The following is a 56,554-nucleotide window of genomic DNA, read 5'->3' on the forward strand; positions in this document are numbered from 1 at the left end:
GCCGGTGACGGCGGGCGGCATCCACACCGCGCTGCAGCACGGCGAAGGCGCGGGCAAGGCGGTGGCGCGCTTCGTGCGCGGCGAGGTCGGCGACCCCGCCACGTGGTTCGTGCGCGGCTACCCAGGCTTTAGGCTCAAGCGCACGCTGCGCTGGGCCTTCGACCACTTCCAGAGCGACTGGCTGTTCAACCGCCTGCTGGGCACGCCGCAGATGCGGCGCATGGCGGAACTCGTCTACTTCCACCGCAAGGGTGCAGCGCTGCCCAGGCGCTGAGGCGGGCGATCAGGCGCCGCGCTGGCGCATGGCCTCGTAGAGGCACACGCCGCTGGCCACCGAGACGTTCAGGCTCTCGACCGCGCCGGCCATCGGAATGCTCACCAGCTCGTCGCAGGTCTTGCGCGTGAGCTGGCGCATGCCCTCGCCTTCGGCGCCCAGCACCAGCGCCAGCGGCCGCTTGAAGTCGCTCTGGTAGATGGTGCCCGGTGCATCGTCGCTGGTGCCCACGCACCAGATGTTGCGTTCCTTCAGCTCGTTGAGCGTGCGTGCGAGGTTGGTGACCATGAAGTACGGCACGGTCTCGGCCGCGCCGCTCGCCACCTTGGCCACGGTGGCGTTGATGCCGGCCGCATGGTCCTTGGGCGCGATGACCGCATGGGCACCGGAGCCGTCTGCCACGCGCAGGCAGGCGCCGAGGTTGTGCGGGTCGGTCACGCCGTCGAGCACCAGCAGCAAGGGCACGGTGCCGGCCGCTTCGAGGCCTTCGAGCAGTTCGTCGAGCGAATGGATCTGCGCGACGGGCTCCACGCGCGCCACCACGCCCTGGTGGCCATGGCTGCCGCTGAGCTTGGACAGCCGAAGGCCGTCGGCCTCGACCAGCCGCACGCCGGCGTCCTGCGCACGCGCAATGAACTGTTTCATGCGCGCATCGCGCCGGCTGGTGTCGAACATCACTTCGAGCACCGACTTGGGCGCGGTCTTGATGCGCACGCCCACGGCATGGAAGCCGAAGATCACTTTGGGAGAAGACATATACCCCTGATTATCCCTACCCTCAGGCGATCGGCAGGCCGCTGAGCGCCCGGGTGCGCTCGTCGTGCAGTTCCTGCACCGCCCGCGCGCTCGGATGCACGCTTTCGAGCTTGCCCACGCTCTCCAGGTACTGGCAGGCGGCGTGGCCTTCGGCGGCCTTCTCGTAGCGCGCGATCCAGGCGTCGCGCTCGGCCAGACGGTCGGGCGACACCGGCCACACGCCCCGGCGCGGCCGCACGTGCTCGTCGATGCCGATGCGCCAGGGCTTGGCGCTCAGGCGGGCGCGAAAGCAGTTCTGGTTGCGGCACATGCGCGCGTAGACCTTGTCCACCCCCAGTGCATGGAAGCAGTCGGCCACGGCGATGTCCGCGGCATTGAACACATCGTGCATGGCCAGCAGGCGAAAGCCCCCGGGCGTGCGGTAGACGCGCAGGTGCCAGTCGGGATGCTGGTGCATGAAGCGCCCGATGCGCTCGGCCGCCAGCTTCTCGGGCGTGGGGTTGCCGCTGGGCTCGCCGCGCTTCTTGCGCTTGCCGATGACCCAGGCCACGGCGAAGACCACGAAGAATGCGATCAGCCCGCCCAGCCAGGTCTTGGCGGCCCAGCCGCCGACCACACCGGCCATCAGCGCCGGCACCAGCGCAAAGAGAAACAGGCTGCCGCGCAACGGCTGCTCGAAGTCGATGTCGACGAACATCACGTCGGGCGTGTTGAGACAGCGTGCGCCGTAGGTGTTGCGCGTGACGACGGTGTCGCCCTGGCGCTCGACGATCTCTTCGCGGATCGGCACGCCGTCGGCGCCGTTGTAGGCCCGCTTGCGCTCGCGGCGATCGAGCTTTTCGCCCCTGGCGATGCGTTCGAACGCTTCGCGCGTGCGCTGGTCCGCGTGGGCCTGCGCGGCCAGCGGGCTCTCGTCGGACCAGCCATGGCGGCGCACGGTGATCTGCTTGCCGTCGACACGCGCCTGGATGCGGCCTTCGGCCCAATGCTGCGGAACGATCATCGGCTCAGAGGTCTCGCCCGAAATACAGCCACGCCATGAGCGCCGCCAGCACGACGATCACCACCGGCAGCCACTTGTAGCCGCTGCCCTGCACTCGCCCCGGCTCGTCCATCGGACGAGGGGGCATGGCCGTCGGCATCGGGCCGAAGCCGCCGGCCGCCGGGTCGTCGTGCTTCTCGACCAGCCGCTTGGACGCGGCCAGGCCCAGGCCGGTGGCTTCGCGCGTGAGGCGGACGGCCTCGACCTTGTTGCCCTGCGCCAGGGCCTTGAGCGCGGACGACGGCATCGACGCGAAGCCGCGGTCCTGCATGGCGACGGCGGGGGCGCTGCGCCCGCCAGCGTTTTCTTCGTCCCCCGCTTCCATGCGTGCGGCATGGCGTTCGACCGCTTCCTTGGCCGACCTGAGGTCCATGCCCGTGCGGTCGCGCACGATCTTGATGGCCTGGATCAGCCTTCCGCTCTGCAGTGCGTCGACGGCGTCGGGGGGAAGTTCTTCCATGCGGTCTCCTCGAATGTTCTTTGCTATTTATTTAATAGCTTATCGCGCTTGTCAGACGGGCGCTACGGCAGCTTTTTCATTAATCGCGACGCGCCCGGCCTCGATGGTGATGCGGCGTTCGCAGCGGGCCGCGATGCCCCGGTCGTGCGTGACCAGCACGAGCGTGGTGCCGAGTTCGCGGTTCAGGTCGAACATCAGCCGCATGACCTGCTCGCCGGTGGCGAAGTCGAGGCTGCCGGTGGGTTCGTCGGCCAGCAGCAGCGCCGGCTGCACCACGAAGGCGCGGGCCAGTGCCACGCGCTGCTGCTCGCCGCCGGACAGCACCTTCGGATAGTGGCCCAGCCGCTGGCCGAGGCCGACCCGGCCCAGCATCTCGGTGGCGGCCTTGCGTGCATCCTTGCGGTTGGCAAGCTCCAGGGGGAGCATCACGTTCTCCAGGGCACTCAGGTTGCCGAGCAGCTGGAAGCTCTGGAACACGAAGCCCACGCGCTGGGCGCGCACCGCGGCGCGCTCGTCCTCGTCGATGGCGAAGATGTCCTCGCCGGCAATGCGCACCGTCCCACGCGTGGGCGTGTCCAGCCCGGCGATGATCGACAGCAAGGTGCTCTTGCCGGAGCCTGAAGCACCGACGATGGCGGCGGTTTCCCTCGCTCCGAGGGTGAAATCGATGTCCTGCAGAATGTCCAGCGTACCGGTCGAGTCGGTGACGGACTTGAAGACATGCTCGACGGCAACAATGGCATCAGACGGGGGTTGGGACATGGAAAGGCTTTGGTTTTGAATCGACGTGACTTTATCTTGACCACCGCCGCGCTCGGCAATGCGGGGCTATGGGCGACCGCGGCGCAGGCCCAGGTTTCGACAGCGGCAGGCAAGCCGGTGATCCTGGTGCTGGGCGATTCGCTCAGCGCAGAGTACGGCCTGAAACGCGGCGAAGGCTGGGTACCCTTGCTGGAGAAAAGGCTTGCGCAACAGAAGGTTGCGGCGACCGTGGTCAACGCCAGCATCAGCGGCGACACGAGTTCGGGCGGGCGGGCGCGTTTTCCATCGCTGCTCGCGCAGCACAAGCCCAGCCATGTGGTGGTCGAGCTCGGTGCCAACGACGCCTTGCGCGGCCTGCCGCTGTCGGACACGGAAAGCAACCTGCTGCAGATCGCCAAGGCCGCGCAGGCCGCGGGGGCGAAGGTGCTGATCGTCGGCATCCAGGTGCCACCCAACTACGGCGGCGACTACACGCGGCGCTTCGAGGCGGTGTTCTCCAAGGTGGCGAGCGCAACGAAGTCGGCGCTCGTGCCCTTCCTGCTCAAGGGCGTGGCCGATGCGCCCGATGCGATGTCGTTGTTCCAGGCTGACCGCATCCACCCCACGGCGGCGGCGCAGCCGCAGCTGCTGGACAACGTGTGGCCCGAGCTGCGCAAGCTGCTGCCGAAATAAGAAACCGCCGCACCAAATAAAAAGCCGCCGCAGGCGCAGGCCGGCGGCGGCTTCTCGATCGGTACGCCAGGAACGGATCAACCGTTCTTGGTGGGCAACTCGGGCACCGTGGGTGCATCGCGTTCGAGCGAGGCCACATCGGTTTCCGGGTCTCCGGGGGCCAGACCGTCGCTGCTCGGCGAGAGTTTGCGATTCGCCTTTTCCCGGAGCTTTTCTTCCTTCTTTTTTCTCTTGGCCAGTTCTTTCTGGCGCTTCTCGTAGCCGTAATTGGGTGTTGCCACTGCTTCTCCTTGGGCGAGGCAGTCAGGGTGACTGCGCGTGGCCTACTGTAAGCGATAACGGTGCAGTCCCGAGACGGTACCCAAGGCGGGCCTCAAGGAGCGGAAGCGATCTTTTACATCCTGGCCAGCGCCTGCTGCAGATCGGCGCGCAGATCCCCCACGTCCTCCAGTCCGACCGAGAAGCGAACCAGCGTGCCCTTGTGGGGCCAGCGCGCCACGCTCGCGTCGCGCATCAGGCCGATGTCGTAGGGCACCACGAGGCTGATCGGGCCGCCCCAGGAGTAGCCGAGGCGGAACAGCCGCAGGCTGTCGCAGAAGCGGTCGACCTGCTCGGTGCTGTAGCGCTCGTCGAACACCACCGAGAACAGGCCGGCGGCCAGGTCGGTCTCGCCACACAGCGCGCGCCAGTGGACATGGCCCGGCGAGTCCTCGAGCGCCGGGTGCAGCACCTGCGCGATTTCATCGCAGCCGTTGAGCCAGCCGGCCAGTTCGCGCGCGGCGCGGTCGTGCGCCGCGTAGCGCAGCGAGATGCTGGGCAGCGAGCGCAGCAGCGTCTCGACGTCGCCCACGCCGATGCCGAAGCCCATGCGCATGTGCGTGAGCTTGAGCGCGCGGTGCAGGCGCTCGTCGCGCGTGATCACGCTGCCCATCAGCACATCGCCGCCGCCGCTCGGGTACTTGGTGAGCGCGTGCACCGAGATGTCGACGCCCTGCCCCGTGCCATTGAAATCGAAGGGCGCGAAGGCCAGGCCGGCGCCCCACGTGTTGTCGAGCGCGGTCATGACGCCGCGCGCACGGCAGATGTTCACCAGCGCGGGCAGGTCGGGGAACTCCATCGTCACCGAACCCGCCGCTTCGACCCACACCAGCCGCGTGCGGTGCGACAGCTTGGCCGCAAGGTCGGCCGGGTTCATCGCGTCGTACATGCGGTGCGTGATGCCGAAGTTGGCCAGCTCGCCGGTGGCCAGCGCCTTGTTGGGGCCGTAGGCGTTGTCGGGAATGAGCACCTCGTCGCCTGTCTTCAGGAAAGCGAAGGCCACCAGCGTGATGGCGGCCAGCCCGCTGGGCACGAGCAGGCATTCGGTGCCGCCTTCGAGCGTGGCCAGGCGCTCTTCGAGCGTGAAGGTGGTGGGCGTGCCGTGCAGGCCGTAGGTGTAGCCGGCCTTGGTCTTCCAGTCGCGCGCACGCATCGCGGCCACATCGGCGAAGAACACGGTGGATGCCTTGAACACGCCGGGCTGCGGCGCGGCGAAGGTGGCGGGCGGGGTGTAGGGGTGGTGGATCAGGGTCGTGGAGGGCTTGCTCATGCGGCAATGCTAGCGTCACTGGAGAGCACCCACGCGCCCCTCAGTTCGAACAGGTCTTGCGGGTTGCGAGCTTCAAGCGCATCGGCAACGAGGCGATGTGAAGGGCGGGCTTGTCGCGGTTGCGCCGCACAATGTGCCATCGGGCGACAGCACGCCCCTCAGGAGAAGCCTTCGGCATGCAGCTGACGCGTCCCCCTCTTGCCCACCTGCGGCCCTTCGTGCGGCTGCTGTGGGCCTCGGCACCCGACGGTGCGCCCGCACGGCGGCCGGGTGCGCGCGAGCATGTGCTGCCGACCGGCGGCATGCACCTCGTGTTTCGGCTCGGCGGGCCGCCGCTGCGCCTGTTTCGCGACGACGCCGATGCGCACGGCTTCACGGTGGGCCACGCGATGGTGGGCGGAACGCGCTGCGCATTCTTCGTGCGCGATGTGTCGCTCGAGACGCGCTCGGTCGGCGTCATGCTGCAGCCAGGCGCGGCCCGGGCGCTGCTCGGCGCGCCGGAAGACGCGCTGGCCGATGCCCATACGCCGCTCGACGCGCTCTGGGGCGCGGACGCAGGCTTCGCACTGGAGCAACTGCACGGCGCAGGCGCTCCCGCGCGGCAACTCGCGATCGTCGAAGCCCTGCTGACGGCACGCCTTGCCGCCCGCGCGATGCATGGCCTGCACCCCGCGGTGGCGCACGCCCTGTCCAGCCTGTCGAGCGCCGGCGCCCATGGCGACGCCGCGCAAGCCGGCGCCATCGGCGCGCTGGTGAAGCACAGTGGCTACAGCCACCGGCGCTTCATCGCCCTCTTTCGCGGCATGACAGGCCTGGCGCCCAAGCAGTACGCACGCATGCTGCGCTTCGACCGCGTGCTCGCGCTGTCCGCCATGAACCCCGCCCTGCCCTGGGTCGACCTCGCGCTGCAGGCCGGCTACAGCGACCAGGCGCACTTCAGCCGCGACTTCCTGGCGATTGCCGGCATGTCGCCCCAGGCGTACCGGCGCGCGGCGCCGAGGACCTCGCGGCATGTGCGCATCTGAAGCGCGTGCGAACAGGTCAAATTTGTCCAAGACCTGAAGAACGGCGGGAGCCAGAATCGCGCTCATCGCAACCCCAACGGACAAGACCATGGCCATCCACGAACTGTTTCCGTACCTCTGCGTCCACGACGCCGGCGCAGCCATCGACTTCTATTGCAAGGTGTTCGAAGTGAAGGAGATCTTCCGCCTGACCGAGCCCAGTGGGCGCATCGGTCATGCGGAACTGGACTTCCACAACGGGGCGATCCTGATGCTCTCGGACGAGTTTGCCGAGTTCAACATCCGCAGCGCGAGGACGCTGGGCGGAACGCCCGTCTCGCTGCACCTGCACGTCGACGACGCGGACGCGGTGGTGGCACGCGCCGTTACGGCGGGCGCCACGCTTGACATGGCACCGCAGGACCAGTTCTACGGGGAACGCTCCGGTGTCTTTCGCGACCCCTTCGGCCATCGCTGGAACGTGGGGCACAGCATCGAGAAGCTGACGCCCCAAGAGATGCAGCGGCGCTACACCGCGATGATGCTCAACCCCGCCGGATGACCCGGCGGGCGCGCATCAGACGGACCACTTCTCGATGAGCTTCTCGGCGCCCATGGCGTCGTAGCCTTCGAAGGGCTGGTGGATCCACGGGTTGGTGGCCAGGAATTCCACCTGGTAGTCGGGCGTGAAAGTCGACAGCGCCTTGGTCCAGATCACGGCGCTGCGCAGCTCGGTGATCGGCGGGTAGTTGTTGCGCAGCATGTCCATCACGGCGTGCAGCGTATGGCCCGAATCGGCCAGATCGTCGACCAGAAGCACCCGGCCCGCGATCTCGCCCTTGGGGGTGGTGATGAAGCGGGCGATGTCCAGGTGGCCCTGCACCGTGCCGGCGTCGGCGCGGTACGAGCTGGTCGACATGATGGCCAGCGGCTTGTCGAAGATGCGCGATAGCACGTCGCCGGGGCGCATGCCGCCGCGCGCCAGGCACAGGATGGTGTCGAACTGCCAGTCCGACTGGTGCACCTTGATCGCGAGCTTCTCGATCAGGTTGTGGTACTCGTCGTAGCTGACGTAGAGATGCTTGCCGTCTTCGGTCAACATGGGTTTTTCCTCTTCAGTCGGCCAGATAGGGGTGACGCATCATGATCGTGTGATCGCGGTCGGGGCTGGTCGACACCATGTGGATCGGCACGCCGGTGACCTGTTCGATGCGCTGCAGGTACAGCCGCGCGTTGACCGGCAGCTTGTCGTACTGCGTGACGCCCACCGTGCTCTCGGTCCAGCCCTCGAGGGTCTCGTAGATCGGCGTGCAGCGCTCGATCTCGTCCGCGCCCATGGGCAGGATGTCGGTGATTTCACCGTCGAGTTCGTAGCCGGTGCACAGCTCGAGCTTTTCGAGGCCGTCCAGCACGTCAAGCTTGGTGATGCACAGGCCCGACAGGCCGTTGACCTGCGCCGAGCGCTTGAGCAGCGCGGCGTCGAACCAGCCGCAACGGCGGCTGCGGCCCGTGGTCACGCCCTTCTCGGCACCGATGGTGCTCATGTGGTAGCCGGGGGTGCCGGGCGTGGCCCAGTCGAGCTCTGTGGGGAACGGACCGCCGCCCACGCGCGTGCAGTAGGCCTTGGTGATGCCCAGGATGTAGTGCAGCATGCCCGGGCCCACGCCCGAACCGGCGGCGGCATTGCCGGCCACGCAGTTGCTGGAGGTGACGTACGGGTAGGTGCCGTGATCGACGTCGAGCAGCGTGCCCTGGGCGCCTTCGAACAGCAGGTTGGCGCCGTTTCTGTGCGCGTCGTTCAGTTCGCGCGAGACGTCCGCCATCATGGGCTTGAGCAGCTCGGCGTGCCGCATGGCTTCGTTGAAGACTTCGTCGAAATCGATGGCGGGCGCACTCAGCACCTGCGTCAGCACGTGGTTGTGCAGGTCGAGCAGCACGCGCAGCTTGGCCGCGAAGCGGTCCGGGTGCTTCAGGTCCTGCACGCGCAGCGCGCGGCGCGCGATCTTGTCTTCGTAGGCCGGGCCGATGCCGCGGCCGGTGGTGCCGATCTTCTCGATGCCGCCCTTTTCGCGGTACGCCTCGCGCGCGATGTCCAGCGCGGCGTGGAACGGCAGGATCAGCGGGCAGGCCTCGCTGATGCGCAGGCGCGAACGCACTTCGACGCCGGCCTTTTCCAGGCCTTCGATTTCCTCGAACAGCTTGGCCGCGGACAGCACCACGCCGTTGCCGATGTAGCACTTGACGCCGGGGCGCATGATGCCGCTGGGGATCAGGTGCAACGCGGTTTTCACACCGTTGATGACCAGCGTGTGGCCCGCGTTGTGGCCGCCCTGGAAACGGACCACGCCCTGGGCGCTTTCCGTCAGCCAGTCGACCAGCTTGCCTTTGCCTTCGTCGCCCCATTGGGTACCGACGACGACCACGTTTCTTCCGGTGGTTACGCTCATGCTCGTTCCATTACTTCAAAAATTCAGATCGCTCGGACACTCCACTGGCCTGCGTGCTCGACGAGCTCGCGGTCGCAGTGGAATTCATCGATTTCGCTGCCATGGCCCGGCAGCACGCAGACTACCGTTTCACCGGCCTTGCGCAATTGGGCAATGGCCTGATGCAGCCCGGCCGCGTCGCGCCAGGGCGCGCGGATGGCGGCGCGCAGCGGGCGGGCCGGCAGCACGCCGACCAGTTCGCGCACGTCGAGGCTGAAGCCGACGGCCGGCCGGTTGCGGCCGAACACGGCGCCCACTTCGTCGTAGCGGCCGCCGCGCACCAGGGAGTCGACCGCGCCGGGCACGTAGATGCCGAAGCGCATGCCGCTGTAGTACGCGTAGCCGCGCAGGTCGGCCAGGTCGAAACTGATCCGGCGGCCGGCCGTGCCCTCGAGGCCGGCGGCAAGATGCTTCAGGTCGGCCAGGGCGGCGGCCACGGCCGGCGTGCCCTTCAGGGCCTTGGCAGCCTCGTCGAGCACCGACGCGTCGCCGTACAACTGGACCAGGGCGCGCAGCCCGTCACGGGACGAGGCGGGGAAATCCTTGGTGAGCGAATGGAGCTCGCTCGCATCCTTGGCGGCCAGCGCCGCGTGCACGCGGGCCAGGACAGCAGCATCGACCGGCACGTCCGCGAACAGGGCACGCACGATGCGGGCATCGGCCAGGTCGACGATCACGCCCTCGTCCAGGCCCGCGGCCTGGAGGCAGTCGAGCGCCAGCAGCAGGGTTTCGGTATCGGCCTCGAGGCCGGCATGTCCGTAGATTTCGGCACCGAACTGCAGCGGCTCGCGGGTGGCGTGGGGCCGGTCGGGCCGGGTGTGGAGCACCGGGCCGCAGTAGCACAGGCGGGTCACGCCGTCACGGTTCAGCAGATGGGCATCGATGCGCGCCACCTGGGGGGTGGTGTCGGCGCGAAGGCCCATGCTGCGGCCGGAGAGCTGGTCGACAAGCTTGAAGGTTTGAAGGTCGAGCGCCTCGCCGGTGCCCGAAAGCAGCGACTCGAGGTGCTCCAGCAGCGGCGGCATCACCAGCTCGTAGCCATAGCCACGGGCGGTATCGAGCAGCTGGCGTCGAAGTTCTTCGATGTGGCGCGCCTCGGAAGGCAGCACATCGGCAATGTGATCCGGGAGGACCCAGGCGGACATGGGGATCGGGGGCGTGGTTAAACCGGGATTCTACCGGGACCGCGCTACCCCAGGACCCAGAGCAGTGCCAAACCCAGCAGGATGCTGCAAAGTCCAAAGAAACGAAGCTGGCCGTCGCGCAGCTGCATGAGCTGCCCGAAGCCGCGCCGCCACCCACCAGGAGAAACGAAGGGCAAGATGCCCTCGATCACCAGGACGAGCGCAAGAGCGCTCCAGAAGGTGTCGGCGCTCACGGCTCCGGACGAATCAGCGGCGAGGGGCGCTGGTGGTCGATCCCGAGCCCTGCATGGCCCGGAAGAAGTCGGATGACGGATCGAGCACCATCACGTCGCTCTTCTTGTTGAAGCTCTGCTTGTAGGCCTCGAGGCTGCGGTAAAACTGGGCGAACTGCGGGTCGCGGCCGAAGGCCTCGGCATACGAGGAAGCGGCCTGGGCGTCGCCCTCGCCCTTGACCTTCTGGGCGTCGCGGTAAGCATTCGCAACGATCACTTCGCGCTGGCGGTCGGCGTCGGCACGAATCTTTTCACCTTCGGCGGTACCGGTCGAACGCAGTTCGTTGGCCACCCGCTTGCGCTCGGCCTCCATGCGCCGGTAGACCGATTCGGTGATCGCTTCCACATAGTCGACCCGCGTGATACGCACGTCAACCACGTCAACGCCCCAGGGCTTGGCACCCTTCACCACCGCCAGCACTTCGCGCTGCACGTCGGCCATCAGGGCCTCGCGACGCACCGAGATCAGGTCGCGCACGGTGCGCTTGTTGATGTTTTCCTGGAACGCATTGCGCACCACGCGGTTGAGCTGCATGGCACCGGCGTTCTCGTCGAGACCGACGTTGCGGATGTAGGCCTGCGGGTCGCTGATGCGCCAGCGCACGTACCAGTCGATCACCACGCGCTGCTTCTCGGCCGTGAGCATGGGCTCGGTGTCGAGGCTGGAGAGCGTCAGCAGGCGCTTGTCGATGTACGACACGTTCTGGAACGGCGGCGGCAACTTGAAGTTGAGGCCGGGCTCGGTGATGACCTGCTTGATCTGCCCGAGGGCGTACACCACGCCGAACTGGCGCTGGTCGACCACGAAGAGGGTCGAGCTCAGCAGCACGAGCAAGACGAGGATCGACGAGGCGATGAATCCGATTCTGTTCATGTTCTTCTAGGCCTTTTTCAACGCACGTCGCGGTCGCGCGAGCGGCCGTCGCGGGCGCGCACGTCGCCCGTCGCAGGCGCCACCGGGATCACCGAGGACTGGGCCGGCGCGGTGCCGGCAACGTTCGGGCTGGCCGCATCGACCGGTGTGGCCGCTGCGTTGTTGCCGCCCGCCTGCATGAGCTTGTCGAGCGGCAGGTACAGCAGGTTGGAACCCTGCTTGCTGTCGACCAGCACCTTGGTCGTGCTGGCGTAGATCTGCTGCATGGCATCGGTGTACATGCGGTCGCGGGTGACCTGCGGTGCCTTCTGGTACTCGGCCAGCACGGCGCTGAAGCGGCCGGCATCACCTTGCGCCTGCGCCACGATGCGTGCCTTGTAGGCTTCCGATTCTTCCTTCAGGCGCGAAGACGTACCGGTGGCCAGCGGCACCACGTTGTTGGCGTAGGCCTGCGCTTCGTTCTTGGCACGCTCGCGCTCCTGGCCGGCCTTGAGCACGTCGTCGAAGGCGGCCTGGACCTGCTCGGGCGGGCGCACACCGCCCTGCTGGAGGTTGATGCCCACCACCTCGACACCGACCTTGTAGCGGTCGAGGATGGTCTGCATCAGCGTGCGAACGCGCGGTGCGATCTGGTCGCGCTCTTCGGCGAGCGCGGCGTCCATCTTCATCTTGCCGACCACTTCGCGCACGGCGGTTTCCGCGACCTGCACAACGGTTTCGGCCGGCGCCTTGCTCTCGTAGAGCCAGGCGCGCGCATCGCTCAGGCGGTACTGCACGGCGAACTTGATTTCGACGATGTTCTCGTCCTCGGTCAGCATGGCCGACTCGCGCAGGCCGGTGGAGCGCACGATGGCATCGCGGCCCACGTCGGTGGAACGGATCTGCGTGGTCACCACCAGCTCGTGGCGTTGGATGGGGTACGGCAGGCGCCAGTTGAAGCCCGCGTTCACCGTCGACTTGTAGCGCCCGAACTGCGTCACCACGGCCTGCTGGCCTTCGTTCACGATGAAGAAGCCCGTGCCGAGCCAGATCAGGATCGCCACCGCAGCCACGAGGCCGAGGCCGAATCCTGCGTTCTTCATGTCGGGTTTGAAACCGTTGCCGCCACCGCCGCTGCTGCCGCCGTTGGGACGGTTGCCGCCACCCTTGCCGCCGAAGAAACCACCAAGCTTGCGATTGAGATCGCGCCAGAGTTCATCGAGATCGGGCGGACCCTGATTGGGGCCTTGGCCACGCGGACGGTTGTCGTTGTTGTTGTTGCCCGAAGGCGGGGGTGTGGGTGCGCCCGGAGGATTGGCATCGGGGGGACGGTTGCCAGCCGGACGATCGCCGTTGGAGGACGGCTCATCGCCGCGCCCCCATCGGCCATCGTTCAGATTGAACATGCCCAGAAACCCTCTCCACGCTGGCTTTGAATTCATTCGCTTCGTTCTCTTGTCAGTGGCGGGATTGTGCCCAATCAATCGGCGGAATCATGCAATTCAGCGTCCGCCTCAGGGGTCATCGTATCGGCTATGGAGCCCGACTGCCGTGCGAGCTCGGCGCGCAGCAGCGGCACGCCCTCGCCGCTCCTGGCACTGAGGAAGATGCGAGGAACCTGCACGCCGTCGATTTCCATCTCGTCCTGCAGATGCAGCGGATGTTGCGTGCTTTCAAGAGCATCAAGCTTGTTGAACACCAGGAGTTGCGGAACACCATCCGCGCCGATGTCGCGCAAGACCGACTGCACCTCGGCCATCTGCTCGGGGTAGTGGGGGTTGGAGGCGTCGATCACGTGCAGCAGCAGGTCGGCGTCGACCGCCTCCTGCAGCGTGGCCTTGAACGCATCGACCAGCCCGTGCGGCAGGTCGCGGATGAAGCCCACGGTATCCGAGATGGACACCTGCCGCCGCGCGTCGCCCAGATAGAGGTTGCGCGTGGTCGTGTCGAGCGTGGCGAACAACTGGTCTGCCGCATAGGCGCGGGCCTTGACCAGCGCATTGAACAGCGACGACTTGCCCGCGTTGGTGTATCCCACCAGGGAGATGTTGAAGGTCTCGCGACGCTCGCGCTGGCGGCGCTGAGTCCCGCGCTGTTTCTGCACCTTCGCAAGACGCTCGCGCGTGCGCTTGATCGACTCGTTGATCATGCGGCGGTCGAGCTCGATCTGCTTCTCGCCCGGGCCGCCGCGCACACCCGCTCCGCCGGTCTGGCGCTCCAGGTGGGACCAGCGACGGACCAGCCGCGTGCTGAGGTACTGCAGGCGAGCGAGCTCGACCTGCAGCTTGCCTTCGTGCGAACGTGCGCGCTGGGCGAAGATCTCGAGAATGAGGAAAGTACGGTCGTAGACCGCAACGTCGAGCTGGCGTTCGAGGTTGCGCTGCTGCGCAGGGCTCAGGGATTGATCGAAGATGACTTCGCTGGCCCTGTGCAGGGCAGCCAGTTCCTTGATTTCTTCGGCCTTGCCGCTGCCAACGAACAATGCGGCGTCGGGCGCCTTGCGCTTGCACGCGAGACGGGCGACAGGCGTCAGGCCCGCGGTCTGCGCGAGCAGGCCGAGTTCCTCGAGTTCGCTGTCGAAATGGGGCAGCCCGAAATCGACACCGACGAGAACGGCGGCGCCTTCCTGGCGGGGGATCAGTTCAGACAAGCGGGGTCAGAATAGGGAAAAAGCGCGACAGCCGGAGCCGCCGCGCTCCGCGCGATCAGGCAGCGGCGTCTTCGCTCTCGGAGGCCGAGAAGTTGACGGCACGACCCGGCACGATGGTGGAAATGGCGTGCTTGTAGACCATTTGTGTCACCGTGTTGCGAAGCAACACGACGTACTGGTCAAAAGACTCGATCTGGCCTTGCAGCTTGATACCGTTGACCAAATAAATGGAAACCGGCACATGCTCGCGACGCAAAGTGTTCAGAAACGGGTCTTGCAGAAGTTGCCCTTTATTGCTCACGATATTCTCCGTGTTCAAGAGTAGTTGTTGGAGAGATGACCATAACACAGGGTTTCTGCGCTGCAGCAACCGGGGTCAAAAGCCTTGAGAAAATAACGTCTCTGGAAAGACGGAACTTCCGTTACAGCGTCAAGTCAAGAGCCGCCATCGGCGGCCAAGACCCGATCCGCGCTCAGTCGTCCTTGTCGGCAAACGGATTCGCCGAGCTCTTGAACTGGATCCGCAACGGCGTGCCCACCAGGTCGAACTCCTTGCGGAAACGCCCTTCGAGGAAGCGCTTGTACGCGTCGGTCACGTGCTCCAGCGAATTGCCGTGGATCACGATCACTGGCGGGTTCATGCCGCCCTGGTGGGCATAGCGCAGCTTCGGGCGGTACATGCCGCCGCGCTTGGGCGCCTGGAATTGCACTGCCTCCAGCAGCAGCCGGGTCAGCACCGGAGTCGACATCTTGCGCGTGGCCGACTTGTGAGCCTGCGCAATCGCCTGCCACACGGGACCCAGGCCCTGACGCTTGATCGCCGAGATGAAATGCAGCGCCGCGAACTTCAGGAAAGGCAGGCGCGTCTCGATCTGCCGCTGGATCTGCTCACGCTGATAGCTGTCGACCGCATCCCACTTGTTGATGGCGATCACCACGGCCCGTCCGCTCTCGAGGATGTAGCCGGCAATGTGCGCGTCCTGGTCAGTCACGCCCTGCGTCGCGTCGAGCAGCAGCAGCACGACGTTGGCAGACTCGATGGCCTGCAGCGTCTTGACCACCGAGAACTTCTCGATCGCCTCAAACACCTTGCCCTTGCGGCGCAGGCCGGCCGTATCGATCAGTTCGAAACGCTGGCCGTTTCGCTCGAAGGGCACGGAAATGGCGTCGCGCGTGGTGCCCGGCATGTCGAACGCCACGAGGCGCTCTTCACCAAGCCAGGTGTTGATCAGCGTCGACTTGCCCACGTTCGGCCGGCCGGCGACGGCCAGCTTGATCGGCTTGTTGGCGTCGTCTTCGTCGGTCTCGTCCTCGGGGTCCGGCAGGTTCAGCGGTGCGAGCGCAAGCTCGACCAGGTCGCGCATGCCCTGCCCGTGCGCCGCGGACACGCCGTAGACGTCGCCGAAGCCGAGCTCGTAGAAATCCACGAGCTTGGTGCCGTCGAGCATGCCTTCGGCCTTGTTGGCAGCCAGCACGCAGGGCTTGCCCAGGCGGCGCAGCTCGTTGGCGATGTCGTGGTCTTGCGCCGAGAGGCCTTCGCGTGCATCGACCACGAAAATCACCACATCGGCTTCGGCCACGGCCTGTCGCGTCTGCTTGGCCATTTCCTTGTAGATGCCGCTGCCAGCGTCGGGCTCGAAGCCACCGGTGTCGATGACGATGAACTCGTGCTTGCCCAGTCGGCCGTTGCCGTAATGGCGGTCGCGCGTGAGCCCGGCAAAGTCGGCGACGATGGCGTCGCGCGTCTGCGTCAGGCGGTTGAAGAGGGTCGACTTGCCCACATTGGGGCGCCCGACCAGGGCCACGACCGGCTTCATGGCCGGCCTTTCGATGGCGCGGTTTTCATGATCGGGCCTTGCAAAAAGTAAAAGTTATTCAGGGCGATAGCCAAACACACCACCCTTGGCAGTCACAACCACGACCGTGTTGCCGGCCAGGACCGGCGTGACGGCGATGGCGGAGCCATCGGGCGTGACGCGATTGAGCAGCGCGCCGTCTTCGCGAGACACGAAATGCAGCGTGCCGGTGCCTTCGCCGATGACGAGCGAGCGGCCCACGGCCAGCGGCGCGGTCAGCTCGCGGTTCTTCAGGCGGGACATCTGCCAGGCACGCTCGCCATCCGCACGGCGCCACGCCACGACGCTGCCGTCGGATTCGGTGCCGTAGATGAAACGGTCGTCGCCGCTGAGGCCGTCCGCACCCGAAGCCGGCTTGCTCCACACCAGCGAACCGCGCACGGTTTCGACGCAGCCCACGCTGGCGTAGTACGCCCGCGCGCAGACCGTGTCGCCGAAGCGGCTCACACTGCCGGTCAGGTCGACCAAGCGTTCCACGTCGTTGGTGCCGCGCGGTGCCGCGATGGGCGACTCCCAGCGCGAAGTGCCGTTGGCCGGGTTGATGCCCACGAGACGGCCGCCGATGCCCGCGACCAGCGTGTCGCCCACGGCGATCAGCACGCCCGACTTGCGCAGCACGAGGTTTTCACCCGTGCGCTGCTGGATCCAGAGGCGGCGGCCGCTCTGGCCGTCCCAGGCGCTGAGGCTGCGGTCGGCGGTTTGCACGAACACGCGGCGGCCCGCAACCAGCGGCGCCGTGAAGGCCTGCGCCGACAGCTTCTGCTTCCACAGGACCTTGCCGTTCTCGATCGCAACCAGCTCGTTGTTGGTGGTGACTACCGCGGCCATGGTGCCGTCGCTGCCGACGCCGGCTGCAATCGGAGCCCCGACGCTGGCGCGCCAGGTTTCGCGCCCGGCGCGGGCGTCGATGGCCACCACCGTACCGTCGCTGCCGGCCACCGTGACCGTGTCGCCGCTGATGTCGGTGGTGAGGGCGAACTTGACCTCGGGAATGCGCACCGTCCAGGCCTGGCGAACGCCCACGAGGGCCGGGTTGGCCGGCAACTCTTCGGGCTTGGGCTTGCCGCTGCCGGAACAGGCGGCGAGGAACGCTACCAAAACAAGAGCTGATCCCGCACGCAGGGCGGTCGATTCAGGCACGAAACGCTTGAAATTCATGATGCGGTCAGGGAGTTTTGGGGGCAGCGGGTGTGACCGTGACGACAGGCGCCAGGCTCTTCGGATCGACACCGACCGCGTTGAGTTTGATCTCGATCAGGCGGCGGTAGTCGGAGGTGGCGCCAAGGCCGGTCCAGGCCTTGCGGTATTCGGCTTGCGCTTCGGAGCGCTTGCCCTGGGCCAGGTAGATGTCGCCCTTGCGGTCGGCCACCAGCGGTTCGAATTCCTTCGGCACGCTGCCGTCGAGCTGCTTGAGCGCATCGTCGTACGACTTGGCGTCCAGCAGTTCGGCCGCGAGACGCAGCTTGGCAATGGCCTGGTAGCCCGGGTCGATGGCGCTTTGCGCCACCCACGTGAGCGCGGCACGGGAACCTTCGGTGTTGCCCTTCTCGTACAGCGTCTTGGCGACCAGCAGGCCGGCCTGTTGCGCGTACGTGGTGGAGGCGAAGCGTTCCTTCATGTCGCCCAGCACGCGCTGGATGCGCTCGACGTCGCCGGACTGCGTGCTGCGCTCGACCTCGTCGTAAAGGGCTGCGGCCTGCGTTGCCTTGCTGCGCTGGTAGTACTGCCAGCCGTTCCAGGCCACGAAGGCGCCGGCGACGAGCAGCACGGCCCAGGTGATCAGGGTGCCGTAGGTGTTCCAGAAATGCTTGAGCTGGTCGAGCTGTTCCTGTTCTTCGAGGTCGAGAGGGGTTGCCATGCGCTGTCAGATGTTGGGAGCCGGCGATTGTAGGGTGACGGCCCAGGCGGCCACTTCTGCGAGGGGCCGTGCGGTCTGCGGGACGCTAGCGTCGCGCAGCGCTTTCAGAGTCACTTCGTCGCGTGCAAGTTCATCGGCGCCGAAGATCAGTGCGTGGCGGGCGCCGCTGGCATCCGCCTTTTTCATCTGTGCCTTGAAGCTGGCAAGCCCTTCGGCGGTGGCTGCATGCATCTGCACGCGCACGCCCGCTTCGCGCAGTTGTTGCAGCGTTCGCAGCACCACCGGCATCGAGGCGGCGTCGGGCACGATCGCGTAGGCGTCGGGTACCGGCAAAGGCACATCGGCGCCCTGCTCCTTGAGCAGGTCGAGCACGCGCTCCACGCCCATGGCCCAGCCCACGGCCGGTGCGGGCTTGCCGCCGATCTGGGCGATCAGGTCGTCATAACGGCCGCCGGCGCACACCGTGCCCTGCGCGCCGAGCCGGTCGGTCACGAACTCGAACACCGACAGGTTGTAGTAGTCCAGGCCGCGCACCAGGCGCGGGTTGATCGTGAAGGCGATGTCATTGGCCTTGAGGATGGCCTGCAACCCCTGGAAGTGCGCGAGCGATTCGGCGCCGAGGAAGTCGATCAGCTTCGGCGCCGATTCGACGACGTCCTTCATCGCGGGATTCTTCGTGTCGAGGATGCGCAGCGGGTTGCTGTGCAGGCGGCGCTTGCCGTCTTCGTCGAGCTTGTCGGCGTGCTGCTCGAAGTGGGCGATCAACCGTGCGCGGTGCAGTGCGCGCTCCGCAGGCTGGCCCAGGCTGTTGAGCTCGAGCCGCACGTCGGTCAGCCCGATGGCCTTCCAGAGCGCGCTCGCGAGCAGGATCAGTTCGGCATCGACATCGGGGCCGGCAAAGCCCAGGGCTTCGGCTCCGATCTGGTGGAACTGGCGGTAGCGTCCACGCTGCGGCTTTTCGCGACGGAACATCGGGCCTGTGTACCAGAGGCGCTTGGGGCCGTCGTAGAGCATGTTGTGCTCGATCACCGCACGCACGAGGCCGGCGGTGTTTTCGGGCCGCATGGCCAGATGTTCCGCCTGACCATGCTTGTCGGAACGGTCCTCGAAGGCGTACATCTCCTTCTCGACGATGTCCGTCACTTCGCCAATGCCGCGCACGAACAGCGCCGTGTGCTCCAGGATCGGCGTGCGCACGTTGCGGTACGCATAGCGCCCCATCAGGTCGCGCACGGTGGCCTCGAGCCACTCCCAGCGCGCCGATTCGGGCGGCAATATGTCGTTCATGCCTTTGACGGCATTCAATTTTTCAGCCATGGATTCCGCGGAGGTGTCAGGCAGCGACGGCGTGCTCGCCGCCGAAGCGCTTTTCGATGTAGGTTTCGACGAGCTGGTGGAACTCGTTGGCGATATTGTCGCCGCGCAGCGTGAGGGCCTTTTCGCCGTCGATGAAGACCGGTGCGGCGGGCGCCTCGCCGGTACCGGGCAGGCTGATGCCGATGTCGGCGTGCTTGCTCTCGCCGGGGCCGTTGACGATGCAGCCCATGACGGCCACCTTCAACGCCTCGACACCGGGATACTTGGTGCGCCAGACCGGCATCTGCATGCGCAGGTAGTCGTCGATCTGCTTGGCCAGTTCCTGGAAAGTGGTGCTGGTGGTGCGCCCGCACCCCGGGCATGCGGTGACGCTCGGCACGAACACGCGCAGGCCCAGCGCCTGCAGGATTTCGTTGGCGATCAGCACTTCCTGCGTGCGCGACTCGCCCGGCTGCGGCGTGAGCGACACGCGAATGGTGTCGCCGATGCCCTCCTGCAGCAGGATCGACAGCGCCGTGGCCGACGCCACCGTGCCCTTGGTGCCCATGCCGGCTTCGGTAAGACCCAGGTGCAGCGAATAATCGCAGCGCCTGGCAAGCTCGCGGTACACCGAGACGAGGTCCTGCACGCCGCTCACCTTGCACGACAGGATGACCTGGTTGCCAGCCATGCCCATGGATTCAGCGAGCTTGGCGGACTCGATGGCCGAGGTGATCAGCGCCTCGTACATCACCTGCTTGGCATCCCAGGGCTGAGCGCGCTGGCTGTTGGTGTCCATCAGGCTGGCGAGCAATTCCTGGTCGAGGCTGCCCCAGTTGACGCCGATGCGCACCGGCTTGTTCCAGCGCATCGCGGCGTCGATCATCTGGCCGAACTGCTTGTCCTTCTTGTCGCCCTTGCCCACGTTGCCGGGGTTGATGCGGTACTTGCTCAGCGCCTCGGCGCAGGCCGGATAGTCGGTGAGCAGGCGGTGGCCGTTGTAGTGGAAGTCGCCGATCAGCGGCACGTCGATGCCCATGCGGTCGAGCTGCTCGCGGATGTAGGGCACCTGCGCCGCGGCTTCCGGCGTGTTGACCGTGATGCGGACCATTTCCGAGCCGGCGATGGCCAGCTCCTTCACCTGAATCGCGGTGCCGATGGCATCGACGGTGTCGGTGTTGGTCATGGACTGCACGCGCACGGGCGCGTCGCCGCCGACCGTGACCACGCGCGGGCCCCAGACCACACTGGCCTGGCGCGAGCGGCGCGCCTTGGGCGCGGCCGCCTCGATGGGCCCCACGGCAACGGGAAGGCACTCGTTCGTCATGATTTCACCTCGAAACGCGCCACGCCACCGCTCTTGGTGACCGGCTTCAGGTCGAAGGGCTGGCCTCGAACCTGCACATCGACACTCGACGCGCGGCCGACCACGACGGACAGTGGCAGCGTGCCCGACAGGCCCAGCGTTTCACCCGCCTTCAGGCTGCGGCGAAGCAGTTGCTTGCCACCGGCTTCGGTCACAGTGACCCAGCACTCTTCACGCGCCACGAAAACAAGTTGCTGGCTGCTGCTCGCGGCAGGCGCCACGGGCGCGGATGCCGCAGCCGCTGGTGCCACGGCAACCGGGGTGCCGGTCGAAGCGATCGGCGTTTGACCGACCGGCCCGCTTGGCGCCGCAGGCTGGGCCGGAACGGTCGAGGCGACCCCGCCGGAGCCATCCGCAGAAGTCGCGCCATTCGCCGAACCTTCGGCGGTCGAGCCGGCGTCGGAGCCGCTCTTCGCCGTCAGTCGCGACACGGAGGCGCCGACCTGGTCGAAGACCGACTGGGGCAGCCAGAACAGCGCGCCCGCGCCGATCAACAGCAGCACCACGACAGTCACCAGCGCGCGCGACGGCAGGCCGCTGGAGCGGCCGCTGCTGCCGTTCCAGCGCGGCGTGCCCGAAGAAACATGACTCTTGAGCGTGCGGTCCGACTCGGCCAGCAACACCCTTTGCGTGGAAGGCAGCTTCGCCAGCACGGGCGCCGGATCGATGCGCAGTGCGCGGCACACGCTGCTGGCCAGCGCGCGCGCAAAGACCGGATCGGGCAGCGAGGCAATATCGTCCGCCTCGAGTGCCAGCAATTTCTGCGGCGGCACCTTGAGCGCGGCTGCCACCATCTCGATGTGCAGGCCGTGAGCCTCGCGCGCCTCGCGAAGCAGGTCGCCGGCCGTCTTGTGCGTGATGTCGCCTTCCTCGAGCGTCTGCGCCACGGAAGTGCCGAACTCCGAAACCCGATCAGTCATTTAAATTCCCGCGTTCGTACGCGATTGCCTCCCGCGACTGTGGAAAGCGTCGTTGCAATTGACCGCCCAACTGCGCGGCAGCCTCGCGGTTGTTGAGCCTTCGCTCGATCTTGATGCCGAGCGCGAGCGTCTCGGCGCTGGCCGAGGCACTGTTGTTGACGCGGCGAATGTAGAACTGCGCACGCGACCACTCCTCGCGTTGCGCGAGCACCGAGGCCAGGTTGAAGCCGACCACCGGGTTGCCGGCGTCGATCTCGTAGGCCTGCATGAGGCTGCGCTCGGCCTGCACGCGCTGGCCGGCCCTGAGTTCGCACACGCCCTGGGTCATCAGCGTCTTGGCGCGGTCGGGGTAGCTGGGTACGGCCAGTGCCTCGGTGAACTGCGCCGCGGCATCGCCGTAGCGGTTCTGCTGGCACAGCAGCCAGCCGTAGTTGTGGCGCGCGTTCGCATCGCGCGGGCTGATGGCGATGGCGCGGCGGAAGCTGTCCTCGGCCATCCCGGCGTCGTCCAGGCGCATGTAGACGAGGCCGCGCAGGTTGTAGGCGTCCGCGTTGTTGGGGTCGGCCACCAGCGCCTGCTTGATCTCGTCGAGCGCCACCGTGGTCTGGCCCTGTTCGAAATAACCCGAAGCGAGCTCCATGCGCAGGCGCGCGCGGCGCTGGCGGGAGCTTTCGTCCGACTCGGTCACGACCTCGACGCCCCGGCTGGAGCTGCTGTCGGCCAGGCTGGTGGTGGTGGTTCGGGTGTTCACGCAGCCCGAGAGCAAAAACGCCACGGCGACGCCGGCAAAGCTCGCGGCAAACAGCCGCTGCGCGTTCACGGTCGTCATCGAAAAGGCCATGCTCATGGGTTCAGTGCTCCTGGGGAATGGTCTTGCGAACCGGGTGCATCACGATCGGGCTCTCCGTGGCGCGGCGCTGAGCCATGCGTTCGGCCGCACGGGTGCGGTCCTTGACGTCGCCGGCGAGCTGGCCGCAGGCGGCGTCGATGTCGTCGCCGCGCGTCTTGCGCACGGTCGTCACGAGCCCTGCTTCGCTCAACGTCTTCGCGAAAGCGAGAACGCGGGGCTGCGGCGAGCGCAGCAGGCCGGAGGCCGGAAACGGATTGAACGGAATGAGGTTGAACTTGCACGACACGTCGTGCTTGCGCACGAGTTCGATCAACTGGCGCGCGTGTTCGGGCTGGTCGTTCACGCCGTCGAGCATGCAGTACTCGAAGGTGATGAAGTCGCGCGGCGCATGCGCCAGGTAGCGCTTGCAGGCCTCGAGCAACTCGGCAATGGGGTACTTGCGATTGAGCGGCACGAGGTCATCGCGCAGCGCGTCATTCGGGGCGTGCAAGGACACGGCCATGGCCACGGCGCAATCGGTGCCCAGGCGGTCGATCATGGGCACCACGCCGGAGGTCGACACCGTCACGCGACGGCGCGACAGCCCGTAGGCGTTGTCGTCGAGCATGGTGCGCAGTGCAGGCACGAGTGCCGAGTAGTTCTGCAGCGGCTCGCCCATCCCCATCATCACCACGTTGGAGATGACGCGTTCGTTGCGCTTGAGGTGCTTGCGCAGGAAGTGTTCGGCAAACCATAGCTGGGCGACGATTTCGCCCGTGTTGAGGTTGCGGCTGAAGCCCTGATGCCCGGTCGAGCAAAAGCGGCAACCGACCGCACAGCCGGCCTGGGACGATACGCACAAGGTGCCGCGGTCGTCCTCTGGAATGAATACGGCTTCGACGGCATTGCCGTCGCCGACGTCGAACAGCCACTTGATCGTGCCGTCCTTGGATTCGTGCTGCGTGACGACCGGCAAGGCCTCCACGCGCGCGGTGGTCGCGAGTTTCTCGCGCAGCGACTTCGCCAGATCGGTCATCTGGGTGAAATCGCTCGCGCCACGCTGGTGGATCCAGCGGAACAGTTGCGTGGCGCGGAATTTTTTCTCGCCGAGCTTTTCGCAGAACGCAGCCAACCCCTCGAGATCGAAGTCGAGCAGGTTGACTGTGGTCATGGAATCGGTCGAGATGCGGCTCTTCAGCGTGCGTAGACGTTGAGGCCGGCGAAGAAGAAGGCGATTTCGTTCGCTGCGGTTTCAGGCGCATCCGAACCGTGCACGGCGTTGGCGTCGATGCTGTCGGCGAAGTCGGCGCGGATGGTGCCGGCGGCTGCCTTCTTGGGGTCGGTGGCGCCCATCAGGTCGCGGTTCTTGGCGATGGCGTTGTCGCCTTCGAGCGCTTGCACGAACACCGGGCCCGAAATCATGAACTCGACCAGGTCCTTGAAGAAGGGGCGTTCCTTGTGCACGGCGTAGAACTGCTCGGCTTCGTTGCGCGACAGGTGCACCAGCTTGGCGGCGACGACCTTGAGGCCGGCGGCTTCAAAGCGGGAGACGATCTTGCCGATGACGTTCTTGGCAACTGCGTCGGGCTTGATGATGGAGAGGGTACGTTCGATAGCCATTGAAATGCTTCCTGAAGCTTTGATTTTGAAGTGTTTTGTCACAACTGCAACGCTTTGGTTGCGTCACCTGTCGACAAAGCCTCCGATTTTAACCGGCGCAGCCTTCGCGGTTGGTGAAAACCCCGCGAAAGGCCGCGCTCCGTCGGCTGGCTTTCAGCGCCCGCGGCGCCGTCCGCCGGCCTGCCCTGCCGGACCGCCGTAGCCACCGCCGCCGCTTCGGCGACCTGGGGCTCCGCGCTGCTCCTTGCGCTGGCGCGAAAAGCTGTCGGCGCCGATGTAGCCGAGCGAAGTCTTCATCGGATCGGGCTGGTTGGCACCGCTGGGTTGACGGTCGTCGCCCTGGCGATTGCCGCCACCGCCCTGGCGGTTGCCAGCATTGCCGGCATTGCCGTTCCCGCGGCGTGCCTGGCCTTGCGGCGGACCGCCGTTGCCGGGGCCGCGGTTGGCACGACCGCCGCGATCCCCTCGGTCGCCGCGCGGCGCACGACCGTCGCCCAGCGGGCTCGGGATCGGGGCCTCGCGGGCGCCTTCGTCGCGGCCGTCGCGCATGTCGCGCGGCTGGCCGCCGCCGGGGCCACCGCCGTTGCGGTTGCCGCGGCGCTTCTTGTTGCGGCCGTTGCGGCCATTGCCGCCGCCGTCCTGCCCCGGACCCCGCGCCTGCTGCGGGTCGGGGCGCGCAGCCGCGCCGCCGGACGCCTGGAACAGCGCGCGGATGTCACGCTCGTCGAGCTCCATCCAGGCGCCGCGCTTCAGGCCGCGCGGCAGCACCATCGCGCCATAGCGAATGCGGATCAGCCGGCTGACCGCATGGCCCACCGACTCGAACAGGCGGCGCACCTCGCGGTTACGGCCTTCGGAGATGGTCACGCGGTACCAGCAGTTCGAGCCTTCGCCGCCGCCGTCTTCGATGGTGCCGAACTGCGCCATGCCGTCGTCCAGGCGCACGCCGTCGAGGAGCTTCTGTTTTTCTTCCTTGGTGAGCGCACCCAGCACGCGCACCGCGTACTCGCGCTCCAGGCCGAAGCGCGGGTGCATGAGCTGGTTGGCCAGGTCGCCCGAGCTGCTGAACAGCAGCAGGCCTTCGGTGTTCAGGTCGAGCCGGCCGACCGACTGCCACTTGCCTTGCTGCAGGCGCGGCAGCTTGCGGAACACGGTCGGGCGGTTCTGCGGATCGTCGTGCGTCACCACTTCGCCCACGGGCTTGTGGTACGCGATGACGCGCGGCGGCGGGGGCGCGATGCGGAAGCGGATGGGCTTGCCGTTGATCTTGACCTGGTCTCCGAACTGGATGCGCTGGCCGATGTGCGCCGGCTCGTTGTTGACGGAAATGCGGCCCTGGAGAATCAGTTGCTCCATTTCGAGCCGCGAACCGAGTCCCGCCTGCGCCAGCACCTTGTGCAGCTTGGGCGAGTCGGCCTCGGGGAGCAGCACGCGCTTGAGCGGCGGTACTTCCGAGCTTTCCTCGTCGGCGTCGAACTGGCCGGAAATGACGTCGGCGAAGCGGATCGGCTCGGGCGGCAGCGCATGGCGCTGCTCGCGCTCGGCGGCGCGGCGGGCACGGTCGAGATCGTCCTCTTCCTCGTCGGGCTCTTCCTCGTCGTCTTCGTCCTCGTCGCTGCCGTCATTGCGGACGACCTGCGCTGGCTGGGTCGCTTGACCGGCCTGCTGCGCAGGCGCAGGCACAGGCGCAGGTGCCGGCGCCGGCTTCCCGGCCTCTTCCGGCGCTGCATCGACGGGCGCCTCGACCCCGGCGGCAACGGCCACCACCGGATCGACACCCGCGGGGGCCTCTTCGACTACCACGGCGCCCTCTACGGCCACCGCTGGCGCATCGGACGCAGCCGCCGCGCCTTCCGCCACCTTCTTCTTGCGAGGCGCGCGCGGCTTCTTCGGCGCTTCAGCGTCCACGGGCGCAGCTTCAGGCGTCGCAGCTTGCGGCGCTACCGCTTCAACCGCCTCACCTGCGGCCTTCTTGGGCGCGGTCGCACGTTTCTTCTTTTTGACTTCGGGTTCGGCAGGCAGCATGGCCGAGTCGTCGGTGTCGGGTGTGCTCATGAGGTTTTTCCGGAGGAAGGAGCGGAGGGGCCGGCCTCGTCCGCAGACGGGGCATCGGGTTCTGGGGCCAGTGGCGCGGCTTGAGCGAACGCGGGTTCCGGCTCGGCCGTGGATTCGGCTTCGGGTTCTGTTTCTGGGACGGACAAGGCTTCGGGCGCCTCGGCGGATGCGGCATCCTCGGCCACCTGCGCCTGGGCGGCTTCGACCGCCTCTGCAATTCCAGCAATGTCCGCAATTTCCGCGTTTTCCGCGACTTCGACCACTTCCGGCGCCGCATCCATCGGCAAGCCCTGCTGGTCGCCCGAGGCCCGCTCGAGCGCGTCGACCAGGGCCGCCTGCTGCGCCGGCGTTTCGATCAACGGCAACTGGTCGAGCGAGGCCAGGCCCAGGTCGTCGAGAAACTGGCGTGTGGTGGCGTACAGGCCCGGCCGGCCCACGGTTTCACGGTGGCCGATGACCTCGACCCAGCCGCGGTCCTCGAGTTGCTTGAGGATCAGCGAATTGATCGTCACGCCGCGGATGTCTTCCATGTCGCCGCGTGTGGCGGGCTGGCGGTAGGCAATGATGGCCAGCGTCTCGAGGGCGGCGCGCGTGTAGCGCGGCGGCTTCTCGGGATGCAGGCGGTCGAGATGGTCGCGCATTTCGGGCCGGCTCTGAAAGCGCCAGCCGCTGCCCACGCTCACAAGCTCCAGGCCGCGCTGCGCCCAGTCTTCCTGCAATTCAAGCAACAGCACCTTGATGGTGTCCACGCCCAGTTCGTCGTCGAACAGCACGCGCATGTCGCGCACCGGCAACGGCTGGCTCGAACAGATCAAGGCGGTTTCGAGAATGCGCTTGGCATCCGCCGTATTCATGGTTCGCGTTATCCGGGAAAAGGCGCCTCGGGGACGCTTGTTCAGAAGGATGAAAGGAGTAGGCGCTGCAGGCACACGGCAAATGCAGCGCAAGGCCGGCCTTGGGTGGCCGGCGAGGCCCTCGGGCCGTCAGGCGCGATTGTAATCCAGGCCCCAGGACTGCAAAGCCTGCGCCAGGTCCGGCGGCGGCGCCGACCGGAACTCGAGCGGCGCGTGTGTGACGGGGTGCACGAAGGCCAGCCTGAACGCATGCAGTGCCTGGCGGGTCAGGCCGGCGCCCGGCGCGCCGCCGTAGAGCCCGTCGCCGACCAAAGGATGGCCGATCGACGCCATGTGCACGCGGATCTGGTGGGTGCGGCCAGTTTCGAGGGTGCAGCGCACAGCGCAGGCTTCGGTGTTGCTGTCGAGCCGCTCGATCAGCGTGCGCGCCGTCTTGCCCGAATTCCGCTCGAGATCGACCACGGCCATGCGCAGCCGGTTGCGCGGATCGCGGCCGATGGGCGCGTCGACCTGCCGGGCCGCGGCGCCCGCCCAGGGCTTGTGCCCGATCGCCAGGTACTGTCGCTTGACGTCGCGTGCGGCAATCAGCGCCACCATCGCGTCCATGGCGGCGCGGGTACGCGCCACCACCATCAGTCCGCTGGTGTCGCGGTCGAGCCGGTGCACGATGCCGGCGCGCGGCAGGAGCACGGCCTTGGGGTCGAGCGCCAGCAACCCGTTGAGCAGCGTGCCGCTCCAATGGCCGGGCGCCGGGTGCACGACGAGGCCGGCGGGCTTGTCGATGATGCGCAGGTGCTCGTCCTCGTGCACGGTGACGATGTCCATCGCCTCGGGCCTGAACGCCTGGCTCTGGGGCGTCGGGCGCAGCTCGATGCGGCCGGCCTGCCCCGCTTTCACCGCCGCCGAGACTTTCTTGAGCGTGTGCCCCTGCACCTCCACCGCGCCGCCTTCGATCAGCTGCTGCAGGTAACTTCGGGAAAATTCGGGCACCAGCGCGGCGAGCGCGCGGTCGAGCCGCTGGCCGTGCTGGGCGGCGTCGATGACAAAAGGCCGCAGCTCGCTGGGCTCGATGGGGTCGGCGCCCTCGTCGAGTTCGGCCGCCTCCGCTGACTCGGGGGTATTGCTCAAAGGGTCGGCCGATATAATTGAGGGTAACTGTTTCACGAAAGCCGTATGTGATGTTTCGCGCCAAATTATCGGTCCCCACCTGGATCGCGCTCAGCGCGGCGGCTCTGCTGGCAGCTGGCTGCTCGTCGACCTCCGTCGACAAGACCGCCAACTGGAGCCCCAACCGCATCTACTCCGAAGCCAAGGAGGAAGCCGGCTCGGGTGCCTACGACAAGGCCGTGCCGCTCTACGAGAAGCTGGAAGGCCGCGCCGCCGGCACGCCGCTCGCGCAGCAGGCCCAGCTCGAAAAGGCCTACGCCCAATACAAGTCGGGTGAAAAGGCTGCCGCCATTTCGACCATCGACCGCTTCATGAAGTTGCACCCGGCGAGCCCGGCGCTCGACTACGCGCTGTACCTCAAGGGCGTGATCAACTTCAACGACGACCTGGGCATGTTCGCCTTCCTGACGCGCCAGGACCTGTCCGAGCGCGACCAGAAGGCCGCCAAGGAATCGTTCGAGTCCTTCAAGGACCTCGCCACGCGCTTCCCCGACTCGCGCTATGCGCCCGACGCGCGCCAGCGCATGAACTACATCGTGAACTCGCTCGCGCAGTACGAGGTTCACGTGGCACGCTACTACTACTCGCGCGGCGCCTACCTGGCGGCCATCAACCGCGCGCAGATCGCGCTGGCCGACTACCGCGAAGTTCCGGCGCTCGAAGAAGCCCTGTTCATCATGGTCAAGTCGTACGACGCCCTCGGCATGAAGGACCTGCGCGACGACGCACAGCGCGTGCTGACCACCAACTACCCGCAAAGCACCTACCTTGCGAACGGGTTCAAGGGCAAGGACGACCCTTGGTGGAAGGTCTGGTAACAGCAAAGCGCGTACTGCGGCGCGCTCTGCTCAGTTCTTGAGCGCGTCGATCGCGGCGTTGAAATCTGATTCGCTGTCCAGCCGCCGCATCGGCGGCAGCGCCGCCAGCAACCGGCGGCCGTAGCCCATTGCGACCAGGCGCGTGTCGCATATCGCCAGCACGCCGCTGTCGGTTTCACGCCGAATTAACCGCCCTGCCCCCTGCTTGAGTGCAACCGCCGCTTCGGGCAACGAATAGTCGGCGAACGAGCTGCGGCCCTGCGCCTCAAGTCGCTGCGAGCGCGCCTCGACCAGCGGATCATTCGGCGGCGGGAACGGCAGCTTGTCGATCACCACCAGCTGCAGCGCATCGCCCGGCGCATCGAAACCCTCCCAGAAAGACGCCGACGCCACCAGCACGCAGCCTGCGCGCCCGGCACTCGCGCCTTCGCGGAAGCGATCCATCAGCACGCGCTTGGGCAACTCGCCCTGCACCAGCACCTCGGGCCGCAGTGCGGCATCGAGCAGCTCGAACTGCTGCTTCATGGCGTCGCCGATGGTGCGCAAGGCACGCAGCGTGGTGGTCAGCACCAGCGTGCGCCCGCCGAGTTCGGTGGCGCCGTGCGCGGCCAGTTGCGCGACCCGCTGGCTGTGCGAGGGGTCGTTGGGTTTCGGAAAGGCGCGTGGCACGTAGAGCGCAGCCTGCGAGGCGTAGTCGAAGGGGCTGTGCACGCGCAGCACCTGCGCGTCCTGCAGGCCGCAGGGTTCCGTGAACCAGCGCAAGGTGGGCTCGTCGCCCAATGTGGCGGAGGTGAAGACCCAGGCGCGGCCGCCGTTTGCCTGGCCTGCCCCGCTTCCCTGCCCCGGTGTCTCGCCCGCCTCACGTTCACCGTAGGCATCGAGACCGTCGTCGTCATCGTCACCCTCCGCGTCGGCGTGGTCGTCGACGATCTTGAGCACCCGCTTGCGCATCGCCTCGGCGATGTCGAGCGGCGACTCGATCAGCCGCAACTGCGAGCCCACGTCGACCCAGCGCACCGAGTCGACTTCGCAAGGCAGCGCAAAGCGCGCGGCCCGTTTGGCGAGCTGGCGGGTTCGCTCGTGCAGCCGCACGAAGTCGGGCGAAATTTCGCTGACGGTGGCAAGCCCTTCGGCCGCCGTTTCGAACGAATGCTGCAGGTCGTCGAGTGCGCGCTGCCATGCATCAGGATCGACTCCCTCCGGCGACGCTCCCAGCCAGCGCAGCTTGGCCCCGGGCCATTGCTTGCCGACCACCAGGCGCAACTCGCGCGCGGCGCGTTCGACGCCGGCGGCCAGCTGCTGCCAGTCGACCAGCCCGCGCGCGTGCTGCAGCCCCGCGCCGAGCATGTCGCGCGCGAAGTCGAGCGCCTGGCCGCTGCCGAGCTGCGCGCCGAGGAACTGCACGCCGGTTTCGTTGAGCTGGTGCGCCTCGTCGAACACCACCACGCTCACGGTCGGCAGCAGCTCCGCCATGCCTGTCTCGCGCACGGCGAGATCTGCAAAGAACAGGTGGTGGTTGATGACCACGATGTCCGCCGCCAGCGCCTCGCGCCGTGCCAGGTTGACGTGGCAGGGCTTGAACTGCGGGCACTGCGCGCCCAGGCAGTTCTCGCGCGTGGACGTGATCAGCGGAATGAGCGGCGAGCGCTCGTCCAGGCCCGGCAGCTCGGCCAGGTCGCCCGTGCGCGTGGCCTTGGACCATTGCTCGATCTTGGCCAGCGTGCGCAGGCTGCCGCGCTCCGGCAGCGATGCGTCGTGGCGCGCCATGTCCAGCCGGTGCAGGCACAAATAGCTGCCCCGTCCCTTGAGCAGCGCCGTGCGCACCGGCAGCCCGAAGGCCTCGACAAGGCGCGGCAGGTCCCGGCCGAACAGCTGGTCCTGCAGGGTCTTGGTGGCGGTGGAGAGCAGCACCCGCTCGCCGCTCAGCAAGGCCGGCACGAGGTACGAGAAGGTCTTGCCCACCCCTGTGCCCGCCTCGACCACCAGCACGCCGCCCTCTTCGATGGTGCGGGCCACGGCGATGGCCATCTCGGTCTGGCCCGAGCGTTCGCGGAACTGCTCGGCGGCACGCGACAGCACGCCGTCCTGCGCGAAGGCGTCGCGCACCTTGTCCTCGAGCGCGCCGGTCATGCGGGCTCTTTCGGGTCGAGCACGTTCTCCAGGCGCGTGATCTGGTCACGCAGCGCAAGCCGGCGTTTTTTCAGGCGCCGCAGCAACAGCTCGTCTTGCGGCGAGCTCTCGGACAACCGGTCGATGGAGGCGTCGAGATCGGCATGCTCGATGCGCAGCTCGATCAGTTGACGGGAAAGGGAGTGAAGATTGGAGTCCAACGGTGGGGGGCGCACACCGAATTTTCGTGGCGCATGTTCATTCGATAATACGTCCTGACACGAACCCCAGCGACGACAGAAACACGCGCTTCAGGCGCATATGCCTCATGACTCAAGGCTTTCGACTTGCCGCGGCCACCGGACTCCACAAGGGAGACCGGCCGTACCAACAAGACCAGGTACTCGTGATGAGTCATCCGCGCGTGCCGGGCTGCGTGCTCGGCGTGGTGGCAGACGGCATGGGCGGGCGCAGCGGTGGCCGCAAGGCGTCCGACCAGGTGCTGATGACGGCACGCCAGCTTTTCACGCGCTACCAGCCCGGCCGCGACGACCCGCAGGCCGTGCTCAAGCAGATCCTGGAAGACTCGCACACCGTCATCAAGCTCACGGCCGTGTCCAGCGAACAGGAGCCGCACAGCACGCTGGCGGCCTTCCTCATGAACCCCAAGGGTGACTGCGCCTGGATCCATGCCGGCGATTCGCGCATCTATCACTTCCAGGACGGCGAGCTCATCCGGCGCACGCGCGACCATTCCTACGTGCAGGTGCTGATCGACCGCGGCCAGATCACCGAAGCCGAGGCCAACATCCATCCGCAGGGCAACATCCTGCTCGGGTGCCTGGGCATGACGACCACACCACCGCCGGTCGATCCGTACTACCTCCCGAAACTGGCGCCCGGCGACCTGCTGATGGCGTGCAGCGACGGCCTCTGGCACTACTTCAGCCCCGAAGAGCTGGCGAGTGTGCTGTACGCGCATCCGCCGCGCGACGCGGTCGAGATCCTGGTGGGCGAGGCGCGGCGCCGGGCCCGCGGCACCGGCGACAACCTCTCGATCGCGGTGCTGAAACTCGAACCGCTTCCGACAGCCGCCTGAGCGGCTGGCCGCTCGCCCGCCCCTGGAACTCAGGGCGCCGGCGATGACGCCGCGGGCGTCGGCAGCGGCGCACCGCGTGGCTTGCTGCGGTCGGCGTTCTGGCGCTCGCGGCTGGCCCGATGCTCCTCGGCGCGTTTTTGCTTGTCCTGGTAGCGCTGCACGGCGGCTGGCGAATCGCTGCGGCGCTGGGCCGCCTTGGCCTGCTCGTCGGCATGGGCCTTCAGCTTGGACTCGAGCTGGCGTTCACGCTCCGCGCCCTCTGCCGCCGTCGCGGCCCGGCTGGTGGCGTGGTCGGCCGCGCGCTGCTCGCGATCCTTCTGGTTCTGGGACGACTGCTGCTGCTTCTCTGGCGTGTCCTGCGCGCGCTGCTGGCCGGCCTTCTGGTCGAGCTTCTGCAGTTCGGCCGCGCCGCTGCGCTGGCGCTGGATGTCGTTGATTGCGGTTTCCTGGCGCTTGATGTTGTCGGTTTCCTTGCGGCGCCGCTCACGGCTCTCGCGCAGGCAGTCCTCCACCGCGAACTTCTTGTAGCAGACTGCCCGCTCCTGCACGAAACGCCTCTCGATGGCCTCGCGCTCCGTCGACAGCCTGCTCTTTTCGGCCTCGAGGTCGGCGTTGCCCGCCGCGGCGTTGGACTGCGCCCACAGCGGCAGGCTGGCCAATGTCATGAGCAGGGCAAGGACGATTTTTTTCATGTGAGTCGGGTGTCGACGATGCGGCGTTCCAGGGCAAGAAACTCGCTCGACTGCATTTCAGTGAGCCGGGAGACCGTGCGCGGAAACTCGTGCGCGAGCGGCCCCTCGGTGTACAACGCCTCGGGCGGAACCTCTGCCGACATGATGAGCTTGCAACGCCGGTCGTACAAGACGTCGATCAGCCAGGTGAAGCGGCGTGCCTCGGAGGCCATGCGCACCGGCATGTGCGGCACGTCGGACAGCATCACCGTGTGGAACTGGCTGGCGATTTCCAGATAGTCGTTCTGCGAGCGCGGGCCACCGCACAGCGTCTTGAAATCGAACCACACCACGCCGCCTGCCTTGCGCCGCGCGCGAATCTCGCGCTGCTCGATGTGCAGGATCGGGCTCTCGTCCGCCGTCTCGGCCAGCTTGTCGAAGGCCTTGCGCATTTCCTTGTCGGCCGCCGCATCGTTGGGCGTGAGGTACATGCGCATCTGCTCGAGTGTGCGGCGCCGGTAGTCGGTGCCGTTGTCCACGCTCAGCACCTCGAGCTTCTCGTTCAGCAGCGCAATGGCGGGCAGGATGCGGTCGCGGTGCAACCCATCGGGATACAGGTCGTCGGGCTTGAAGTTCGAGGTAGTGACGAAACCCACGCCGTTCTCGAACAACGACACCAGCAGCCGATGAAGAATCATCGCGTCGGTGATGTCCGCCACATGGAACTCGTCGAAGCAGATCAGCTTGTAGCGCTTGGAAATGCGCAGGCCCAGTTCGTCCAGCGGATTGACCGTGCCTTGCAGTTCGCGCAGTTCACGGTGCACTTCGCGCATGAACTCGTGAAAGTGCAGGCGCGTCTTGCGCCGCAGCGGCACGGCGTTGAAGAAGAGGTCCATCAGGAAGCTCTTGCCCCGCCCGACGCCGCCGTACATGTAGACGCCGCGCGGAAGCTCCGGCCGGTTGATGAACTTCTTCAGCGCATTCGAACGCTGGGCCTTGTACTCGGCCCATTCGTTGGCGCAGCGGTCCAGCGCCTCCACGGCGCGCATCTGCGCGGGATCGCTCTGGAACCCGCGCGTGGCGAGCTCCGCCTCATAGGCCTGTTTGACGCTGGTCAAGAGAAACGGCAGCTCAGAAGTTCAGCGTGCGCTTGTCCACGGCGAGTGCCGCTTCCTTCGTGGCTTCCGACAGCGACGGGTGCGCGTGGCAGATGCGCGCGATGTCTTCGGCGCTGGCCTTGAACTCCATGGCCACCACGGCTTCGGAGATCAGCTCGCTGACCTGCGGGCCCACCATGTGCACGCCCAGGATCTCGTCGGTCGTGGCGTCGGCCAGGAACTTCACCATGCCGGTCGTGTCGCCCAGCGCGCGTGCGCGGCCGTTCGCCAGGAACGGGAAGGTGCCGGCCTTGTAGGCGCGGCCTTCGGCCTTGAGCTGCTGCTCGGTCTGGCCGACCCATGCGATCTCGGGGTGCGTGTAGATGACCCAGGGCACCGTGTTGAAGTTGACGTGCCCGTGCTGGCCGGCAATGCGCTCGGCCACGGCAACGCCCTCTTCCTCGGCCTTGTGCGCCAGCATCGGGCCGCGCACCACGTCGCCGATCGCCCAGACGTTCGGCAGGTTGGTCTTGCAATCGCCGTCGACGTTGATGGCACCGCGCTCGTCGAGCGCGAGGCCCACGGCTTCGGGGTTCAGGCCGATGGTGTTGGGCACGCGGCCGATCGACACGATCAGCTTGTCGACGTCCAGCACCTGCGCTTCGCCCTTGGCGTTGGTCCAGGCGATGGAAACGCCCTTCTTGCCGGACTTGATCTCGCCGACCTTCACGCCGAGCTCGATCTTCAGGCCCTGCTTGTCGAAGGCCTTCTTGGCTTCCTTGGCGATCTGTTCGTCCACCGCGCCCAGGAAGGTCGGCAGCGCTTCGAGCACCGTGACTTCCGAGCCGAGGCGGCGCCACACCGAACCCATTTCGAGGCCGATGACGCCGGAGCCGATCAGCGCCAGCTTCTTGGGCACGCCGCCCATGCGCAGCGCGCCGTCGTTGGAGAGGATGTTTTCCTCGTCGAATGCAGCACCAGGCAGCGCGCGGGCATTGGAGCCCGTGGCCACGATGATGTGCTTGCCGACGATGGTTTCTTCAGCGGCGCCAGCCACCTTGATCTCGTAGCCGCCTTCGGCGGCCTTCACGAACGAGCCGCGGCCGTGGAAGGACGCGATCTTGTTCTTCTTGAACAGGTAGGTGATGCCGTCGTTGTTCTGCTTCACGACCTGGTCCTTGCGGGCCAGCATCTTGCCGATGTCGAGCGACAGGCCCGACACGTTGATGCCATGGTCCGCAAAGCCGTGGCCGGCGTGCTCGAAGTGCTCGGACGACTGCAGCAGCGCCTTCGAAGGGATGCACCCGACGTTGGTGCAGGTGCCGCCGAGCGCAGGGCCGCCCTTGGCGTTCTTCCACTCGTCGATGCAGGCCACGTTGAAGCCGAGTTGAGCGGCGCGGATGGCGGCGATGTAGCCGCCGGGGCCGCCGCCGATGACGATGACGTCGAATTGCTTGGTCATTCTTTTTCCAGTTTCTTGAGTTGGAACGCGCCCGCATGGAGGACGATGCCAAACACACCGGTTTGGGCAGTCAGCGTTTCGCGTTTCGGTCCTTCGGGGCCGAAGGTGATGGTGGTGCCGGGCGCGGTCTTGCAGACGAAGATGTAGCTCGCATCGAGGCACTCGATGCGACCGTCGCCATGCAGGCCCGCCCAGCCCCAGCCTTCGTATTCACGCGCCAGGAAGCGGCGCAACGTGGTGCTCTCGCGGGCGTTCGCAGGGTCCGCCAGGGTCCAGCGGACGAGATCCGACTGGTACTTCTTGACGAGCGAGGCGGGGTCGGCGTCGGGTGCGCGCTGGATGGTCACGTCGGACCCCTGCGCGCCCTCCTTGGCCGCCTGAGTGCCCTCGAGCCACTCGAGGCGGTAGGCGCCGGTCCACGGGTCCTGCTGCGGCGCTGCGGCCGCGGCCCCGAGGGGGCCGAAGCTCAGCGCGCACATCAAGCCCAGGGCGGAACGACGCATCGCACGCTCAGATGTCGAACAGCAGGCGCGACGGGTCTTCCAGCGCTTCCTTCATGGCGACCAGGCCCAGCACGGCTTCGCGGCCGTCGATGATGCGGTGGTCGTAGCTCATGGCCAGGTAGTTCATCGGACGGATCACGATCTGGCCGTTTTCCACCACGGCGCGGTCCTTGGTGGCGTGCACGCCCAGGATGGCCGACTGGGGCGGGTTGATGATCGGGGTCGAGAGCATCGAGCCGAAGGTGCCGCCGTTCGAGATGGAGAACGTGCCGCCGGTCATGTCTTCGATGCCCAGCTTGCCGTCTTGCGCCTTCTTGCCGAACTCGGCGATCTTCTTCTCGATGTCGGCAAAGCTCATCTGGTCGGCGTTGCGCAGGATGGGCACCACCAGGCCGCGCGGCGAACCGACGGCGATGCCGATGTCGAAGTAGCCGTGGTACAGGATGTCGTTGCCGTCGACCGAGGCGTTGATCACCGGGTACTTCTTCAGCGCGTGCACCGCGGCCTTCACGAAGAAGGACATGAAGCCGAGCTTCACGCCGTGTTCCTTGGTGAAGCTGTCCTGGAAGCGCTTGCGCAGGTCCATGACGGGCGCCATGTTCACTTCGTTGAACGTGGTGAGGATGGCGTTGGTCGACTGCGATTGCAGCAGGCGCTCGGCGATGCGGGCGCGCAGGCGGCTCATCGGCACGCGTTGTTCCGGACGCTCGCCCAGGTCGGGCGCGCCGGTGGGTGCGCTCACCTGTTGCAGGGCGGGCTTGGCGGCCGGCGCGGGGATGGCGGCGGCAGCGGGCTTGGCACCCGAAGCGACCGCGCCGAGCACGTCGCCCTTGGTGACGCGGCCGTCCTTGCCGGTACCGGACACGTCACCGGTCTTCAGGTTGTTGTCGGCCAGCAGCTTGGCGGCGGCGGGCATCGCCACGTCGGCCTTCGAACCGCCGGTGGCGACAGCAGCGGCTGCGGCCGGTGCCGGTGCTGCGGCGGCCGGCGCGGCAGCGGCTGCCGGTGCGGCGGCCGATGCCTTGCCTTCGGTGTCGATGCGGGCAATCACCTGCTCGGCCACCACGGTGGCGCCATCGGGCTGCACGATTTCAGCGAGCACGCCGGCCGAGGGCGCGGGCACTTCCAGCACGACCTTGTCGGTCTCGATCTCGATCAGGATTTCATCGACGGCGATGGCATCGCCGGCCTTCTTCTTCCAGGTGAGCATGGTGGCTTCGGCCACGGATTCGGAAAGCTGGGGAACTTTGACTTCTACGATAGACATTTGGAGAGAGCTCCGTTTTGTTCTTGAGGGTGTTCGTGTGAAAGGGAACGGGTTTTACTTGGTCAGCACGAAGCCCTTGAGCTTGCCGAACGCGCCATCCACGAGCGCCTTCTGCTGTTCCTGGTGCAGGTGCGAGTAGCCCACCGCCGGCGATGCCGAGGCGGCACGGCCGGAGTAGCCGAGCTTCTGGCCGTCCTGCATGTTTTCGTGGATGTAGTGCTGCACGAAGAACCAGGCGCCCTGGTTCTGCGGCTCGTCCTGGCACCACACCACGTCCACGAGGTTGGGGTACTTCTTGATTTCCGCGGCAAACGCCTTGTGCGGGAACGGATAGAGCTGCTCGACGCGGATGATCGCCACGTCGTCGGTGCCCTGCTCCTCGCGCTTCTTGGCCAGGTCGTAGTAGACCTTGCCCGAGCAGGCGACCAGGCGCTTGACCTTCTCGGCCTTCAGGCCCTTGCTGTCCGGAATGACGGTCTGGAAGCTGCCCTTGGTGAACTCGGCCAGCGGCGAGGTCGCGTCCTTGTTGCGCAGCAGCGACTTGGGCGTGAGGATGACCAGAGGCTTCCTCAGGTTGCGCACCATCTGGCGGCGCAGCACGTGGAAGATCTGGCTGGCGGTGGTGGGCTGCACCACCTGCATGTTGGTGTCCGCGCTCAGCTGCATGAAGCGCTCCAGGCGCGCCGAGCTGTGCTCGGGGCCCTGGCCTTCGTAGCCGTGCGGCAGCATCATGGTCAGGCCGTTGACGCGGCCCCACTTCACTTCGCCCGAGGCGATGAACTGGTCGATCACCACCTGCGCGCCGTTCACGAAGTCGCCGAACTGGGCTTCCCAGATCACGAGGGTGTTCGGGTCGTTCGAGGCGTAGCCGTATTCGAACGCGAGCACGGCTTCTTCCGACAGGATCGAGTCGATCACGACGAACGGGGCCTGGTTGTCGGCCACGTTCTGCAGCGGCGTGTAGGTGCCGGTGTCGAACTTCTCGCGGTTCTGGTCGTGCAGCACGGCGTGGCGGTGCGTGAACGTGCCGCGGCCCGAGTCTTCGCCCGACAGGCGAACCGGGTAGCCGCTGGCCACCAGCGAGGCGAAGGCCATGTGCTCGCCCATGCCCCAGTCGACGTTGACGTCGCCGCGGCCCATGGCGGCGCGGTCATCCAGCACCTTCTTCACGAGCGGATGCACCGTGAAGCCTTGCGGCACGGTGGTGATCTTCTCGGCCAGGCGCTTCCACTCGGAGGACGGAATGGCGGTGTCGCCGGCGTCGGTCCACTTCTTGTTGAGGTACGGGCTCCAGTCGACGGCGTACTTGCTCTTGAAGTTGGTGAGCACGGGGTCGACCGTGTTCTTGCCTTCGTCGAAGGCGGCGCGCTGCGCCTTGACCATGTCGTCGCCGAGCGTGTCGCCCAGGCCCTGTGCAGCCAGCTTGTCGGCGTACAGCTTGCGCGTGCCGGGGTGCTGGGCGATCTTCTTGTACATGAGCGGCTGGGTCAGCGAAGGCGTGTCCTGCTCGTTGTGGCCCAGCTTGCGGAAGCAGATGATGTCCACGACCACGTCCTTCTGGAACTCCATGCGGAAATCCAGGGCGAGCTGCGTGGCGAGCACCACGGCTTCGGGGTCGTCGCCGTTCACGTGCAGCACCGGTGCGTCGACCATCTTGACGATGTCGGTGCAATACAGCGTCGAGCGGCTGTCGCGCGGATCGCTGGTGGTGAAGCCGATCTGGTTGTTGATGACGATGTGCACCGTGCCGCCGGTGGAGTAGCCACGGGTCTCGGCCAGCGCCAGCGTTTCCATCACGACGCCCTGGCCTGCGAAGGCCGCGTCGCCGTGCACGATCACGGGCAGCACCTGCTTGCCCAGCGGGTCGCCGCGGCGGTCCATGCGGGCCCGCACCGAGCCTTCGACCACGGGGTTGACGATTTCAAGGTGCGAGGGGTTGAACGCAAGGCTCAGGTGCACCGGGCCGCCGGGGGTGGTCACGTCCGAGCTGAAGCCCTGGTGGTACTTGACGTCGCCGCTGGGCAGTTCTTCGGGGGCGGTGTGGTCGAACTCGGCGAACAGGTCGGCCGGCATCTTGCCGAGCGAGTTGACCAGCACGTTCAGGCGGCCCCGGTGGGCCATGCCGATCACGATTTCCTGCACGCCCTTGACGCCGGCCTGGTTGATCAGCTCGTCCATCGAGACGATGAAGCTTTCGCCGCCTTCGAGCGAGAAGCGCTTCTGGCCGACGTACTTGGTGTGCAGGAAGCGCTCGAGGCCTTCGGCCGCGGTCAGGCGGCTGAGCACGTGCTTCTTCTGCTCGGCGCTGAGCTTCGGGTTCGTGCGGGCGCTTTCAAGGCGCTGTTGCCACCAGCGCTTGTGCGTGTGGTCGGTGGTGTACATGTACTCGGCACCCATCGTGCCGCAGTACGTTTCGCGCAATGCGTTCAGCAGGTCGCGCAGGGACATGGTGTCCTTGCCGAAGAAGGTGTTGCTCGTGTTGAACACCGTCTCGAGGTCGGCGTCGGTGAAGCCGTAGAACGAGGGTTCGAGTTCCGGAATGGACGGACGCTCGGCGCGCTTGAGCGGGTCGAGGTCGGCCCAGCGGGCGCCGACGTTGCGGTAGGCGGCAATCAGCTGCTGGACGGCGGTGCGCTTGCGTCCAAGCTCGGAGTCGGCGCCGCTGGCCACCACGACCTTGGTCGTGCCCTGCTTCGCGCGTTCGGCGAAGGCGTTGATGACCGGCAGGTGCGGAACGTCGCGGGAGTTGCTGCCATCGGCGGCGGGAACGTGCTGCAGGGCGTCGAAATAGGAACGCCAGTTGTCGGGCACGCTGCCGGGGTTGGCGAGGTAGTTTTCGTACATCTCTTCGACATAGGGCGCATTGCCGCCGAAGAGGTAGGTGTTGCCTTGATAGGCGCTGTACGCCGAGGGCGTAGAGGAGGAATCGCTCATGATCCGCTGACCTTCGCTTCCCTGAAGGAAGCACTAGCTGGTTAAGAAACCTTCCGCGACACGGCTGAACCGATTGGCGGATGCGACTGTGGCTGGGGAAGGGCCTGAGTACCTTGGCATTGTGCCACGTCAACCATATGACGCCCCGCAGGGGGCCTGCAAGCCCCTTGCGGGCTAACTCAGGGAGAAGAAAGTAACTCTTTGATCTGCTGCAGCGTCGCGGGGTCGTCGATGGTGGTCAGGTCGCCGGGGTCGCGCTGCTCGCACACGGCCTGGATGGCGCGGCGCAGCAGCTTGCCGCTGCGGGTCTTGGGCAGGCCGGTGACGAAGCGCACGCGCGCCGGCCGCGCCAGAGCGCCGAGCTGGTCGGCCACCCGTTTCATGATCTCGCCTTCGAGCTTGAGCGCAGCCTGCGCATCGGTCACCGCCAGGCCGTCCTTCGGGACGACGAAGGCCATCGCCACCTGTCCCTTCAGCGCATCGGCCACCCCGACCACCGCCACCTCGGCCACGTTGGCATGGCCCGAGATGCTCTCCTCGATCTCGCGCGTGCCCAGGCGGTGGCCCGCCACGTTGATCACGTCGTCGGTGCGGCCCAGGATGTAGAAATAGCCGTCCGCATCGCGAATTCCCCAGTCGAAGGTCGAATAGACCATCTTGCCGGGCACGCTCTTCCAGTAGGTCTCGACAAAACGCGCGTCGTCCTTCCACACGGTCTGCATGAAGCCGGGCGGCGTCGGGCCTTCGACCACGACCACTCCCTTCTCGTTGGCGCCGGTCAGCTCCTCGCCGGTCGACTCGTGCAGGATCTTGATGCGGTAGCCGTACATCGGCACGCCCGGGCTGCCGAACTTGCTGGGCTTGGGCTCGACGCCGTTGGCGATGGTGATCATCGGCCAGCCCGATTCGGTCTGCCAGTAGTTGTCGATGATCGGAACGCCAAGGCCCTCGCTGATCCAGCGCGCGGTGGGCTCGTCGAGCGGCTCGCCCGCCAGGAACAGCGCGCGCAGGCTCGACAGGTCGTACTTCTTCAGCAGCCCCGGATCTTGTTTCTTGAGCACGCGCACCGCCGTGGGCGCGCTGAACATCACCGTCACCTTGTATTTCTCGACCAGGCGCCACCAGATGCCGCCGTCCGGCTGCCGGTCGATGCCCTGCGTGGGCAGGCCCTCGTACATGATCGTCGCCATGCCCGCGATCAGCGGGCCGTAGACGATGTAGCTGTGGCCCACCACCCAGCCGATGTCGCTGGTCGAGAAATAGGTTTCGCCGGGCCGGCCGTCGAAGATGTGCCTCATGCTCGCGGCCAGCGCCACGGCGTAGCCACCCACGTCGCGCTGAACGCCCTTGGGCTTGCCGGTGGTGCCGCTGGTGTAGATGGTGTAGCTGATGTCGGTCGACGCCAGCCAGGCGCAAGGTACCTCGGCATTCAAGTGTTTTTGCCGCATCACGCTCGCCAGATGGTCACGTCCTGCTACCAGACTCATAGCAGCCAGGCCGCGGTCGGCGAGCAGCACCGCCGAGGGCTTGTGCGTGGACAGCCGGATCGCCTCGTCGAGCAGCGGCTTGTACGCAATGACCTTGCCGCCGCGCGAGCCCGCGTCGGCGCTCACGATCACCTTGGGTTCGGCGTCCTCGATGCGCGTGGCCAGCGAGCCGCTGGCGAAACCGCCGAACACCACGCAATGCACCGCGCCGATGCGCGCGCAGGCCAGCATGGCGAAGGCGGCCTCGGGAATCATCGGCATGTAGATGAGCACGCGGTCGCCCTTGCCCACGCCCAGCTCGATGAGGCTGGCCGCGGTGCGCTGCACCTCGGCGTGCAGTTCGGTGAAGCTGTAGCTCTTCTCGACGCCGGTCTCGGTCGAAACGAAGATCAGCGCGGGCTGGTCGCCCCGCGTCGACAGATGCCGGTCGACCGCGTTGTGGCACAGGTTGGTCGTGCCGCCCACGAACCAGCGCGCGAACGGCGGGTTGCTGGCGTCAAGGATCTGTTGCGCGGGCGCATGCCAGTCGATCAGCTTCGCCTGCTCGGCCCAGAAGGCCTCGGGCGCGTCGACGGACTGTCGATGGAATTCTTCGTAGCGGCTCATTGGGACTTGTCTCCTGTTGTTCGTTCTGCCTTGACGGGCACCGCCAAAACTGAATTCATAATTATGGAGATCGATCTTGCAGCAAGCTGACGGGCGGTACAACCGGGTTCCGCCCGGCCGCCCCGCCGCCTTCGGCTCAGCGGATCAGCGCCTGCAGCTCATGGAATGCCGGGTGTTCAGCGGTGCGCAGCCATTCGAAACCGACCATCTCGGTGGTCACCAGCTCGGCGCCGGCACCGGCCAGCCGGTCGAAGGCGGCGTCGCGGTTGCGCTCGGTGCGCGAGCTGCAGGCGTCGGTGACGACCCAGACATCGAACTCGTCTTCCAGCAGATCGAGCGCGGTCTGCAGCAGGCAGACATGGGCTTCGCAACCGGCGATCACGATGGTGTTGCGCTCTTCGGCCGCGGCCTGCGGCTTCTGCAGGTGCTTGGGCAGGCTGCGGGCATTGCCCTGCGGCGCAGCCTTGGCAGGCGCGCGCAGCCATTCGCCGAGCCCCTCTTCCACGCCGCTGAAATGCATCTTGGCCAGCGTTTTCCTGCACAGCGCGCGGATGTCCGGCAGGTTCTCGCCCAGCTTGGACGGGTTCTGCTCGGTGCCCCACACCGGCACCTCGACCAGTTGCGCCAGCTTGCCGAGGCGCACCGCATTCTTCGCAACGGCCTCGTTCTCGAAGACAGCAGGCATCAGCCGCGCCTGGTAGTCGATCAGCACGAGTTGGGATTGCGAAGCGTCGAGCAGCATGAACAGGTTCTTTCTTGGGGGGAATTGGGATGGGGCTAAACCGTACCACCGAAAACACCGCCTGCGCCCGCAGCGCCGCCGATGCGCTCGACGAGTTGCGCCACATAGGTCTTGAACAGCGCGTCGGCCGACTGCCTGAACATGCGGATGCGGCCCGTGTGCTGCATCAGCAGCAGGCCGACACCGTGCGCGAACAGCGAGGTGTTTTCCTGCAAGGCGACGTCGGCCGCCAGCCCCATCGCCCGCAGCGCGTCTTCGCAGGGGCGCAGCGCCTGATGCAGATGGTCGTTCAGTTCGTGGTCGAGTTCGCTGGTCAGCCCGCGCGGCCGCATGCCCTGCACCAGGTAGAAGCCGAGGTCGAGCTCACGCGGGTTCGCCGCGTAGAAGTCGAACCAGGCCTGGGCCTTGGCGACGAGCGTCAGGTCGGGGCGGCCCTCGGCCTGCGGCGCGTCGGCCACGGCGGTTTGCAGCCGCTCGATGGATTCGTCGAGCAGGGCCGCGTAGATCGCCTCCTTGCTGTCGAAATACGAGTAGATCGCGCCCGGCGTGTAGCCGGCCTTGCGGGCAATTTCGCGCACGCTCGCGCCTTCGATGCCGGCGTCCAGGAACACGGCGCGGGCGGCGTCGAGCACGAGCGCGCGGCGGACGTCGGTGAGCGCCTGTCGGCGCTGGAGCTTGGCTTGCATCGGCGGGACTATAGCCCTGTGACCCAGCGCCCCACGGTTTTTTTGAGCATTGATCGAAAAATTGAACAGTGTTCAAATTCGTGATCAGAACACGAACCTCGGAGACAACACGATGAATGCCCCGCTTCCCGCCGCCGCCCTCATGTCCGGCGCCGACTACCGCGAATCGCTGCGCCGCTACCGCCCCACGGTGTTCGTGGACGGCCGCCGCGTCGACTGCGTGGCCGACGAGCCCGCGTTCCAGCCCGGCATCAATGCCATCGCCCTCACCTACGACCACGCGCTCAAGCCGCAGTACGAGACGCTGATGACCGCTGTGCAGCACACCAGCGGCAAGCGGGTCAACCGGCTGTCCCACATCAACACCGGCTCGGGCGACCTGCTCAACAAGCTCGAGGCCGTGCGGCTGGTCTGCCAGGAAACCGGCTGCGCCCAGCGCTACCTGACGCACGACGCGCTCAACGCCATCGCGCAGGTGTCGGCGCGCATCGACGACGCGCGCGGCAGCACCGAGCACACCGCCCGCTTCCACGAGTACCTGCACCGCGTGCAGGACCAGGACCTGACGCTGGGCGTGGCCATGACCGACGCCAAGGGCGACCGCAGCCGCCGGCCGCACGAGCAGGCCAACGTCGACAGCTACCTGCACGTGGTCGAGCGCAACGCGCGCGGCATCGTGATCTCGGGCACCAAGGCCATCGTGACCGGCGCGCCCTATGTGCACGAACTGCTGGTCATGCCCTGCCGCAACATGGGCCACGAAGACGCCGATTTCGCCGTGTGCTGCGCCGTGCCGCTCGATGCGCCGGGCCTCACGATCGTGGCGCGGCCGGCCGGGCGGCCCGGAGAGAAGCTCGAGCACGGCGACGCCCTCTTCAGCCGCAAATACGGCCAGAGCACGGGCGTGTGCATGTTCGACCGGGTGTTCGTGCCGTGGGACCAGGTGTTCTATGCGGGTGAATGGGAGCATTCCGGCCACCTGACCTACAGCTACGCCACCCATCACCGCCACAGCTGCATCGGCGCCCGCGCAGGTTTCGGCGACCTGCTGATCGGCGCCGGTGCGCTGATGTGCGAGGCCAATGGCTTCGACCCGGGCAAGGAGAGCCACCTGCGCGAGCAGATGGTCGAGCTCATCACCATCACCGAGAGCTTCTTCGCCTGCGGCGTGGCGGCCAGCGTGTACGGCAAGGCCGACGAACACTGCGAGGTGTTCATGCCTGACCCGGTTTTCAGCAACATCGGCAAGCTGCTGCTGGCCACCAGGATCTACGACATGCACCGCATCGCGCACTACGTGAGCGGCGGCCTGATCGTCACCCTGCCCGGCCCGGACGAAGACCACAATCCCGAGACCGCCGCCCGCCTGTCCGACGTGCTGCGCGCCAACCCCGCCGTTCCGTACGAACAGCGCATCGAGACCGCCCGCTTCATCGAAGACCTCACGGCCGGCTACCAGGGCGGCTGGTACAGCGTGATCAGCCTGCACGGCGGCGGCTCGCCGGCGGCCATGAAGCAGGAGATCTGGCGCAACTACCCGGTCGGCTCGAAGGTGGAACTGGTCGAACGCATCCTCGAGCGCGGCATCGCCGCCGACGGCTCGCCCGCCGCCGCGCCGCACGACCCGGGCCGCGCCATCACCCGCAACCGCCAGCCGGGCAAGTGCTGCGACACGGGCTGCACGACGCCGGGGCAACCGGTCATGGTCGACCTGCCAATATCGTTGCGCACCTAGACTGGCGCGCATGAAGCTCTTCTCAAAACGGTTGTGCCTGGCAGCACTGGGCCTGGGCGCGGCGCTCCTGGTCGCGGCTTGCGGCGGCATGCGCGAGGCCACCGTGCCGCTGGCGACCTCGCTCGACAAGAGCACCTGCACGCGCAATGCCGACACCCTGCTGGTGATGCTCCCCGGCCTGTACTCGACACCCGACGAGTTCGAGCGCGAAGGCTTCGTGCGCGCCGTGCGCGACAACCGCATCGCCGCGGACGTGATGCTGGTCGATGCGCACATCGGCTACTACAACAACAAGACCATCCTCGAACGCCTGAACGCGGACGTGGTCGCACCGGCGCGCGGCCAGGGCTATCGGCACATCTGGTTCGTCGGCATTTCGCTGGGCGGCTTCGGCGGCCTGCTCTATGCGCAGACGCACCCCGGCGAACTGGCCGGCCTGGTGACGCTTGCGCCGTACCTGGGGGAACGCGCGCTGGTCACGGACATCGCCAACGCAGGCGGCCTAGTGAAGTGGAACGGCCCGCTGGTCGACGCGTCGGCCGGCAACCCGCGCACACCTAGCGAAACCCAGCTGTGGCAATGGCTGCGCGGCTACGCGGGCTACACGCAGACCGCAGGCGCGCGCCCACCGCTCTATCTGGGCTACGGCGAGGACGACCGCTTCGTCTTCAGCCACCGCCTGCTGGCCGCGGCCTTGCCGCCGGAGCGCGTCTTCACGACCCCAGGCGGCCATGACTGGCCGCAGTGGACGCGCCTGTGGCAGCGCGTGCTGCCGACCTTGCCGCTGCCGGGCTGCCCCGGTTGAAGCGCGGACGGCTGCGGCTCAGTTCGGCTTCAGGCGCAGAAGCTTGCCGTCGGCTTCGTCGGTGAGCACATAGAGCAGCCCGTCCGGGCCCTGCTTCACATCTCGGATGCGGGCCCGGCCGTCGGCCAGCAGCTTGTGCTCGGCCACCACCCTGCCATCCTTGAGTTCGATGCGGTCGAGGTAGCCGAACTTGAGCGAGCCGACGAACAGGTTGTCCTTCCAGGCGGCGCCGTAGCGGTTGCTGGTCAGGAACGCCATGCCGGACGGTGCAATCGACGGCACCCAGTAGTGCAGCGGCTGCTCCATGCCGTCCCTGCCCGTGATGCCGTCGCCGATCTTGCCGCCGCCGTAGTTCTCGCCATAGGTGATCACCGGCCAGCCGTGGTTGCGCCCAGCCTGCGGCATGTTGACTTCATCGCCGCCCTGCGGGCCGTGCTCCGTCATCCAGAGGCGGCCATCGGGTGCGAGCGTGGCGCCCTGCCCGTTGCGGTGGCCGTAGCTCCAGATCTCGGGCAGCGCACCCGCCTTGCCGACGAAGGGGTTGTCCTTGGGCACCGTGCCGTCCTTGGCGATGCGCACGACCTTGCCCAGGTGGTTGTCGAGCTTCTGCGCGTCTTCCTTGCGGCTGAAGCGGTCGCCCAGCGTGAGGAACAGCGTGCCGTCGCGCGCCTCGACGATGCGGCAGCCGAAGTGCGCGCTGCTGGCCACCTTGGGTTGCTGGCTGAAGATGACTTTCAGCGCTTCGAGCTTGGTGCCGTCGGCCGAGAGATCGGCGCGTGCCAGCGCGGTACTGTTGGCCGCGCCGCTGGCAGCCGGCTCGGAGAAACAGAAGTACAGCGTGCGGTTCTTCTCGAAACCGGAGTCGGCCAGCACGTCGAGCAAGCCGCCCTGCCCACTGGCGGCGATGCGCGGCAGGCCGGCGACGGGCGCGCCCACCTTGCCATCCGCCGCGATCAGGCGCAGGCGGCCCGGTTTCTCGGTGACCATGAAGCGGCCGCCCGGCAGAAAGGTGACGCCCCACGGGTTTTCCAGACCCGACGCAACGGTTTCCGGCACCGGCTGCGCCAAGGCGATGCTGCAGAAACCGGTTCCCAGGAGCACCGCCAAGGCGCCTGAAGGGCGAAAAAACGGCCTGATTCGAAAGTTCATGGTTTTTCCTGGGAGTTGATGCGATCTTGACGACAGATAGCCACTCGATCCAGGCAAAACTCGAATCCACCTGCGGCAACAAGGCCCACTGGCGGTCAACCACTTATGGTCAATAAACGTTCGCCGTTACATCTTTTCTTGGGCCGCAGCGAAAAATTCAATGTAAATCAATGACTTACATAACTCTTCACTCATTCTTTTTAAATTGACATAACGGCGCGTCATCAATATCCTACGCGCCATGCGTTTTTTCGTCCTACCCGCGTCTCTCCTCTTTGCCGTCGCTGTCCATGCAGCCCCTCAACAGGATAAAACCGACGACGAGCTGGCACGAATGCTGGCCGACAAGGGCCTGATCGGGCAGCTCAAGCAGGTTCGCCAGACGGTCACGGAGCGCACCTCCGACCTGGTCGTCACGGCCATCGGTTTCCTCGGCGTTCCGTACCGCCGCGGTGGCAATACCGCCGAATCGGGCTTCGACTGCAGCGGCTTCGTTCGCGCCATGTACAACCAGACGGTCGGCCACATGCTCCCCCGCCGCGCCGAAGAGCAAGCCGCCGCCACCGAGAAGATCGACGCCAGCCAGCTCAAGCCCGGCGACCTCGTGTTCTTCAACACCATGCGTCGCGCCTTCAGCCATGTCGGCATCTACGTCGGCGAAGGCAAGTTCATTCACTCCCCCCGCTCCGGTGCCCAGGTTCGTGTGGAAGACATGAACGGCAGCTATTGGCAACGCCGCTTCGACGGCGCCCGCCGCGTGCTCGGCGGCCCGGCAGACGAAGTGAAGGCCGCAGCCCTGGCCCGCACCGGCGACTGAGCCCTCCGGATCCGCCGGATCCCGGACGAAAAAAATCCCGCCGCAGCGGGATTTTTTTATGGGCGCCCGGTCAGCGCCCCCAAAGGAAATCAGCTCTTCTTCGCCGGCGGCAGGTCCGTGCAGGTGCCGTGCGCCACTTCCGCCGCCATGCCGATGCTTTCGCCCAGCGTCGGATGCGGGTGGATGGTCTTGCCGATGTCGATCTCGTCCGCGCCCATCTCGATGGCCAGCGCGATCTCGCCGATCATGTCGCCCGCATGGGTGCCGACAATGCCGCCACCCAGGATCCGGTGCGTCTCGGCATCGAACAGCAGCTTGGTGAAGCCCTCGTCGCGCCCGTTGGCGATGGCACGGCCCGACGCGGTCCACGGGAAGTGGCCCTTCTTGACCTTGATGCCTTCGGCCTTGGCCTGGTCTTCCGTGAGGCCCACCCACGCCACCTCGGGGTCGGTGTAGGCCACGCTGGGGATCACGCGGGCGTTGAATGCGGCGCTGGACAGCTCCTTGTCGCCCTTCTGTTCACCGGCAATCACCTCCGCCGCCACGTGGGCCTCGTGCACCGCCTTGTGCGCCAGCATGGGCTGGCCCACGATGTCGCCGATGGCGAAGATGTGCGGCACGTTGGTGCGCATCTGGATGTCGACCGGAATGAAGCCGCGGTCGCTCACCGTCACGCCGGCCTTCTCGGCGCCGATCTTCTTGCCGTTGGGGCTGCGGCCCACGGCCTGCAGCACCAGGTCGTACACCTGGGGTTCCTTGGGCGCGTTCTCGCCCTCGAAGGTGACCTTGATGCCCTCCTTCGTGGCCTCGGCGCCCACCGTCTTGGTCTTCAACATGATGTTGTCGAAGCGCGGCGCGTTCATCTTCTGCCAGACCTTCACCAGGTCGCGGTCGGCGCCCTGCATCAGGCCGTCGAGCATCTCGACCACGTCCAGGCGCGCGCCCAGCGTGGAATACACCGTGCCCATTTCGAGACCGATGATGCCGCCGCCCAGGATCAGCATGCGCTTAGGGTCGGTGCCCATCTCCAGCGCGCCGGTCGAGTCGACCACGCGCGGGTCTTTCGGCATGAAGGGCAGGCTCACGGCCTGCGAACCGGCCGCGATGATGGCGTTGCGGAACTTCACGGTCTGCTTCTTGCCGGTCGTGTCCCAGCTGGTGCCGGTGCTTTCCTCGACTTCGAGGTGGTACGGATCGATGAAGTTGCCCACGCCGCGCAGCACCGTCACCTTGCGCATCTTGGCCATGGCCGTGAGGCCGCCGGTGAGCTTGCCCACCACCTTGTTCTTGTGGCCGAGCAGCTTGGCGCGATCGACCGTGGGCGCGGCGAAGCTCACGCCGAGGTCGGCGAAGTGCTTCACCTCGTCCATGACGGAGGCCACGTGCAGCAGCGCCTTCGACGGGATGCAGCCGACGTTCAGGCACACGCCGCCCAGGGTGGCGTAGCGCTCGATCAGCACGACCTTCAGGCCCAGGTCGGCCGCGCGGAAGGCGGCCGAGTAGCCGCCGGGGCCGGCACCGATCACGACCACGTCGCACTCGACATCGACCTTGCCGCCGTAGGTGGAGGCCACGGGTGCGGCGGACGGTGCCGGTGCGGGCGCAGCAGACTTGGGCGCGGGCGCTGCTGCGGCCGGTGCAGGCGCGGGGGCAGCGGACGCAGGCGCGGCTGCCGCGGCACCGTCCACTTCCAGCGTCAGCACGGCCGAGCCCTGCTTGACCTTGTCGCCCACCTTCACCGCAATGGCCTTCACCACGCCGGCGGCGGAAGACGGAATTTCCATCGAGGCCTTGTCCGATTCGACCGTGATCAGCGACTGCTCGGCCTTGACCGTGTCGCCCACATTGACCAGCACCTCGATCACCGCGACTTCGTCGAAGTCACCGATGTCGGGCACCTTGATTTGTTGTTCGCTCATTTGGACACTTTCAGTTTGAGTGTGAGAACGTCGACCGGTGGGGCCGAATTGCGATCGAATTCGCAGGCGGCGGCAATGCCTGCCTCCGCCACGTCGCGCGACGAGCGCGACTTGATGTCATAGGCCGCGTGCATGGCGCCGAGCGCAAAGCTGCGTCCCGAGCCGATGGCCCAGAACTGCTTGAACTCGAACACCTCGCGGTAGCTATAGATGCCGTAGATGCCGCTCTGGTTGGCCATCAGCATCGTGAACTGGCTCGACTCGTAGGGCTCGTGCTCGTCTTCCTTGGTCTGCATGAAGAACGAGTCTTTCAGCACCGCATGCAAGCGCGTGAAGGTGCGAAAGATCTCGTGCTTGCTGCCGAACAGCAACTGCTCGCGCGGTTGCGCGGCCAGCGCATGCTGCAGCACCAGGAAATGCGCGGCGGCGCCGGCCACGGCGAACAGGCTCTGGCCCGCCGCGTCCTCGACGGTGAAGATCTTCTGGTTCGCCTCGGCGCGGTGCGAGAGCCGCGTGTCGCCGAAGGTCACCAGAGAATCGGCTGCCATCGTGACCTGGCCGCCTTTGCGGACGGCCACTACGGTGGTCATAGGAGGATTCGACGGTAGTCCGCGAGGACCTGGCCCAGGTAGGCGTTGAAACGCGCAGCCAGGGCGCCGTCGATCACGCGGTGGTCGTACGACAGCGACATCGGCAGCGTGAGGCGCGGCACGAACTGCTTGCCGTCCCACACCGGCTTCATCTGGCCCTTGGAGAGGCCGAGGATGGCCACTTCGGGGGCGTTGATGATGGGCGTGAAGTGCGTGCCGCCGATGCCGCCGAGCGAGCTGATCGAGAAGCAGCCGCCCTGCATGTCGCCCGAGCCGAGCTTGCCGTCGCGCGCCTTCTTGGCGAGTTCGCCCATCTCCTGGCTGATCTGCAGGATGCCCTTCTTGTCGGCATCCTTCAGCACCGGCACCACGAGCCCGTTGGGCGTGTCGGCCGCGAAGCCGATGTTGTAGTACTGCTTGTAGACGAGCTGGTCGCCGTCCAGGCTGGTGTTGAACTCGGGGAATTTCTTCAGCGCCGAGACCACCGCCTTGATGACGAAGGCGAGCATCGTGACCTTCACGCCCGACTTCTCGTTCTCCTTGTTGGTGGAGACGCGGAAGGCCTCGAGCTCGGTGATGTCGGCTTCGTCGTTGTTGGTGACGTGCGGAATCATCACCCAGTTGCGGTGCAGGTTCGCTCCGCTGAGCTTCTTGATGCGCGACAGGTCCTTGCGCTCGACCGTGCCGAACTTCGTGAAGTCGACCTTGGGCCAGGGAATGAGGCCCAGCGCAGCGCCGTCGCCGCCACCACCGGCCGATGCCTTGGCCGCGGAAGCCTTGGTGCTGGCCTGGCCGCTCATCACGGCCTTGGTGAAGCTCTGGACGTCGTCCTGCGTGATGCGGCCCTTCGGGCCGGAACCCTTGACCTCGTCGAGCGGCACGCCGAGTTCGCGGGCGAACTTGCGCACCGACGGCGAGGCATGCGGCAGCTTGCCGCTGGGCGTCGTGGTCGGGTCGTGCGGGGCGGCGGCAGCAACCGGGCTCGCGGCGGGTGCCGGCGAAGCGGCGGCAGGTGCGGGGGCACTGGCCGTTGCGGCAGCCGGTGCGGCCGCCGCAGCCTGTGCGGGCGCGGGTGCCGCGGCGCTGGCTGCACCTTCGAGCACGGCAATCAGGTCGCCGATGTTGACGGTGTCGCCCACCTTGACCTTGAGCTCCTTGAGCACACCGGCGCCCGATGACGGGATTTCCATCGAGGCCTTGTCCGATTCCACCGTGATGAGCGACTGCTCGGCCTTGACCGTGTCGCCGACCTTCACGAGCAGTTCGACGACCGCGACGTCCTTGAAGTCGCCGATGTCGGGCACCTTGATCTCGATCGGGCCCGAGGCGGCAGGCGCCGCAGCCGGCGCAGGCGCAGCTGAGGCCGGTGCGGGCGCGGCGGCTGCGGGAGCCGCTGCAGGGGCCGGTGCGGCAGCGGGCGCTGCAGCAGCTCCCGCCTCTTCAGCCTCGAGCACCAGCACCACCGAGCCCTGCTTGACCTTGCCGCCGACCTCGACCTTGATTTCCTTGACGACACCGGCCGTCGACGAGGGAATCTCCATCGAGGCCTTGTCCGATTCCACCGTGATGAGCGACTGCTCGGCCTTGACCGTGTCACCCACCTTCACGAGCACCTCGATCACCGCGACTTCATCGAAATCGCCGATGTCCGGCACCTTTACTTCCACTGCTGCCATATCGTTGTCTCCCGCCGTAAGGCGCCGTTCGTTCGTTGGTTGTTGATGTTCAAGCGTAGAGCGGGTTGACCTTGTCGACATTGATGCCGTACTTCTTGATCGCTTCCACCACCTTGGTCACCGGCACGGTGCCGTCTTCGCTCAGCGCCTTGAGCGCGGCCACCACGATGTAGTGGCGGTTGATCTCGAAGTGCTCGCGCAGCTTGTTGCGGAAGTCGCTGCGGCCGAAGCCGTCGGTGCCCAGCACCTTGTAGGTACGGCCCTTCGGGATGAACGGACGGATCTGCTCGGCATAGGCCTTCATGTAGTCGGTCGATGCCACCACCGGGCCGCTCGAAGCTGCGAGTTGTTCGGCCACGAAAGGCACGCGCGGCGTCTGGTCGGGGTGCAGCAGGTTCCAGCGGTCGGCGTCCTGGCCGTCGCGCGTGAGCTCGTTGAAGCTCGGGCAGCTCCACACCGAAGCCGACACGCCCCACTCCTTCTCGAGCAGCTCCTGCGCAGCGAAGCTTTCGCGCAGGATGGTGCCGCTGCCCAGCAGTTGCACGGTCGGCGCCTTGGCCTTCAGTGCGGGGCCCTGCTTGGCCAGGTACATGCCCTTGATGATCTGCTCTTCGGTGCCGGGCTGCAGGCCAGGCATCGGGTAGTTCTCGTTGAGCAGCGTGATGTAGTAGTAGACGTTGTCCTGCTTCTCGACCATGCGCTTCAGGCCATGGTGCAGGATGACGCCCACTTCGTGCGCGAAGGTCGGGTCGTAGCTCACGCAGTTCGGGATGGTGTTGGCCAGGATGTGGCTGTGACCGTCTTCGTGCTGCAGGCCTTCGCCGTTGAGCGTGGTGCGCCCCGAGGTGCCGCCCAGCAGGAAACCGCGGGCCTGCATGTCGCCGGCCGCCCAGGCGAGGTCGCCGATGCGCTGGAAGCCGAACATCGAGTAGTACACGTAGAACGGCACCATGATGCGGTTGTTCGTGCTGTACGAGGTGGCCGCCGCGATCCAGCTCGACATGCCGCCGGCCTCGTTGATGCCTTCCTGCAGGATCTGGCCGGCCTTGTCTTCCTTGTAGTACATGACCTGGTCCTTGTCGACCGGGGTGTACTGCTGGCCGTGCGGGTTGTAGATGCCGATCTGGCGGAACAACCCTTCCATGCCGAAGGTGCGGGCTTCATCCACCAGGATAGGCACCACGCGCGGGCCCAGGGCCTTGTCGCGCAGCAGTTGCGTCAGGAAGCGCACGTAGGCCTGCGTGGTCGAGATTTCGCGGCCCTCGGCCGTGGGCTCCATCACCGACTTGAAGATGTCCAGCGACGGCACCGTGAACGCCTCGTCGGCCTTGGTGCGGCGGTGCGGCAGGTAGCCACCGAGGGCCTTGCGGCGCTCGTGCAGGTACTTCATTTCCGGCGTGTCGTCGGCCGGCTTGTAGAACGGCAGCTCGGCGATCTTGCTGTCCGGAATCGGGATGTTGAAGCGGTCGCGAAAGGCCATGATGTCCTCGTCGCTGAGCTTCTTGGTCTGGTGGACGTTGTTCTTGCCCTCGCCGATCTTGCCCATGCCGAAGCCCTTGACGGTCTTCACGAGCAGCACCGTGGGCTGGCCCTTGTGGTTGTGGGCGGCGTGGAAGGCGGCATACACCTTCTGCGAATCGTGGCCGCCGCGCTGCAGGCTCCACACCTCGTCGTCGGTCATGTGCTCGACCATCTTCAGCGTGCGCGGATCGCGGCCGAAGAAGTTCTTGCGCACGTAGGCACCGTCGTTGGCCTTGAACGACTGGTAGTCGCCGTCGTTGCACTCCATCATGATCTTGCGCAGCGCGCCGTCATGGTCCTTCGCGAGCAGCGCGTCCCAGCCCTTGCCCCAGATCAGCTTGATGACGTTCCAGTTGGCGCCGCGGAATTCGCCTTCGAGTTCCTGGATGATCTTGCCGTTGCCGCGCACCGGGCCGTCCAGGCGCTGCAGGTTGCAGTTGATGACGAAGACCAGGTTGTCGAGGTTCTCGCGCGCCGCCAGGCCGATGGCGCCCAGCGATTCGACTTCGTCCATCTCGCCGTCGCCGCAGAACACCCAGACCTTGCGGTTCCCGGTGTTGGCGATGCCGCGTGCGTGCAAATACTTGAGAAAGCGCGCCTGGTAGATGGCCATGAGCGGGCCCAGGCCCATCGACACCGTGGGGAACTGCCAGAACTCCGGCATCAGCTTCGGATGCGGGTAACTCGACAGGCCCTTGCCGTCCACTTCCTGGCGGAAGTTGAGCAGCTGCTCTTCGGAAAGACGGCCCTCGAGATAGGCACGGGCGTAGATGCCGGGCGACACGTGGCCCTGGATGTACAGCAGGTCGCCGCCGTGGTTTTCGCTCTCGGCATGCCAGAAATGGTTGAAGCCGGCGCCGAACATGCTCGCCAGCGATGCAAAGGAGCCGATGTGGCCGCCCAGGTCGCCGCCTTCGGCCGGGTGGTGGCGGTTGGCCTTGACCACCATCGCCATGGCGTTCCAGCGCATGTAGGCACGCAGGCGCTGTTCGATCTCGAGGTTGCCGGGGCTGCGGGCTTCCAGGCCGGGCTCGATGGTGTTCACGTAGCCGGTGTTGGCAGAGAACGGCAGGTCGACGCTGTTCTGCCGGGCATGTTCGAGCAGCTGCTCGAGAAGGAAGTGGGCCCGCTCGGGGCCTTCGCTCTGGATGACGGAGGACAGTGCATCCATCCATTCACGGGTCTCCTGGGCGTCCGCGTCGTTCGCGGCCGAGCCGAACAGGTTCTCTGGATTTGCCGACATGCTTGTCTCTCCTTTTAGGGCTGTGGCGGTAATTTAGTGCGCTATGCGAGCAGCGCGGCGGAGTTTCTCATAGAAACATCGAGATTTCAAATAGTGCGCATTCATTTCTTAATGTGATATTTCGACGATTTCCAGCCGCCAGAAGGCAACCATACGGGAGCCCATGGCACCGCCGCTTTCCCCATCGTTTCCGAGGGGGCTTCACCTAAACTCGGCCCATGCCTTTTTCCTCTCCGCTGGCGGTTGCCCGCAGTGCCGTGAACGCGTCGCCCCTGTCCTGGTGGCGCAAGTGGTGGCGTCGGCAGACGCCGGTGCTGCAGGACGCCGTCGCCATGCTGGCGCCGATGGCGGCCGTGCTTCTTTTTCTGGCCGCCATCGTCTCGGCCTTCTGGTACTTGCGCACCGAGGAGGTCGAGCGCGAGCAGGAGTCGGTGCGCCGCGACGTCGAATATGCGCAGCAGCGCATGCGCCTGCGCCTGCTGGAACGCCAGGAGCAACTGATGCGCATCGCGCGCGATGCCTCCAACCGCGAGATCGACCCCATCGAGTTCACCAGCCGGGCCGAGTCGCTGGTCAGCCAGTTCCCCGAACTGCAGACCATCACCTGGATCGACGACCGACGCCGCTTCAAGGCGGGCTATGCCGCGCCCAGCGTTCACCCGGCGCAGCAGCACCTGATCGGCGACGTGCTGCGCCCCGGCGACATCGAGAGCAACTACGCGCTGGCGCGCGAGCTGCGCCAGCCGGTGTATTCGCAGCCCGTGGCCGGCGGCGAGCCGGCGGCCATGCTGCAACTGCACATTCCCCTTTTCGACCAGGGCCTGTTCGCGGGCGTGGTGCTCGGCGAGTTCTCGGTCGACGGCCTGCTGCGCTACGGCATGCCGTCCGAGGTGCAGGCGCGCTATGCGGTGTCGTTGCTCGATGCCAAGGGCCATGTGATCGCCGGCAACACCGCCAACCTGAAGAACACCGGCACCCGCCTGCTGCCCTGGACCGAGCGCACCAACGAGTACGAAGTGCCGGTGTCGCCGGTGGGCAATGCACTCGTGCTGCGCGCCCAGGCCTACCGCACCTCGCAGGGCGTGGTGGGCAACGGCCTGTTCTGGCTGGTGTGCGCGCTCAGCGTGCTCACGAGCTGGATGCTGATCGGCACCTGGCGCCACACGCGCCGCCGCCTGCAGGCCCAGCAACGGCTGGTGGCAGAGACCAACTTCCGCCGCGCGATGGAAAACTCCATGCTCACCGGCATGCGCGTGCTCGACCTGCAAGGCCGCATCACTTACGTGAACGCCGCCTTCTGCGCCATGACGGGCTGGAGCGAGGAAGAACTGGTCGGCCAGTCGCCGCCCTTCCCCTACTGGCTCGAATCAGACCGCGAAGTGATGAACGAGCGGCTGGAAGAAGAACTGCACGGCCGCGCCCTGCCCGGCGGCTTCCAGGTGCGCGTGAAGCGCAAGAACGGCAGCGTGTTCAACGCGCGGCTCTATGTGTCGCCGCTGATCGACGCGCGCGGCCACCAGACCGGCTGGATGACGTCGATGACCGACATCACCGAGCCCACGCGCATCCGCGAGCAGCTGTCGGCCTCGTACGAACGTTTCACCACCGTGCTCGAGGCGTTGGACGCGGCCGTGTCGGTGGCGCCCATCGGCAGCGAGGAACTGTTGTTCGCCAACAAGCTGTACCGCCTGTGGTTCGGCTCGGACACCGTGGGCCACCTCGGCATGGTCGCCCAGGCGGGCGTGCCGGCCTCGAACGCGCACGACGAGGGCCTGGACGACGTCGACCCCTATGCGGGCCTTCCCATCGACACGCTCACCGCCGCGCAGGCCG

General features: G+C 66.7%; 52 protein-coding genes (2 of these 52 running past the window's edge). 10 read left to right on the forward strand and 42 right to left on the reverse strand.

The window, feature by feature from the left end:
• Positions 1-274 carry the final stretch of an NAD(P)/FAD-dependent oxidoreductase gene (locus AC1DJH_RS08450; RefSeq protein ID WP_478185373.1) on the forward strand. It extends 863 nt beyond the left edge of the window, so only the last 274 of its 1,137 coding nucleotides appear in the window; its start codon lies beyond the left edge, outside the window; it ends in the stop codon at positions 272-274.
• Between the two features lie 9 nt (positions 275-283).
• Here AC1DJH_RS08450 and rlmB read toward each other — a convergent pair whose 3' ends face one another.
• Genes rlmB through AC1DJH_RS08470 form a run of 4 tightly spaced genes read right to left on the reverse strand, consistent with a single transcriptional unit; the run spans position 284 to position 3,294 of the window.
• A complete protein-coding gene (rlmB, locus tag AC1DJH_RS08455; protein WP_435438630.1) occupies positions 284-1,030 on the reverse strand; it encodes a 23S rRNA (guanosine(2251)-2'-O)-methyltransferase RlmB in 747 nt (248 codons plus the stop codon).
• 22 nt (positions 1,031-1,052) lie between these two features.
• Positions 1,053-2,033 (reverse strand): hypothetical protein, encoded by a 981-nt coding sequence (locus AC1DJH_RS08460; protein WP_478185374.1) that lies wholly within the window; start codon positions 2,031-2,033, stop codon positions 1,053-1,055.
• 4 nt (positions 2,034-2,037) lie between these two features.
• Positions 2,038-2,532 carry a hypothetical protein gene (locus AC1DJH_RS08465; protein ID WP_478185375.1) on the reverse strand — a complete coding sequence of 165 codons (495 nt, stop codon included), beginning with the start codon at positions 2,530-2,532 and terminating at the stop codon, positions 2,038-2,040.
• A 51-nt stretch (positions 2,533-2,583) separates the two neighbouring features.
• The gene (locus tag AC1DJH_RS08470; RefSeq protein WP_435438627.1) at positions 2,584-3,294 is read right to left on the reverse strand and encodes an ABC transporter ATP-binding protein; all 711 of its coding nucleotides are present in this window, start codon (positions 3,292-3,294) and stop codon (positions 2,584-2,586) included.
• A gap of 36 nt (positions 3,295-3,330) precedes the next feature.
• Here AC1DJH_RS08470 and AC1DJH_RS08475 point away from each other — a divergent pair, with 36 nt between their 5' ends.
• Complete coding sequence (locus tag AC1DJH_RS08475; protein WP_478185376.1) at positions 3,331-3,966, forward strand: arylesterase; 636 nt, start codon at positions 3,331-3,333, stop codon at positions 3,964-3,966.
• A 77-nt stretch (positions 3,967-4,043) separates the two neighbouring features.
• On the opposite strand, the gene AC1DJH_RS08480 is transcribed toward AC1DJH_RS08475, so the two are convergent.
• A complete protein-coding gene (locus AC1DJH_RS08480; RefSeq protein ID WP_435438625.1) occupies positions 4,044-4,247 on the reverse strand; it encodes a hypothetical protein in 204 nt (67 codons plus the stop codon).
• 113 nt (positions 4,248-4,360) lie between these two features.
• Positions 4,361-5,554, reverse strand: coding sequence for a PLP-dependent transferase (locus tag AC1DJH_RS08485; RefSeq protein ID WP_478185377.1), 1,194 nt, complete (start codon positions 5,552-5,554; stop codon positions 4,361-4,363).
• A 176-nt stretch (positions 5,555-5,730) separates the two neighbouring features.
• Between AC1DJH_RS08485 and AC1DJH_RS08490 the strand changes: the two genes are divergently transcribed.
• Positions 5,731-6,579, forward strand: a complete 849-nt coding sequence (locus AC1DJH_RS08490) for a helix-turn-helix domain-containing protein (RefSeq protein WP_478185378.1) — start codon at positions 5,731-5,733, stop codon at positions 6,577-6,579.
• 88 nt (positions 6,580-6,667) lie between these two features.
• A complete protein-coding gene (locus AC1DJH_RS08495) occupies positions 6,668-7,120 on the forward strand; it encodes a VOC family protein (RefSeq protein WP_478185379.1) in 453 nt (150 codons plus the stop codon).
• 15 nt (positions 7,121-7,135) lie between these two features.
• On the opposite strand, the gene AC1DJH_RS08500 is transcribed toward AC1DJH_RS08495, so the two are convergent.
• The 20 genes from AC1DJH_RS08500 to AC1DJH_RS08595 all read right to left on the reverse strand — a co-directional run bounded on the left by AC1DJH_RS08500 (position 7,136) and on the right by AC1DJH_RS08595 (position 27,746).
• The gene (locus AC1DJH_RS08500) at positions 7,136-7,660 is read right to left on the reverse strand and encodes a phosphoribosyltransferase (protein ID WP_435484015.1); all 525 of its coding nucleotides are present in this window, start codon (positions 7,658-7,660) and stop codon (positions 7,136-7,138) included.
• A gap of 13 nt (positions 7,661-7,673) precedes the next feature.
• Positions 7,674-9,005, reverse strand: coding sequence for an adenylosuccinate synthase (locus tag AC1DJH_RS08505; protein WP_435438620.1), 1,332 nt, complete (start codon positions 9,003-9,005; stop codon positions 7,674-7,676).
• A 23-nt stretch (positions 9,006-9,028) separates the two neighbouring features.
• Positions 9,029-10,189, reverse strand: coding sequence for an ATP phosphoribosyltransferase regulatory subunit (locus tag AC1DJH_RS08510; protein ID WP_478185380.1), 1,161 nt, complete (start codon positions 10,187-10,189; stop codon positions 9,029-9,031).
• Positions 10,190-10,233: 44 nt separating this feature from the next.
• Complete coding sequence (locus AC1DJH_RS08515; RefSeq protein ID WP_093237567.1) at positions 10,234-10,422, reverse strand: DUF2065 domain-containing protein; 189 nt, start codon at positions 10,420-10,422, stop codon at positions 10,234-10,236.
• A 13-nt stretch (positions 10,423-10,435) separates the two neighbouring features.
• Entirely contained in the window at positions 10,436-11,335 is a 900-nt protein-coding gene (gene hflC / locus AC1DJH_RS08520) for a protease modulator HflC (RefSeq protein ID WP_472114738.1), read from the reverse strand.
• Between the two features lie 17 nt (positions 11,336-11,352).
• The gene (hflK, locus tag AC1DJH_RS08525; RefSeq protein ID WP_472114735.1) at positions 11,353-12,720 is read right to left on the reverse strand and encodes an FtsH protease activity modulator HflK; all 1,368 of its coding nucleotides are present in this window, start codon (positions 12,718-12,720) and stop codon (positions 11,353-11,355) included.
• A 74-nt stretch (positions 12,721-12,794) separates the two neighbouring features.
• Positions 12,795-13,964: a GTPase HflX gene (gene hflX / locus AC1DJH_RS08530; RefSeq protein ID WP_478185381.1), complete on the reverse strand. Its 1,170-nt coding sequence runs from the start codon at positions 13,962-13,964 to the stop codon at positions 12,795-12,797.
• 55 nt (positions 13,965-14,019) lie between these two features.
• On the reverse strand, positions 14,020-14,265 hold the full coding sequence (gene hfq / locus AC1DJH_RS08535; protein WP_435438615.1) for an RNA chaperone Hfq: 246 nt from the start codon (positions 14,263-14,265) through the stop codon (positions 14,020-14,022).
• Between the two features lie 172 nt (positions 14,266-14,437).
• Positions 14,438-15,781: a ribosome biogenesis GTPase Der gene (gene der, locus AC1DJH_RS08540; RefSeq protein ID WP_472114732.1), complete on the reverse strand. Its 1,344-nt coding sequence runs from the start codon at positions 15,779-15,781 to the stop codon at positions 14,438-14,440.
• Positions 15,782-15,835: 54 nt separating this feature from the next.
• Positions 15,836-16,978, reverse strand: coding sequence for an outer membrane protein assembly factor BamB (bamB, locus tag AC1DJH_RS08545; protein ID WP_472114729.1), 1,143 nt, complete (start codon positions 16,976-16,978; stop codon positions 15,836-15,838).
• A gap of 7 nt (positions 16,979-16,985) precedes the next feature.
• Entirely contained in the window at positions 16,986-17,678 is a 693-nt protein-coding gene (locus tag AC1DJH_RS08550; protein ID WP_472114726.1) for a YfgM family protein, read from the reverse strand.
• Positions 17,679-17,684: 6 nt separating this feature from the next.
• Entirely contained in the window at positions 17,685-18,995 is a 1,311-nt protein-coding gene (hisS, locus tag AC1DJH_RS08555; RefSeq protein ID WP_478185382.1) for a histidine--tRNA ligase, read from the reverse strand.
• A 16-nt stretch (positions 18,996-19,011) separates the two neighbouring features.
• Positions 19,012-20,301, reverse strand: a complete 1,290-nt coding sequence (gene ispG, locus AC1DJH_RS08560; RefSeq protein WP_478185383.1) for a flavodoxin-dependent (E)-4-hydroxy-3-methylbut-2-enyl-diphosphate synthase — start codon at positions 20,299-20,301, stop codon at positions 19,012-19,014.
• Positions 20,298-21,260 carry a RodZ domain-containing protein gene (locus AC1DJH_RS08565; RefSeq protein WP_478185384.1) on the reverse strand — a complete coding sequence of 321 codons (963 nt, stop codon included), beginning with the start codon at positions 21,258-21,260 and terminating at the stop codon, positions 20,298-20,300. Before AC1DJH_RS08565 ends, ispG begins: the two co-directional genes overlap by 4 nt.
• Positions 21,253-22,107 carry a type IV pilus biogenesis/stability protein PilW gene (gene pilW / locus AC1DJH_RS08570; protein ID WP_472114714.1) on the reverse strand — a complete coding sequence of 285 codons (855 nt, stop codon included), beginning with the start codon at positions 22,105-22,107 and terminating at the stop codon, positions 21,253-21,255. The genes AC1DJH_RS08565 and pilW overlap by 8 nt, the downstream gene beginning before the upstream one ends.
• Positions 22,108-22,111: 4 nt before the next feature.
• On the reverse strand, positions 22,112-23,260 hold the full coding sequence (gene rlmN, locus AC1DJH_RS08575; RefSeq protein ID WP_472114712.1) for a dual-specificity RNA methyltransferase RlmN: 1,149 nt from the start codon (positions 23,258-23,260) through the stop codon (positions 22,112-22,114).
• Positions 23,261-23,283: 23 nt separating this feature from the next.
• Positions 23,284-23,709 (reverse strand): nucleoside-diphosphate kinase, encoded by a 426-nt coding sequence (gene ndk, locus AC1DJH_RS08580; protein WP_056521682.1) that lies wholly within the window; start codon positions 23,707-23,709, stop codon positions 23,284-23,286.
• Positions 23,710-23,862: 153 nt separating this feature from the next.
• Complete coding sequence (locus tag AC1DJH_RS08585) at positions 23,863-25,764, reverse strand: pseudouridine synthase (protein WP_478185385.1); 1,902 nt, start codon at positions 25,762-25,764, stop codon at positions 23,863-23,865.
• Entirely contained in the window at positions 25,761-26,618 is an 858-nt protein-coding gene (gene scpB / locus AC1DJH_RS08590) for an SMC-Scp complex subunit ScpB (RefSeq protein WP_478185490.1), read from the reverse strand. The genes AC1DJH_RS08585 and scpB overlap by 4 nt, the downstream gene beginning before the upstream one ends.
• 129 nt (positions 26,619-26,747) lie before the next feature.
• On the reverse strand, positions 26,748-27,746 hold the full coding sequence (locus AC1DJH_RS08595) for an RluA family pseudouridine synthase (protein ID WP_478185386.1): 999 nt from the start codon (positions 27,744-27,746) through the stop codon (positions 26,748-26,750).
• A gap of 50 nt (positions 27,747-27,796) precedes the next feature.
• Between AC1DJH_RS08595 and AC1DJH_RS08600 the strand changes: the two genes are divergently transcribed.
• Complete coding sequence (locus AC1DJH_RS08600; protein WP_472114701.1) at positions 27,797-28,603, forward strand: outer membrane protein assembly factor BamD; 807 nt, start codon at positions 27,797-27,799, stop codon at positions 28,601-28,603.
• A 30-nt stretch (positions 28,604-28,633) separates the two neighbouring features.
• On the opposite strand, the gene AC1DJH_RS08605 is transcribed toward AC1DJH_RS08600, so the two are convergent.
• Together AC1DJH_RS08605 and AC1DJH_RS08610 are read right to left on the reverse strand one after the other, a co-directional pair.
• Positions 28,634-30,733, reverse strand: coding sequence for an ATP-dependent DNA helicase (locus AC1DJH_RS08605; RefSeq protein ID WP_478185387.1), 2,100 nt, complete (start codon positions 30,731-30,733; stop codon positions 28,634-28,636).
• A complete protein-coding gene (locus AC1DJH_RS08610) occupies positions 30,730-30,933 on the reverse strand; it encodes a YdcH family protein (RefSeq protein ID WP_472114696.1) in 204 nt (67 codons plus the stop codon). Before AC1DJH_RS08610 ends, AC1DJH_RS08605 begins: the two co-directional genes overlap by 4 nt.
• A gap of 107 nt (positions 30,934-31,040) precedes the next feature.
• Here AC1DJH_RS08610 and AC1DJH_RS08615 point away from each other — a divergent pair, with 107 nt between their 5' ends.
• Positions 31,041-31,811, forward strand: a complete 771-nt coding sequence (locus AC1DJH_RS08615) for a PP2C family protein-serine/threonine phosphatase (protein WP_478185388.1) — start codon at positions 31,041-31,043, stop codon at positions 31,809-31,811.
• 29 nt (positions 31,812-31,840) lie between these two features.
• On the opposite strand, the gene AC1DJH_RS08620 is transcribed toward AC1DJH_RS08615, so the two are convergent.
• The 9 genes from AC1DJH_RS08620 to AC1DJH_RS08660 all read right to left on the reverse strand — a co-directional run bounded on the left by AC1DJH_RS08620 (position 31,841) and on the right by AC1DJH_RS08660 (position 43,266).
• The gene (locus AC1DJH_RS08620; RefSeq protein WP_478185389.1) at positions 31,841-32,503 is read right to left on the reverse strand and encodes a hypothetical protein; all 663 of its coding nucleotides are present in this window, start codon (positions 32,501-32,503) and stop codon (positions 31,841-31,843) included.
• Complete coding sequence (gene zapE / locus AC1DJH_RS08625; RefSeq protein ID WP_478185390.1) at positions 32,500-33,600, reverse strand: cell division protein ZapE; 1,101 nt, start codon at positions 33,598-33,600, stop codon at positions 32,500-32,502. The genes AC1DJH_RS08620 and zapE overlap by 4 nt, the downstream gene beginning before the upstream one ends.
• A gap of 13 nt (positions 33,601-33,613) precedes the next feature.
• On the reverse strand, positions 33,614-35,041 hold the full coding sequence (gene lpdA / locus AC1DJH_RS08630) for a dihydrolipoyl dehydrogenase (protein WP_472114686.1): 1,428 nt from the start codon (positions 35,039-35,041) through the stop codon (positions 33,614-33,616).
• On the reverse strand, positions 35,038-35,544 hold the full coding sequence (locus tag AC1DJH_RS08635; RefSeq protein WP_478185391.1) for a hypothetical protein: 507 nt from the start codon (positions 35,542-35,544) through the stop codon (positions 35,038-35,040). The genes lpdA (AC1DJH_RS08630) and AC1DJH_RS08635 overlap by 4 nt, the downstream gene beginning before the upstream one ends.
• Positions 35,545-35,551: 7 nt before the next feature.
• On the reverse strand, positions 35,552-36,811 hold the full coding sequence (gene odhB / locus AC1DJH_RS08640; protein ID WP_435438597.1) for a 2-oxoglutarate dehydrogenase complex dihydrolipoyllysine-residue succinyltransferase: 1,260 nt from the start codon (positions 36,809-36,811) through the stop codon (positions 35,552-35,554).
• Positions 36,812-36,865: 54 nt separating this feature from the next.
• Positions 36,866-39,745: a 2-oxoglutarate dehydrogenase E1 component gene (locus AC1DJH_RS08645; RefSeq protein WP_472114680.1), complete on the reverse strand. Its 2,880-nt coding sequence runs from the start codon at positions 39,743-39,745 to the stop codon at positions 36,866-36,868.
• A 179-nt stretch (positions 39,746-39,924) separates the two neighbouring features.
• A complete protein-coding gene (locus AC1DJH_RS08650) occupies positions 39,925-41,940 on the reverse strand; it encodes a propionate--CoA ligase (RefSeq protein WP_478185392.1) in 2,016 nt (671 codons plus the stop codon).
• 34 nt (positions 41,941-41,974) lie between these two features.
• Positions 41,975-42,580 (reverse strand): isochorismatase family protein, encoded by a 606-nt coding sequence (locus tag AC1DJH_RS08655; RefSeq protein ID WP_435484036.1) that lies wholly within the window; start codon positions 42,578-42,580, stop codon positions 41,975-41,977.
• A 35-nt stretch (positions 42,581-42,615) separates the two neighbouring features.
• The gene (locus AC1DJH_RS08660; RefSeq protein ID WP_478185393.1) at positions 42,616-43,266 is read right to left on the reverse strand and encodes a TetR/AcrR family transcriptional regulator; all 651 of its coding nucleotides are present in this window, start codon (positions 43,264-43,266) and stop codon (positions 42,616-42,618) included.
• 112 nt (positions 43,267-43,378) lie between these two features.
• On the opposite strand from AC1DJH_RS08660, the gene AC1DJH_RS08665 reads away from it, so the two are divergent.
• Positions 43,379-45,001, forward strand: coding sequence for a 4-hydroxyphenylacetate 3-hydroxylase family protein (locus AC1DJH_RS08665; RefSeq protein WP_478185394.1), 1,623 nt, complete (start codon positions 43,379-43,381; stop codon positions 44,999-45,001).
• 10 nt (positions 45,002-45,011) lie between these two features.
• Positions 45,012-45,806, forward strand: a complete 795-nt coding sequence (locus tag AC1DJH_RS08670) for an alpha/beta fold hydrolase (RefSeq protein WP_478185395.1) — start codon at positions 45,012-45,014, stop codon at positions 45,804-45,806.
• Between the two features lie 18 nt (positions 45,807-45,824).
• Here the strand turns inward: AC1DJH_RS08670 and AC1DJH_RS08675 are convergent, their stop codons facing one another.
• Positions 45,825-46,955, reverse strand: a complete 1,131-nt coding sequence (locus AC1DJH_RS08675) for a PQQ-dependent sugar dehydrogenase (protein WP_478185396.1) — start codon at positions 46,953-46,955, stop codon at positions 45,825-45,827.
• 241 nt (positions 46,956-47,196) lie between these two features.
• On the opposite strand from AC1DJH_RS08675, the gene AC1DJH_RS08680 reads away from it, so the two are divergent.
• On the forward strand, positions 47,197-47,772 hold the full coding sequence (locus AC1DJH_RS08680) for a C40 family peptidase (protein WP_435438589.1): 576 nt from the start codon (positions 47,197-47,199) through the stop codon (positions 47,770-47,772).
• Between the two features lie 89 nt (positions 47,773-47,861).
• Here the strand turns inward: AC1DJH_RS08680 and lpdA (AC1DJH_RS08685) are convergent, their stop codons facing one another.
• Genes lpdA (AC1DJH_RS08685) through aceE form a run of 4 tightly spaced genes read right to left on the reverse strand, consistent with a single transcriptional unit; the run spans position 47,862 to position 54,721 of the window.
• The gene (lpdA, locus tag AC1DJH_RS08685; protein ID WP_478185397.1) at positions 47,862-49,691 is read right to left on the reverse strand and encodes a dihydrolipoyl dehydrogenase; all 1,830 of its coding nucleotides are present in this window, start codon (positions 49,689-49,691) and stop codon (positions 47,862-47,864) included.
• A complete protein-coding gene (locus AC1DJH_RS08690; protein ID WP_478185398.1) occupies positions 49,688-50,281 on the reverse strand; it encodes an MFS transporter in 594 nt (197 codons plus the stop codon). The genes lpdA (AC1DJH_RS08685) and AC1DJH_RS08690 overlap by 4 nt, the downstream gene beginning before the upstream one ends.
• On the reverse strand, positions 50,278-51,957 hold the full coding sequence (aceF, locus tag AC1DJH_RS08695; protein ID WP_478185399.1) for a dihydrolipoyllysine-residue acetyltransferase: 1,680 nt from the start codon (positions 51,955-51,957) through the stop codon (positions 50,278-50,280). Before aceF ends, AC1DJH_RS08690 begins: the two co-directional genes overlap by 4 nt.
• A gap of 49 nt (positions 51,958-52,006) precedes the next feature.
• Entirely contained in the window at positions 52,007-54,721 is a 2,715-nt protein-coding gene (gene aceE, locus AC1DJH_RS08700) for a pyruvate dehydrogenase (acetyl-transferring), homodimeric type (RefSeq protein WP_478185400.1), read from the reverse strand.
• 218 nt (positions 54,722-54,939) lie between these two features.
• Between aceE and AC1DJH_RS08705 the strand changes: the two genes are divergently transcribed.
• Positions 54,940-56,554 carry the 5' portion of a PAS domain-containing sensor histidine kinase gene (locus AC1DJH_RS08705; protein WP_478185401.1) on the forward strand. 926 nt of this gene lie beyond the right edge of the window, so the window shows 1,615 of its 2,541 coding nt (coding positions 1-1,615); its start codon is at positions 54,940-54,942; its stop codon lies off the right edge, out of view.

This window comes from Variovorax sp. 10N412 (assembly GCF_056394985.1).

Bases quoted from the DNA above. Each gene is read 5' to 3' on its own strand.
- AC1DJH_RS08605 (WP_478185387.1), bottom strand. From the start codon at position 30,733: ATGACCGGCGCGCTCGAGGACAAGGTGCGCGACGCCTTCGCGCAGGAC.
- AC1DJH_RS08485 (WP_478185377.1), bottom strand. From the start codon at position 5,554: ATGAGCAAGCCCTCCACGACCCTGATCCACCACCCCTACACCCCGCCC.
- AC1DJH_RS08675 (WP_478185396.1), bottom strand. From the start codon at position 46,955: ATGAACTTTCGAATCAGGCCGTTTTTTCGCCCTTCAGGCGCCTTGGCG.
- pilW (WP_472114714.1), bottom strand. From the start codon at position 22,107: ATGAGCATGGCCTTTTCGATGACGACCGTGAACGCGCAGCGGCTGTTT.
- hflK (WP_472114735.1), bottom strand. From the start codon at position 12,720: ATGTTCAATCTGAACGATGGCCGATGGGGGCGCGGCGATGAGCCGTCC.
- ispG (WP_478185383.1), bottom strand. From the start codon at position 20,301: ATGACGAACGAGTGCCTTCCCGTTGCCGTGGGGCCCATCGAGGCGGCC.
- lpdA (WP_472114686.1), bottom strand. From the start codon at position 35,041: ATGACCAAGCAATTCGACGTCATCGTCATCGGCGGCGGCCCCGGCGGC.
- AC1DJH_RS08660 (WP_478185393.1), bottom strand. From the start codon at position 43,266: ATGCAAGCCAAGCTCCAGCGCCGACAGGCGCTCACCGACGTCCGCCGC.
- bamB (WP_472114729.1), bottom strand. From the start codon at position 16,978: ATGAATTTCAAGCGTTTCGTGCCTGAATCGACCGCCCTGCGTGCGGGA.
- AC1DJH_RS08505 (WP_435438620.1), bottom strand. From the start codon at position 9,005: ATGAGCGTAACCACCGGAAGAAACGTGGTCGTCGTCGGTACCCAATGG.
- aceF (WP_478185399.1), bottom strand. From the start codon at position 51,957: ATGGCAGCAGTGGAAGTAAAGGTGCCGGACATCGGCGATTTCGATGAA.
- AC1DJH_RS08635 (WP_478185391.1), bottom strand. From the start codon at position 35,544: ATGCGTCGTTCCGCCCTGGGCTTGATGTGCGCGCTGAGCTTCGGCCCC.
- ndk (WP_056521682.1), bottom strand. From the start codon at position 23,709: ATGGCTATCGAACGTACCCTCTCCATCATCAAGCCCGACGCAGTTGCC.
- AC1DJH_RS08490 (WP_478185378.1), top strand. From the start codon at position 5,731: ATGCAGCTGACGCGTCCCCCTCTTGCCCACCTGCGGCCCTTCGTGCGG.
- AC1DJH_RS08510 (WP_478185380.1), bottom strand. From the start codon at position 10,189: ATGTCCGCCTGGGTCCTCCCGGATCACATTGCCGATGTGCTGCCTTCC.
- hflC (WP_472114738.1), bottom strand. From the start codon at position 11,335: ATGAACAGAATCGGATTCATCGCCTCGTCGATCCTCGTCTTGCTCGTG.
- odhB (WP_435438597.1), bottom strand. From the start codon at position 36,811: ATGTCTATCGTAGAAGTCAAAGTTCCCCAGCTTTCCGAATCCGTGGCC.
- AC1DJH_RS08620 (WP_478185389.1), bottom strand. From the start codon at position 32,503: ATGAAAAAAATCGTCCTTGCCCTGCTCATGACATTGGCCAGCCTGCCG.
- AC1DJH_RS08670 (WP_478185395.1), top strand. From the start codon at position 45,012: ATGAAGCTCTTCTCAAAACGGTTGTGCCTGGCAGCACTGGGCCTGGGC.
- aceE (WP_478185400.1), bottom strand. From the start codon at position 54,721: ATGTCGGCAAATCCAGAGAACCTGTTCGGCTCGGCCGCGAACGACGCG.
- AC1DJH_RS08645 (WP_472114680.1), bottom strand. From the start codon at position 39,745: ATGAGCGATTCCTCCTCTACGCCCTCGGCGTACAGCGCCTATCAAGGC.
- AC1DJH_RS08680 (WP_435438589.1), top strand. From the start codon at position 47,197: ATGCGTTTTTTCGTCCTACCCGCGTCTCTCCTCTTTGCCGTCGCTGTC.
- AC1DJH_RS08665 (WP_478185394.1), top strand. From the start codon at position 43,379: ATGAATGCCCCGCTTCCCGCCGCCGCCCTCATGTCCGGCGCCGACTAC.
- AC1DJH_RS08460 (WP_478185374.1), bottom strand. From the start codon at position 2,033: ATGATCGTTCCGCAGCATTGGGCCGAAGGCCGCATCCAGGCGCGTGTC.
- AC1DJH_RS08615 (WP_478185388.1), top strand. From the start codon at position 31,041: ATGACTCAAGGCTTTCGACTTGCCGCGGCCACCGGACTCCACAAGGGA.
- AC1DJH_RS08565 (WP_478185384.1), bottom strand. From the start codon at position 21,260: ATGACTGATCGGGTTTCGGAGTTCGGCACTTCCGTGGCGCAGACGCTC.
- hisS (WP_478185382.1), bottom strand. From the start codon at position 18,995: ATGGCTGAAAAATTGAATGCCGTCAAAGGCATGAACGACATATTGCCG.
- AC1DJH_RS08600 (WP_472114701.1), top strand. From the start codon at position 27,797: ATGTTTCGCGCCAAATTATCGGTCCCCACCTGGATCGCGCTCAGCGCG.
- lpdA (WP_478185397.1), bottom strand. From the start codon at position 49,691: ATGAGCGAACAACAAATCAAGGTGCCCGACATCGGTGACTTCGACGAA.
- scpB (WP_478185490.1), bottom strand. From the start codon at position 26,618: ATGAATACGGCGGATGCCAAGCGCATTCTCGAAACCGCCTTGATCTGT.
- AC1DJH_RS08470 (WP_435438627.1), bottom strand. From the start codon at position 3,294: ATGTCCCAACCCCCGTCTGATGCCATTGTTGCCGTCGAGCATGTCTTC.
- AC1DJH_RS08495 (WP_478185379.1), top strand. From the start codon at position 6,668: ATGGCCATCCACGAACTGTTTCCGTACCTCTGCGTCCACGACGCCGGC.
- AC1DJH_RS08585 (WP_478185385.1), bottom strand. From the start codon at position 25,764: ATGAGCACACCCGACACCGACGACTCGGCCATGCTGCCTGCCGAACCC.
- AC1DJH_RS08550 (WP_472114726.1), bottom strand. From the start codon at position 17,678: ATGGCAACCCCTCTCGACCTCGAAGAACAGGAACAGCTCGACCAGCTC.
- AC1DJH_RS08655 (WP_435484036.1), bottom strand. From the start codon at position 42,580: ATGCTGCTCGACGCTTCGCAATCCCAACTCGTGCTGATCGACTACCAG.
- rlmN (WP_472114712.1), bottom strand. From the start codon at position 23,260: ATGACCACAGTCAACCTGCTCGACTTCGATCTCGAGGGGTTGGCTGCG.
- AC1DJH_RS08465 (WP_478185375.1), bottom strand. From the start codon at position 2,532: ATGGAAGAACTTCCCCCCGACGCCGTCGACGCACTGCAGAGCGGAAGG.
- AC1DJH_RS08500 (WP_435484015.1), bottom strand. From the start codon at position 7,660: ATGTTGACCGAAGACGGCAAGCATCTCTACGTCAGCTACGACGAGTAC.
- rlmB (WP_435438630.1), bottom strand. From the start codon at position 1,030: ATGTCTTCTCCCAAAGTGATCTTCGGCTTCCATGCCGTGGGCGTGCGC.
- der (WP_472114732.1), bottom strand. From the start codon at position 15,781: ATGAAGCCGGTCGTGGCCCTGGTCGGGCGCCCCAATGTGGGCAAGTCG.
- AC1DJH_RS08690 (WP_478185398.1), bottom strand. From the start codon at position 50,281: ATGACCACCGTAGTGGCCGTCCGCAAAGGCGGCCAGGTCACGATGGCA.